Origin of the sequence: Mycolicibacter senuensis, from assembly GCF_002101885.1 — a bacterium.
In the GTDB taxonomy this organism is placed as follows: Bacteria; Actinomycetota; Actinomycetes; order Mycobacteriales; family Mycobacteriaceae; genus Mycobacterium; species Mycobacterium senuense.
On sequence record NZ_LQPS01000014.1, the window covers coordinates 1 to 57,671 of the forward strand.

The window sequence follows — 57,671 nt, forward strand, 5'->3', positions numbered from 1 at the left end:
GTTGCTGATTCTTCCTGCCCGAACACCGGGCATCAGAGTCGCACAACAACTGGACCACTACGAGGGGCTCACCTCACGGAAACCGTCGGTCAACAGACCTGCCTCTGCGAGCCAGTCGGTCCAGGCGTACGCCTTACGCTCCGCCCCCATCTCAGTCCAGCCGCGCCGGCACGTGAGGATGCGACATAGCATCAGTAGATCGGCGTTGTTTCCATCCGCTGGTGGCTTCTTTAGTTGGTTCATTGCAGGTGGTCCGCCGAACTCGATTTCGGCGAGCGTTCGGAGCGACCATAGAACGGCTTCTTTCCAAGGCTCGTCGAAGCCTCGATCACTGAAGAGGCCTTCCTCGGCCTCTTTCAAGCATTCGCGGCAGTAAGCCTTTCCTCCCCTACTCCATGTGCAAAGCAAGCAGCCACCCGAGGTCCGGGACCTAGCGGGCTCGGTCAGGCGTTGTGCCGCGGGCTGAGGAGTCTCGTCCCAGAACAAGCCTGGAGGGATGTCGATATGGGGTTGCTCCGGGGACCACGCCTTCTCCAGCTGTTCGGTCCATTCGGCAGGAAGAAGTTCTCGAGCTTCTTGACGCAGCCTTCTGGTTGGGCGTTGATCTGGGGTTTGGTCAATCGCGGCTTGAAGGATGTCGATGCCGTAGAAGTACTCGGGGCCATCCGGGTGAGGCTCCGCGACGACGTCTCTCGGCTGTTGTCCGACTCGTGTCAGCAGCATTCGAATGGGATCCGCCAGTTGGGAGGCGAATACGGTGAGGGAGCCGGTCTCGATGTTGAATGTCGCCAACCGTGGTTTGAGCTCGAGGCCAACGAGGTTGCCCGACCAGTAAACGTCGAGCCAACCGTGCAGACCGGGTTCTACTGAGGCATTAAGCCAGCCTGGCGACGGGTCAAACGGAATGACGATGCCTTCACGAGCCAGCGCCTCGACGGCCGCTGGCCGGTCGAGCTCGTTGGCCAGTAGCAGAAAGCTCAGATAGCCGCCGTGTCCCTTTTTGAGGCGTGCTTCGAGCACTGGGTGGTTGCGGATCTTCCCGATTCGGCCGCCGTCTTCGTTCGTGACGATCACACCGCTGCCCCCGGCTCCCCAACGACGGATCTTGTACTGGGGAGGAGGTGGCATGTCACGTGTGTTAACGACCCAATTTGTGACCAAATCCTGGATAAGTTTGTCCGCTAACTCATCCAGCCATCGGATGCGGGGTGTTTCGTCATGCGGAAACCGCCGGTGCCAGCGGGTCATAGGTGTTAGCGGCTTGGCCGGCTGTGCGTGTGTCGCGTGGTGGCCTGGGTCGCGAACCGCGGGCGCGGCGCATCCGTCCGTTTCGTGCTCTGCAAGGAACGCGCCGATCGCCGCTCCCATGATCCGAGTATCTGGCAGATCGAGGCTGAACTCTGGGACCCGCAGCGGGATATCCCAGCCTTCCTCGTCGTCGGCGCATCGATATCTTTCAAAGTCCGCAGGGTCGCTATCGCGCATCATGGTTGCGGTGAAGTGAACTTCGTCATCCGCCGAAAGCGCGGCGAGCCGCGCGACCAGATCCTTGCGGCCGTCGTTGGCTATCCCCCAGTTGTGGATCGTGTGTCGGTACAGGTAGCCAAGGCATCGGTCTTCCTCATCGCCGCCCATCGACTTCGGTAGGGCGATTGACACAGCGTCGCTGTCGAACGGATTGTCTGGCCGGGGTATCAGCACCACGGAGACTGAGATGCGTCCTACACGTTTTCCCTGCGCGCCGAATGCCGTATCAGCGAACTTGACCAAACGGTGGTCGTAGATGCCGTTGCCGTCGTCGTCTCGGATCCATGCCCACGAGACACCGTCCGGGTTGAGATCGCCGGCCGGCGGAAGGGTGACAATCTTGCCGTCCCATGCGATGGCGTAGCCCGTCATATTCCTCCGTGTAAGTGTTTTGAACACCGCCCCAGCGAACTCCGAGCGGCCCGCAGCGTGGGCGTCACTTTATAGCGGTGCTCTGACATACTCCCCAGACGTGGAGGTGGTCGTCGGTAACTGAAGGGTGGAGCTCATGCTGACATTGCTCCTCGTGAGCGCGATAGGCCGCAGCAGCGCTGAAGTCATCCCGGTGTGCTCGACGACTGCCGTCCCCGTTGAGCGCACAGCTGATTAGAACTTGCCGATCGTGGTCGGTTCGGCGGGAATGGGATCATGCAGCACGGTCTAGACCCTTCTGGCGCAACTTCGAATACTTCAGTGCGGATCTGAAGGTCGGTCCGCTCAGCCTGGAATCACCTTCTTGACGTCGTCAAGCAGCTGCTCTCTTCGTGCTGGACCACCTGTCGTGTACTGGTCAAACTTTGCGGCAACGCCCGGATCCTCTAATACAGCTTTCACCGCGGGCGCAAACATTTTCTTGCGGGCCAGATGTAAGTCCTGAGCGTCCTCTGCGAAGCCGGCTTTCCACAGCTGGACCTTTTCAAGCTCGTTCGGCTTTTGGCCCGACGCTTCGATCTCCGACTGCGTAGCCATCATCTGGTTGTATACGCCTGCCAGATACGTCCACTGAGCCGAGTATCGGGTATAAAGTGCCGCATAAACCGCTGCGAAGACAGCTCCAAACCATGGAATCGTTTGTGCGACTACCGATCCGAATGCATCCATGTCTGGATCACAAGTCCACCCCGAGCTTGCCCATGCATACAGCCAGATGGCAGGCAGGTAGAACATCAATGAAATCAGCAGCGCCCGTGCAGCGATAACGCCGCCGCCATTCGGGTTCCTTTCCAACAGGAACTCGGCCGACAGCCAGTAGGTGCAGTTCCGGTCACTCTTCCAGGATTCGCGCGCCACGGTTGATAGTGAATCAGCTTCAATGGCTGCTTTCAACGGATTGGCTGGTGGTCGAACATATTCTGGTCGGCGGAGCCGGCCAGTTGACCTTGCTATCACCGATAATGACCAACTATATCGTCTTCGGGCAGCCAGCAATATCGCACGCGGCCGCCCTGCAGGTGCTGCACGATCTCCTTGTGGGACCGACGACTGGTGCACTAACGGCTGCGCTCCGTCTTGGCATTGCGATCGTTACTGACCCACGGTTCGGTGCACCGGCGGGTTTGCCCGAATAGCCTCGAGCTACGTGGCTGGGCTGCCGGCAATCTTGCGCGCCGACAGGACGGCGTTGTCGCTGATGACCGTCACCGACCGTGAGCCGCGCGACAAGGCAACGTAGAGCTCCTGGGCCGAGTAGCGCTCCGGATCCAAGACGACGACGTGGTCGTACTCGAGTCCCTTGGCCAGCAGGGGCCGTGACACGACCCGATCGCTCGATCGCCGCCCAGCGATGCGGGCGTGGTTCCGTGTCAGAACGAGTGCCTCGGCGACGCTGCACTCATCGGTCTCCGCAACGGCGGCCGACCGAGTTACCTCGTACCAAGCCTCGCGGCAATGGATGGTTACGCCAGGTAGGGCAGCAATCTCCCGCAGAGCGACACGAATCGCGGCAGGCGTGCAACTCGAGCGCACATCGTTGATCGCGGCGTAGGCGGCCCTCAGCTCGTCCTTGGTCGTCGTGAAGGTCTGGCCGTTTCCCAGTCGATTTCGCTTCGCGCTCGGGATATGCGTGGCAAGCCCAGCCGTTGCGTTGACCGCGAACTCAACCAGGGCCTTGGCGACCTGGGCACCGAGCTTGGAATCGACGATGTCGGCGAGGCGAGCAGGCACCTTCTCATCGATCGCTTCCATGACCGAGTAGGCGCCCTGCAGCTTCGAAGCCGCGCTCACGCAGTCGTTGCGAAATTGACCCAGCACGGCCACCGAACCGTCGAGTTTGAGCGCGCGAAAGCATATCTGTACGAAAGTGCGGGGGCTGTCTCTGCGAATCCAGGTGATGGGGCCATTTCCGAGATCGACAGGCCGTCCCTCGATGAGGTTCTCGCGGAGCGCGATCAACCAGGTACCGAGCTCCTCGTTGTGTGGCCAACGTCGGGGCCGATATCCCACCTCGACGTGTGGAAAGTTTGGGCGTACATGCGCGTCCCAATCGACTGGTTCGTTTCCTCCGAAGTTGAAGAGGCTCTGCAGTGGATCTCCTAGCACGGCCGTCGGGACCGCCTGGGCAACAGCCATGACCAGCCCGTGCTGGTCGACGAGGCAATCTTGATACTCGTCGACGAGGACGACGTCGTAGCTGAGTCGAAGCATCCTGACGACCGCCTTGGTCGTCGCCACGCGGGCTGCTCCTTGGTGATAGGCCTTCGCCTGATCCCAGTCGGGCGCCGATTGGACCTTGAGTTCAGCCAGCTGCGGGAAGTGACTGATCAGGTCAAACGACCACGCGTCTATGGTGCGGATCACGACCTGCTCGCGCGGAACCTCAAACTTCTTCATACGGCGCCGTAATGCATCGACACCGGCGTGAGTGTGTGTCAGCACAAGCGCCGTGCCGCCATCGGCCGCGGTTGCAGCGACCAGACCCGCGATCAGCTCCGTCTTTCCACAACCCGCTGGCAGTGTCACCGAGCCTGGCAGCGAGGCACGGAGGGCGGCCACGGCGTCCTCAAGCGGCGGATCGTTAGTCATGTGGTTGGCCAGTGACGTCGGCTTCTAGCGGCGCCTCGTCACCTGGGGCGGGTTCTTGGCAGAAGGCGAAGGTCCGCGTGCGGTCGATCACTCGCATGAGTTCTGTGCCCTCGAGTCCGGCGGCGTGGACCACGACAACCGCGGCCAGCGCCTCCCCGGCGTCCTCACGTTTGAACCAGGCGTTGTTCTTCTTGCCCTTCGCAGCGCCAGCAATGGCTGTGCGCAAGGTCGCGTTGTCCGTGTCGGCATCCGCCTGCCATTGGGAGATGTCAGTACCCGTGAGTGGCTTGTCGCCGAGGCGGGAGGAGACCGCCGCCTGCACCGACTCCTCTCCACGAAGTTCGACTGCGAGGTCGACCAATGCTTGGAGGCCATCGGCGCTCAAGGCCTGAACGATCTCGTCCTCGAACGCGTTGCCCAGAGTCCATCGCTCGACCGCCACTCCAGCCGTACTGGCGGCTGCGGCTTCTGCATCAACCGCCCGGTCATCGTTGTCCATGAGCAGCAGCGTCGGATAACCAAGGCGTTGGAAGGCCTGCGCTCGCTGGGTTGGTTGTGTTCCGCCACCACCATTGACGATGACGGTGCCAACCGCCGACACCAGTGGCTCGTCCGCTCCAAGCCGATCCTCGTGCCAATGACGAAGCAAGCCTCGCAAGAAACCGACTTCAGTGGCGCCCTCGCCCACCAGGATCCGGCGCCCCAGAAGCGCAGAAGGCGCTGACCGGAAGGCACCTTGCACATTGTCGAGGTCGTCCGGAACGGCCAGACAGGTTGTGGTCTCGCGGTCGATGCGCACGACTGCTAAGTCCTCAGCGGCCAAGGTCTCGACGGTGATCGGCGAATGGGTGGTCAGCATGACCTGGAGTTCTCGCGCATCGGCACGCATCTTCAAGTAGCGCAGCGCGTGGGCGAGCCGGTGGGGCTCCAGACCGTGCTCCAACTCATCAATGGCGATGACCGCTCCGCCGACCATGGCCTGATCCTGCACCGACAGGCTGGTGAGTCGCCGAGTGCCCAGTCCGAAGCTCGATAGCGGCACCTCGCCGTCGTGGAGGATCAAGGCGTGCGCGGAAGCAGCCGACCCAGGCTCAAGTCCTGGCCTTAGCTTGGCGAACGGTGCGCTCCCCAGTTTCCTTGCCGAACCATGAGCTGTTTGCGCCGCGGTGTGAAGCGCATTCGGGCCCGCGTCGAAGACAGCCTTTCGGGCTTCTCGCTGGGCGTCCAAGATGACTGACGAAGCACCATCGGTGCCCTCGGTCAGTCCTGACAGCGCAGAGCCGCGCCCCCAACGCAGGTGGAAATCTGGACGTTCACCGAGCCGGAAGAAGCCGAGCTGGCGACGCTGCGATGCAGAGATCAAGCGAGTCTCATCGGAGCCGGGACGGACGACTTCCCAGTGGGGCTCAAGATCTGATGTCACGGTTAGACGGACGATCAGGCACTCGTCCGCCTCGTCAACCGGATCGTGCACGAGCGTCCCGTCGGGCATGAGCCCTGAGCGGTCCTTTCCGAGTTGACTCTCTTTCACGAGGGCGTCCGGAAGTTCGGTGACCACCGCCTCAATAGTGACCGGCTCGGTCGTGTCGAAGTTGTAGAAGTCTGCGTCCGTGACCTGCTGGTTGTAGTTCGGGCTCAACACCAGTCCGACGGCATCGAGCAATGTGGTCTTGCCACTGTCACCCGCACCCACTAGGGCAACGAGCCGCTTATCGATCTTCCACTCGCACGACTTGATCCCACGGAAGTTCTTGATCGTGAGTCGTCGAAGCATCATGACGAGCAGACCCCCGCGAACAGCTCAGCCAGCTCGAAGACACCCACCATGCTGCACGCAGCCGGCGAAACGTTCACGTCCACGCTGAGGATGTGCGGGTGGCGCTCCGCCGCACCGGGCGCGAGCTCGTTCGCGATGTACTCAGCAGTCAACGGGTAGTCGTGGTGCTTAGGTACGTTGCAACTTGTACGGATCGGGTCGAGAAGCCCATCCCATCCCGGAAGGCCCGCGCCTTGCGAAATTCCCGCACCAATGAACAACGCGGCATTGCCGGACAGCACGGCCTCTCCGTACTCCTCGACCAGCTCAAATCGCGCAATCGGCACACCATAGTCAACCAGATTGCAGTGCCGTTGCTTCGCTCATCGGTCGGCCGCCAGGCCGACCGAACCTGTGCGCACCCCTCACTCTTGAATGCGACTATCGGCAACACCGAGATCAGCCCGAGCCTGTCGCCGATTGCGAACGGCGATATTCCCTGACCTGGCTTTCCGCGTCCTTGATCCCAAGCGTTCCCTTGATGACGCGGTGGATGATCGTGTCGCGGGTCGGATCGATCCGACCGTAGCCGAGGCGCAGCTCGGCGTCAGCAGGAGTGAGCCCTGCAGCGCAGAGCTTCGCCGCAATATGCGGGTGCTGACCACCGCTGACTCTGATCCACTCGACCATATCGTCCAGCCAGGTTTCCAGCCACCGCCGTAACAGACGCTCCACACGGTCCCGGTCCTCGGGCGAATAGCCGCCGCGCCTGGTGCGGGTCGGATCGATGACGCAGCGGAAGAGGGCTGTTTCGATCTCGCCCGGCTTGTGACTACCAGGCGAAGTTCGACGGCTCTGCCGACGGGCCCTTTCCACAGCGGCTCCGAAGCCGTTGTCATCGCGCACTACGGGCCGACTCGGACCTGCCGAGACGCCGTAATCGCGAGCGGCGATCGGCGGTCGGGCGGCGTAGTGCTCTCGCACCCGTCGAGCGAGCGGCGCTTCAACCGTGCTGCTCGCTGACTTCACGAACTCGCCCCAGGCGCTCAGGAGAACGAGTATGTCCTTCGCTGTGACGTCGAATTCGACCGCCAACTCGTGAACTCGAGCCTTGCTCTGTGCCATGAGAGCCCTCCGCATCTGTCGTCTCGTGAACAAGCAGCTCGAACAAAGCGTGACACGTAGCACCGACAAAATTCGGTGACGCACCATGCTCACTTCAACGAAAGGGGTAGATGCCTCGTCACCACCGCGTCCCGAAGCCGAGCCGCTGGCGAAACTCCCTGAGGTCGTTGTAGTCGGGCGGCTGGACCTTGGGCTGGCGGATTGGCCGTGCTACCGGGTCGAGCTTGGCAACGTAGTCGTCACACCAGTGCAGCCATTCCTCGGCGGCGGTGCGCTCGTCCGAAGGTGCCATCGCCGTGACTCGACCACGGAGCGCGGCGAGATATGCGCGTAATCGGTTCGCCAGTTCCCAGTCGCCGAGGTCTGCCGTCAGCTTCTGCCCCAACGCGTGCTGAATGTACGCATCACGGGCGAGCGCGTCCTCGCGTGCCTCGCGCTCCCGCTTTTCGATTTCGGCACGTCGTTCGGCTTCCTTGCCCTCCGCATCGATAACTGCCCAACGGTCGAAGGTCATGATCACGTCGGGCAGCCGCGTTGTGAGCGAGATTGTCTTTGTCTCGGTCCACGACAACTTGGTCGAGAACCGGCTGGTGGTGTCGACGGCGATACTCAAGCGGTTGGACGGCACATAGTCATAGCGCGTGGTGCCCCAGCCGTACTTCTTCTCGCGCTCGACTTCCTCCCGTGTCGGTACGTGGTCCACCCGATCGTTGGGTTGCCAGATGTCGACCGAGCACTCGATGTCGCCGACTTTGATGATCAGGTCACCGCTGAGCTTGCTGTTGTCTTGGCGATAGCCGTGGCGGTCGCGGGTCGGCACGCGCACTGAATGTCCGCGGGCCTCTGCCTCTTTCGCGAGCGCATGTAGAAGACGGAAAGCCCTCCCGCGCAGATCCCTTCCGATCGAGTCGAGACGCTTCTCCTCGCGCAGCTTCGCGACGGCTGGATGCCAGCGTCCAATACGTTCGATCGACACGGTCTCCGACGGCGGTGTGGTCTGCCAATCAGACACAGACGACAGCCGGAACACGACATGGTGGTAGGTCTTGCCGCGCACCATGAGCACTTCCTGGCCGTCCGGGGCCATGCCGCGCCGGTTGATGATGCCGACCAGGCTGGGGTAGCTGGTGTCATCGTCCTTGGTGTTGATCTCCAGGATTCCGCCCGCGTCGACGATGTCTTTGACCAGCTTGCGCGTCGGGGTCAGGCCATCGGCCGGCGGTTGTCGCTTGAGGCGCGCAGTTGCGCCGGGCGGCGTTGCCGCAACTGGTCGATGAGCAATAGCAGCGGGGCGGGTCGGTGTGTCGAGTTCGACGCGAACCGTGCGCCTTCGCTTGACCCAATGACCTTGGGGATAGTTGTCATTCGTGAGGTAGTGCTCGCCAGCGGGCAGAATCGCCGCACTCCACTGGCCACCGCGCTTGGATACCGTCACCAGGCGGCGAGAAGCAAGTGCGTTGGCCGTCGTCTTGAAGGTGAAATCAATCCAGCGGCCATCGGGACATCCGTCGTATATCCAGCGGAGAACCTCGATCTGGCGAGCGTTGAGCGGAGCGTCGAGTGCCATGCCGCAGATTGTCGGCGAACCAGGCAGTCCGCGCGATCCGAAGCTAACTGAGCTCAGTTGCTCCTTCGCCTACGTCGGGGGACAAGGACTTGTCGGACGTCGGTGCCATGCTGGGCGTGACCTTCAACAGAAGAGGAGTTGCGAATGTCTGCCTGGCTCACCGATCCCGATCCGGCAATTTGTCTGGAGAGCCGACGGGACTTCGGCCAGCCATGAACGCAAGCTTCGTCTTCACGCTGCTCTGTGGAATTCAATCAGGGCTGTTCAGCTGTCGTGGTCAAGTGTTGGAGCCCGCGCGTTTAGCGGCTCGCCACAGGGCGACATCGATGCGACGGAGCAGGCTAACATGCGGCGGGGCGTGCTGACACGCGGCGGCGATGGCGTCGCGTCGCGAGGTATCGGACAGCTCGTCGTGCAGGGTCACCCAGAACAGCTCTTTGGGCGGTTTCAGGTAGTCGTTCACGACGTTGTCCAGGATAGGCAGGAGTTTGGGCCGCTTCGCGGCCAACAATTTGCCGGCAACCACCCAGTCGATCCCACGGAGAGTCCGCAGTTCTTGGTGAAGATTATCGGCGGGGCTGCCGACATTGACGTCGAGTCGCCGTACCTCCCAGAGGTTCTGTTCACGCGGGATTTGGCGCAGTAGAGCGTTGAAGCGCTCGGTGTCGGTGATTAGTAGCGTGGCAGCGGCTTCCGGAGGCACCGTGACGCTCAGTGCCTCCACGGCGAGGATGTCGGTGGCCTCGAACCGGTTCGGGTCGCCCATGGCGGCGAATTCGTCGAACCAGCGCCCGGTGAAGGGGTCTGCTCCGCCGCCGAAGTAGCTCTTCAGGTCACTGCTGACTTGGTCCGCGTTGTCGGTGAACCATGCGGTGAGGTCGCGTCCGAATCGTGTCATGCGGCCATCTTGCCTGCCACCACTGACACCAGCTTCGCATTTGGAATCAATTCCATTCACCTCCGCGGCCCGCACCGCCGCTGGAACCACCGCCTCAACTTCGACACTCCAGTGTCGGTGCAGGCATCTAGGGTCGTGCGAATGCATGAGAAGCGCATCGTGGACCTGAGTGCTGGTGCTATGCGGGCAGAGACGATGAGCGGGAGCGTTGTCGAGAGGACAAGAGAGTGAACATGGAGCAACCGGAGGCGGATTGGATTGATGGTCGCGTCAGGCTAAGAGACGGCGCCCTAAATGTCCAAGGCCGACTGAAGTGGCCAACGGACACCAATGTCACCCCTGAGCAGGCGATTGGTGCAGTGTGGGAGCGCCTCCAGGTTCTTCCATCGATGAAGATGGCATGCGGATATGTCGGCCACGACCTCAATATCGACCCGATACTGCTCTACGCGTGGGTACTTCAGGATCAGAGGGAAGCCCGCAAGCGTCCCCCGGCAATCGCCGAGCCTCAGATCGTCACCATTGATTCGATTGCGGCCCTGCCCGACGGAGCTGTGGTACGAGCGTCCGGCCAAGTTTTGGGTATTCGACTCAAGTCCAACACCAGAGGGATGCCCTGGGTGAATTTCGCGCTCTGGCAGCGCGATCGACACGTTGACGTTACAGCGTTCGGTGAGACGTACGAAAAGTGCGCCCACTTCCTGGTCGAAGACGCTGTTGTCACGGTTGAAGGCCGGAAGTGGTTCCACGAGGACACCACCATCTCAGCCACGACGGTGATACGCGAGAACTAGATTGACCAGAGCCACATCCCGTTCCATCACTGCGAAAGGCTGTCTTCGTTCACCACGACTTGGTAGAACCACTTGGCGATATCAGAGATCAGGTGCGTCCGGCCGGGCGCATTGGTGAAGAAGTAGTCGCTCATCTTCTGGTGTGCGCCTTGGTTGTCGGCGACCGCACCGGTGACGGCGTCGTCGAAGTCGGGGGATTCGATGAACTGTTTGGCGGTATTGACCTTGGCCTGCTGCACGAGTGCGTGGTCGTCGAGCAGGGTCCGCAGCAGCGATTCGAGGAATGAGACGCGCTGTGACTCGGTGAAGTCTTCGGACCCGAAGAGGTCGTTGAGCCGGTCGAGGACTTGCTGGAAGGCAACCATCTTCGGGTCGCGCTTCTCCCCGGAGCCGGCCGCGGTCACGCCGGAGAGTCCGACCCGCGCGCCAAGGCTGATGTCGATTCGGCCCTGATCGACTTGTTTGACCTGCTTGAGCACGACATCGGTCAGGTCGATGGGTGCGGTGTAGTTGTCGGGCTGGATGCCCCGTTCGAGGTGGCGCAGGTAGATCTGTTTCTTCTCCAACTCCGGGTCGCCGTAGTCGATGATCTGCGACATGAAGTCATACAGGCGTACGAACGATCCGACGTCCTTGCGGAACATGTCGAGTTCGGCCAAGGCGGCTTTGTCTCCTTCGCCTCCGTTGTGGATCAGCGCGGCCTGGTAGCGCTCGGCGAAGCGTTTCTTGCCAGGATCGACCGCCGCTATCAGCGCGTTGTTACCCTTGCCGGTCACGAAAGCGTGTGCGCACTGGTCGATTTCGGCTTGGGTGTAGATACCGGCGGTGTCGAGTTTGGCCACCAGATCGTGCACCAGGTTCGGGTCGGTCTCGGTCTCCAGGAACGCGTCGGTGAAATAGGGCTCGAAGGACTCCCGGATAGCCGCGGGTTCGTTGACGAAGTCGACGACCTGGGTCACGGCGGCGCTCTTGGGCACACCGGAGGGGGTGCGATAAGTGCGGTTGAGCCGCGAGAGGGTCTGCACCGCAGTGACGCCGGAGAGAATCTTGTCGACGTACATCGCGCACAGCAGGGGCTGGTCGAACCCGGTCTGGAATTTGTTGGCGACAATCATCACCTGGTGGTGGTCACCCCGGAATGCGGTTCGCAGGTCTCGGATTCCGGGGTTCATGGTGGCTTCGGAGAAGTCTACTGGGCCGGACTCATCGTCGGTGACGACACCGGAGAACGCGACCAGGGTGCCGTAGTCGTAACCCTTTTGCGCGATGTAGGTGTCGATCGCGAGCTTGTAGCGGACCGCGGCCTTGCGGGAATCGGTGACGACCATCGCCTTGGCGTGCCCGTCGAGTAGATCGGCGACATTCGCGCGGAAGTGCTCGACGATGATCGCGGCTTTCTGGGTGATCGTCTGCGGGTTGAGCTTGACCCACCGCATCACCTCCTTGGTGGCCTGCGCCTGATCCACCTCTCCCGCATGGGTGGCGTTCTGCCCGATCCGGAACGCCAACTTGAATGAGTGATATCCGGTCAGCACATCGAGGATGTAGCCCTCCTCGATGGCCTGTTTCATCGTGTAGACGTGAAACGGCGCCGGCGCCTCGTCGGGAGTGGGCCTGCGGCCGAACAACTCTAGGGTCTTGGCTTTGGGAGTGGCTGTGAACGCGAAGTAGGAGATGTTCGCCGATTCGGCGCGCTCGGTGGCGTCGGCGGCCAGCAGCGCCTCGACGTCAATGTCGCCACCGTCTTCGACCTCTTCGAGTTCCTCGGCGGTGAGCACGGCTTTCAACTTGCCGGCGATCTGCCCGGACTGCGAGGAGTGGGCCTCGTCGGCGATGACGGCGAACGCCTTGCCTTTGAGTCCCTTGTTCTTGCGGATCTCTTTCATCGCAAACGGGAAGGTTTGGATGGTGACGACGATGATGAGCTTGCCGTCGGTCAGCGCCTTGGCTAACAGCCCCGACTTCGATCCGCCTGCTTTCGCGGCCTCATCGCGGTCGATTGCTACGACGATGCCCTGGTCGTTGTCGATCTGCTTGATCGCGTCCTGCAGCTGAGCGTCGAGGACGTTGCGGTCGGTCACCACGATCACCGAGTCGAACACCTTGGTGTTGTCGATCTGCAGGCGCGCCATGCGGTGCGCAGTCCAGGCAATGGAGTCCGTTTTGCCCGAGCCCGCCGAGTGCTGAATCAAATACCGTTTACCGACGCCCTCAGCCGTAACGGCCTCAGTCAAGTTCGTGACAGCCTCCCACTGGTGAAAGCGCGGGAACCGCAGCGTCGACGACCTAGTGGTCTTGCCGCTGATCGGATCGGTGTCAGACTCGTGCTTGACGTACATCAGCCGGCCCAGGATGTTCAACCACGCGTCGCGCTGCAGAACCCGCTCCCACAGATACGCCGACTTCGACCCGTCCGGATTGAGGGGATTGCCGGCGCCGCCGGCCTCGGTGCCGCGGTTGAACGGCAAAAAATGCGTACTCGCACCGGCGAGGTTAGTGGTCATCCACACCTCATCGTTGGACACCGCGAAATGCACCAGGGCGCGAGCGCCCGCGACGAATAGCGGCTGGATCCTGCCGGTGCCAGGATCTTTCGGTAACCGGGAGGTTTTGTACTGGGTAATCGCGTCGAAGACAGTCTGGGTGAAGTCGGTTTTCAGCTCGACAGTGGCGACCGGCAATCCGTTAACAAAGAACACCAGATCCACCGAGCGCTGGTCACTGGTGGAGAAGTGCACCTGTCGCATCACCCGCAGCCGCACCGCCGCGTAATCGGCGTTGCGTTTAGCGTTCAGGGTCGATTCGGGCTTGAACACGCACATCGGAAACTTCGCCGCCAGATGCGAAAAACCCTTACGCAACACGTTGAGCGTGCCGCCACCGTTGTCCAGCGGGGTGTCAAGGACTTTCACGATTCGGTCCAGCACCTGCGACTGCTGCTTGTCGATGTCTTTGGAGCCGGGTTTGACAACCTTCTCCAACTGCTCCGGCTGCGTCGCCACCAGCCAGGCAAAGACATCCTCCGGGAACAAGGCTCGTTCCCTGTCATAGCCGGCGTCATTCGACGAGTACAGCCAGTCGTGATCTGCCAGATACTCGGCCAGTTCCCTCTCGAACTCGATCTCGTTGTGCTGCGCCATGATCAGGCCGCCTCGCGTACGTCGATCTGACCTGTCACCGCAGCGGTGATCAGCGCCGACCGGCGCTCCCGTACCAGCTCGATGGACCGTTCCGTCTCGGCGATCAGGGCATCGATCTTCGACGCCTGCTCGCGCCATTTCCTAACGAGAGCCTTCTGGACTATCGGGGGTGGTAGCGGGATCGTGACCTGCTGGACGACCGACGTGTTGAGCCGCGCGCGGGTCGCCCCTCGGGCGAGCAGCATGACCTCCGCTCTTGACTGGGGCGCGGAGAGGGCCCAGGCAAGGTATTCGGGACTGACGGCGTCTGTAGGCCTGACCCGGTAACAATCGGCTTTTACGATCGCGGGACCAATGTCGGGCACAACGGTTGCGCGGCCGAGCGGCATTTTGTCGTCCCCGAGCCCGGCGATCACGACGTCGCCTGCCGCAACGCTGTGCGCACTCAGTTCCTCCGCGTACGCAAGAGTGATATAGGCAGCATCACCGTCCCGGAACTCTCCCAGACCGACGTTGCCGAGCCGAATGACACGTGCTCCCTCGTCTGAGTAATGCGCCGATGTGAGCGCCGACCCGAAGGGCCCATCAATGATCGACGCCACAACTCTGCGCAGCTGAACAGGCATTCCTTCTTTGTTGGCGTCTGCAAGCCCACAGGACCACACCGCGTCTCGCCGCTCCCTCAGCAGGTCGATAAGCCGCTGCTGCTGCTCGATGAGCGTGTCGATCCGGGCCGTCTCCCGGTCCAGGAAGTCGGCGATGGCGCGTTGCACCCCCAAGGGCGGCTGTGGCACTTGCAGGTTCAGAAAGACGTTCGGGTAGATCCGGAGGCGCGAGGAGTGGATCCCACGTGAATGCCGTGTCATCTCGGCGACGTACCCGTCCGACCGGTAGAGGTAGTCGAAGTAGCGGGTATCGGTTTCGACGCCGGGCCGTGGCCGGTACACGCTGTATGCCGGGCTGACGATCCCCGAGTATCGAGAAACGCCGAGTGCCCCCATCCATGCCCACATCATGTTGATGACCAGGTCGCCTGGTTCCACCAGCCGATACCCGCCGAGGGTCTCGGCCTCGATCATCGTGACCTTCTTCTCCGACCGGGGCGTTATTCCGGTGATGTGGGAGACACTCAACAGCTCCTCGTCACCATCCTGCGAGACCGCGAGTGACTCGGCAAGGAGCTGTTTGTTCCTCACCCGAGGCCAACTGTCCGGTACCGCGTAATCCCACTCCGATTCGTGTGTACGGTGCTCGACTGTCACCGCTCCACCTGACGCAGCAGGTCGATGATCCTCGCGACCTGCTTCTCCAGGTCGGCGTCGATCTCCGCGAGGGGTCGAGGCGGGACGTACTTGTAGAAGTGCCGGGTGAACGGGATCTCGTAACCCACCTTCGTCTTGGCGACGTCGACCCAGGCATCGGGCACGTGCGGCAGGACCTGGTGGTCGAAGTACGCCTTGATCGTCTCCGCTCGGCCGGCATCGCCGTCGGTGTTGCCGCCGTAGGTGAACGGAATGTTTTCCGTGTCCCTCAGCTTGGGGTCCGGCTTCGGATTGCCCTTCCGGTCCGTCGACACCTTCCCCGTCTCGGTGAGCAACGGTCGCTCAACGGTCACGGTCCAGTAGGCAAAGTCGCTGACGGTGAACACCTTCGAGTAGTCGGGGTCGGCCTCGTCGAACGCGTCGTACAGCGCCAGGATCCGTTCCCGGGATTCCGCGTCAACCTCTCGTCCCTTCGCGCCGAGGTTCCTCCGAATCTTGGTCCAGAACGAGCTCGCGTCGATCAGTTGCACCTTGCCGACGCGCTCAGGGCGCTTCGTGTTGTCGAGAATCCAGATGTAGGTGGCGATGCCGGTGTTGAAGAACATGTTCGTCGGCAGCGCGACGATTGCCTCCACTAGATCGGACTCTAGGAGCCACTGCCGGATCCGCGACGGACCAGACTCCGCAGCGCCGTTGAACAGCGGTGACCCGTTGAGGACGATCCCTGCACGTCCGCCACCATCGTGCGCCGGCCGCATTTTCGACGCCAGATGGGACAGGAATAGCATCTGCCCATCACCGACCGTCGGTAGCCCGTGCGAGAAGCGCGAATTCTGTGTCAGTGCTTCCTTTTTCACCGACTCTTGAGACGCCTTCCAATCCACACCGTAGGGCGGTTCCGTACATGGTTTCGGCGTGTTGCAATCCGGTGCTACTAACCTTGGTGCTCGACATGAGCGAATCGCGATCTTGGCGGCAGGTTGGGAACCGACAGTTCGTCTCGGCGCCGCTCTTGTGGTTCGTCGTTATGGGTAAGGGAGATATCCGGCCGGCACGCTCGTGCGGGCTGGCGATGGCGGTATGTTTTAACGAGAAGGTAGTTACGCTGGCGATTTGCGCGGCCTTCAGCGGGCAGTGGCCCCGGACTGGCTGGCATCGTTCTCGATAGGCACCACGTAGACCTTGATCCCGCGGGATTCGAGATCGTCGACGGTTCTAACCAAGGTCACTTGGCTGAAGCTGTACAAAGTGTCGGGGCCGAACTTCTCGCCGGCGTGCCGGTCGATTGCAAATACGACCGCCGGAGGCTTCGGTTGACCGAGGTTCGGGTCGCCGCCTTTCGTTTCGACGAGCTCGCGGAACTTGGTTCGGGCTTCGTTGTCGTACACCAGCGAGTGCGCGGAATTATGGCCCTGTGCGAACAAGTGACTTAGCGGAGCGGAAGCATCAGCCTTCTTGACATGCACCAAAGCTCCGTTGGGAGCGAGGATGTCACAGGTCTCGAACCCCCGGCGATTCTGGGAGGTGGTGATAAGGTTCCGGTCCATCACCCAGCCGCCGACGTGTCTGGCTGCCTCTTTGTTGTACCTCTCCTCGGGGATCTTCTTTCCGTCCTGATTGTTTCGCCAAGGCGGGAGTTCCAAATCCCACGAGATATCGAAGATTTCACGGACACGTGCCTGAAGCTGCTCAGCGTAGTTCTCGTCCATCAGGTACCACGAGCCATCGTGAAGAAAGTACCGGCGGTTATTCAACGTCTCTTCGTAGGCCACCCATTTGCGCAGTGGAATGGCCGAGCTGATTGCGGCTTGTCCATCGGGGTCGCTGAAGAGCTGGACCGTGGTTCTGCTCAGCGATCGCAAGACATCTCTGGAGTCGATCGCCTGCCGGATCGTTTCGACCGACGGAACCCCATCCATCACCGCGCTGGCACCGCGCCCTTTGATGCTGAACGCAGCGGGGGTTCCGTTCTCGTTTATCCCCTCGTGGGGCCAAGCCACACCGATCTTGGAGCTAGCGGTGTCCAGAAGCGCCTCTTCCAGAAGCGCATCAAGCTTGAGGGCAGTTGGATTGTTCTTCTTGAGCGCTACGAGTTGCTCAAGGATCTGAAGTTCTTGTCGCGGTGACAGTTTCAGGGTCTTTTCGACCACCGAGAGGTCATCGAGGAAGCCCTGCACACTGTGCGCCAGCGGCAGATTCAGCGAGTCCGCACCGCGCACCTTGAACGGCCTGTCTACGGTCAGCCCGTCTATTTGGGCGGTTGCGACCACTCGCGTTACTAGCTCACCAAAGTCACCCAGACCAAAGCCGCTCAGCTGCGACCCCGAGGGAATTGAGGAGCGATCTACCTTGGCGCGGCTGTCCATCGTCTTGCTGGTGAGCGAATTCAAGCTATCGGCGTGTGCGGTGCGAATCGCGATACGCTGCCCAAAGCCGGGATCGACATGCGCTTGATCCAAGAGGTGAAACCCCATCCCGTAGGCGATCGCCCACGCGGTAGTGTCCGCGTCGTCACCGCTGCCCTCGTCCTCCTTAGTGCCTGACCCTTCACTGTTGCCCTTGATGAGCAGGACTGCGGCGGCGTTTTGATTGGAGGCCAACAGTGACTGCCCGATGAGGGCGCCTAGGCGGTCAGCCCAGCGTGCCGGGTCGGTTTTCATATGCCCGTGCACCAATAACGCCTCCCGATCACCTACCGAGCAGACAACAGTCGTGAATTTCTCGGTGTCGTTGAGGTACTTGTCTCGGATAGCGCGGCGCAACTTGATCACATCAGTGAGTCGGTACAGGGTGGTCGGAGTCGTTGATGCCTTCTTACGTGCCACGTCCGTTCCTATTCATTAGCTCGGATACGAAATCGCTTCCGGTGCAAGATAATCAGTTATGCCAACCGAAGGCGGTTCCAGTTCAGAAGCTCTCGCAGGTGCTTGCCGTTCACGCCAAGGCTCTTAGCAACGACCGTCGGTCCGCCGTTGACTTCGACTAGACGAGGGAAGAGAGATCCAACTACCGGCTGGAACTCTCCAGGCTCGTTCTTGCGCCAGCGCGACATCTGGATCTGTAACGCGCGGTAACGCGCATCGTCGATGTAATCGAGTTCATGTGCCCGATAGATAATCGCCGCGGCAGACATTCCCCAGGCGCCCTTTAGATGCACGAAGTCGGTAAGCTTGGGTTTGTCTATCATCGCGGCATCAAAGTCGTCCCGAGGAAACAGCAGGGCACCCGCGAACTGATTGGCCTCGCTTTCCACCGAATCGTGGCGTCGGTCGTGGAATATCAAGTGAGCGCACTCATGCGCCAGGCTAAACCTGAATCGGTCACCAGAGACGCTCGGATCAAGTCCAATGACGGGCACATCATTCACCCATGCTGAAATTCCGTCAAGCCCAGGGAGATTGACGATAGGGACCAGACACACCCCTGCGCGTTCCACGAGTGCCGTCAGGTTCCGGATCGGCCCCGAATCTTCCTGGCCGAGGACGCCCCTCAGTTCAAGAGCCAATTCCTCGATCTCATCAGATCCGATAGCTGGTGGTTGCCTTTGCAGGAGAAGGCTCGGCGCTTTCGCGGTGACGTTGAGCAATTCTCCAAAGACCTCTCCGGCCAACCGGAGCAACTCCTTCGCTCGCTTCTTGGCGGAGACCGTCGTCGACGCTCGCGCCCTGTGGATGGGCTCGGACATGTCCGGCATGGACAACCGGTTGTTGCCGTAGCCGAGGATTTCAAGGTCGCCCTTAAACGATCGGCGGCCGCTTTCGATGGCCGATATCATAGGCACGGAGACGCCAAGGATGTCGGCAAGGTCACCTTGGTTTATACCCTCAATGTCACGAAAAGCACGTAGCCGGTTCATGATTCGCCAAAGTCATCAAAGTTGAGATCACCGAGTTGATCGAAGGCTTCAGGCTCTCCCTGATCGAACGTGATGCCTCCACCGCCTCCCTCGGGCGGCGTAGCCGCCTCGAAGGGCCAGAATCCAAGGAAGTCAAGCGCACGAGCCGGAATCAAACGACTGCGGTTCGGCATCTTCTTGGTGGGGCACGTCCACAGGCCCATGCCAGCGCGTGCAAAGTTGTAGGCGAGCAAGCTGGGCAGTTCGGTCGCTACCTGACGCCGCACCGAGAACAGCTCAAGCTGTCCTTGATGCGTCATGGATTCTTCGATGCCGATCGCCGACTTGCTGCGAATAAGCCAGGACCACTGTTTTGACTCAGCTGTCACCTGGACGCGGCCGAACTCTACGTACTCAGGATGCAGCTTGTACTGGGAGGACTGCGTCACCTGAGCCTGCACGATCGAGCGGAAGTAGTGAGCCTTATGTAGCTGTGTCGGCGGTGCGCCCCACTCATTAGTGAAACCGCGCGCGTCTGCTGCGGTCGCGAGGTACGCCGTTAGCATCATCTGCGCGAACGCATCTACGTCGTTTCGGTCGATCTCCACAAGTCGGAATACTACATCATCGGTAGAATTTATACACGAAATGTTGCACGAAGATCCGCCGGCGTGTCGGGTCCGCCTGATGCATCGTTGTCGGCTGGCATCACGGCGACAGCACCACAGGTTGGCGTGTCACTAGCCACGGCGCCTTCGCTCACTTGTCGCCCGCCAGTGGAAGTGGCGGCGCGGACAGTTCCGAGTACCGCTCGAAGAGGATCTCCTGCCGCTGCCGAAAGGTAGGTTCTCCAGGACAGCGGAACGCGGCATCGACCAGTTTGTCGAGTTTCAAATGGGCGCTCAGTAGCTCGTCAGGCATGGTGACAGGATCGTAGAGTGACGCAAGTGTTCTGTCTGGGAAGCGGTTCCGTGCAGCCAGGATCTCAAGCCCAGCAGTGACAATGGTCTTCCTAGACTCATCGTCAACTTCGGGTAACGGCAGGGTGTTCCACACGATGGTGTTGGTGAAGCTCGGATCCGACTTCATCCTGCCACCGACCGTTCTCTGCCATGTCATAAACATGGACGAGGAGATCATCGCGAATAGGTAACCGTCCGGATCCGGAGACGTGAACAGTTTGATCGAGGCGATGACTTCTGCCGGTAGGCGTGCGACGGTGGCAAACTGCCGACTGTCGGTGAACGTTTGTGGAATGCCCAGGTAGTCCGCCTTGGGCTGACGGATCTCCCCGAACAAGTGTGGAGTTGACGCGATCCGCCTTGTGGCCGCTTTCGTGCTCGCCTCACGCTTGGCCCTGACCGCTCCGAGTCGTTCCGAAATCAGAGTGCTCGTCACAAGTTCTTCGAGCTGAGCGTCTACGAACCACAGGCACCACCGGTCATCACCGTTGATCAGTTCCTCGCCGCCTCGGTATGGTCGAAGATATTTTGCGGCGACAGGGTCCGCAGCCACCTCGTCATAATCCTCGGGTTCGACCGTGAGATAGCCCCAATCGACCGCCTTCGAGCCAGCGTCCACCTCGGGGAGGCCTGGCGACAACGGCCGCATCCGCTTGGCCACCAGAACATTTGGAGCATCTATCAGGTACGCGTTAAGTTCCTTCACCCGCGTGACAGTGGGCCCTGCGCCCCCGTTCGGGGGGTCGATAAGAATCGCTTCACCGGGTGATCGTGTAAACCCGACGATCACACAATGAACTGCGGCTCCGCCAGAAGCCTCAGAGGTCCATGGGAAGGTTCTGTACGCGAACTTGATCCTCCATCCCGCCGCGAAGATGTGGCCCCAAAGGCTCGGAACTGCTTGGCCCTGCGAGATCGAGTTCGTCGATACGAAAGCCCACAGTCCTGCAGTTTCCCCGAAGTACTCAATGGCCTGCCGGTACCACCCCGCAACGTAGTCCAGGAACCCGTCGTACTCACTACCCCAGACCATCCGAAGATCAGCAGTCTCTTCTGCGCTACGTTCCTTCGGTCCGTGGAATGGTGGATTGCCTGCGACGATTACTGATTCCGACACCGGACAGTGCTCCTGCCACGACAGCTGGAGTGCATTCCCGACCGCTATCTTCGCTTGGGTTTGAATCGGCAGTCGTTGTGGCGCCTCGCCGAAACGTTCCTTAAGCTTGAGGTCGCACTGTCGGTCCACCAGGAACATAGCTGTTTCCGCGATTCGTGCCGGCCATTCGTCGATCTCGATGCCGTAGAAGTGATCGAGCGTCACCTTGAGTGCGAGGGTTGGGTCGAAGGCGAGTTGGGCGGCGCCGGCCAGTTCCTGCAGGCGCTCCATGATGCGCAGCTCTAGGTCGCGCAATTCGCGGAAGGCCACGATGATGAAATTCCCGCAACCACACGCTGGGTCCATGTACCTGATGTCCCCAAGACGCTTCCAAAGCCGGGTCAGCACCCCCTTCTCGTCTTTCATCGTTCGGGCCCGGTCGAACTCTGCGCGAAGTTCATCGAGGAACAGCGGGTTGAGGGTCTTGAGGATGTTCTCTTCGGAGGTATAGTGCTCGCCCAGTTCGCGCCGCGTCTGCGCGTCGCGCACGGACTGGAACATCGACCCGAAGATCGCTGGGCTGATTGTGGACCAATCGACCACGCAGGCGTCGAGCACCGCTTCGCGGAAATCCTTGCTAAGCACCGGCAGCGTGATCTTCTCTTGGAAGAGTCCGCCGTTGATGTAGGGCAGAACAGCATTGATTCCGTTCGCCGCGGCGCCACCGGGCTTATCAAGGGCTTCGAACAGGTCGGTGAGCTGCTCTCCGAGAGTAGAAGCGTCTGCAGGTGTCTGCACATGTATGAACTCGAGGAAGGCATCGGCTACTGGCACGCCATGTGGGTCCTCCCACATTTCGGTGTCGTCGCCGAACATCAGGAACAAGATGCGTGCAAGGATGATAGAGATTTCGTGGTCGCGTTTCCTAGCGTCATATGACGGCGAATAGGCCGCTTCGAGCGCAGAGTACATGCGTGCCATTAGTTTTGAGGCTCGTTTGCTTTCGTTGCGTGCCTCTACGTCGAATGCTTCACGGACCTTTGTGAGCACGGCGTTGGCATCGAGCGCGATGTCGATCGGCAGGCGAATGACATCGAGCCGGGCAGCGAAGTTCGGATTGGCCCGACCCTTGCGGTGTCGGTGGCTCGTCAGCCTGGTCGATGTCGAGTTGTCCTTGATGCGGCGCGCCGGCCAGCGCCAGACTTGCTCCTCATCGTTGTGGAAGATGACCAGTCGGTCAGTGGTGGTCTTGGCGATCAGCCGATCAAGTTCGGCTTCGATCTTCGACCCGGGCTTCTCATCGCAGACCCAGACACGAAGGCCCTTATAGGATGAGACATTCGTGGCTGTGTAGGTCTGCCCATCATCGGCGGTATAGCTGATCGGTTCGGAATCTGGTGCACTCCAGTTAAGCTCGTGCAGAAAGAGTTCTTGGAAGAGGTGCTCCTCGACGAGGCTCAATGGGGTATCAGTCATGCTTCACGTACTCCGATCGAGCAGACGAGTTTGACGTTGTCGGTCTCCGATGACTTGATGACCAGGCGGTCTTCCTCATGGAGCTGGTTGAGAAGGTCGGCAATGTCATCGACGCTGTAGCGGTTCCGACGCGCCTGACTGAGCCGCATTGTCGCGTGCTCGGTGAGGGGCTGTGCGTGCAGTGCGTTGAGTGCGTCAGTCGCCTTCTGGGCGAACAATGTTCCAGCGAGACGCTCCCACACCCACTTTCGGATCCCTTTGAGGTTTCCGGCTGCAATTGCCTCGATGGTGAGTGGTCCGTGGATGAGCGCCGTTTGCCGATCAAAGTGATCGGGCCTCAGTTCTGCTGTGGGGGTGTCGATTTGTGCGCGGAAGGTGCGCATCGCTTCGAGCGGAGTGAGCAGTCTCTCGACGGTTGAGCCGTCGGGGTCTGTGGTAGATGTCGCGAACGCGTCGACGCCGGACTCGGTGCTGACGAAGCAAGTGACGTTTCCAGCATTCTCGTCGATGTACTGTTCGCGGGTGCTGTGGACCATGTCCTGCATGCCGAGCACCCTCTTTGCGGTCTGCGGGTGTTTGGTCTGGGCGTTCGACCAGACAACCCACGCCTCGCTCACGGCATCGGCCTCGCTGTCAGCGTCGTCCGCGTCATCGCTGACCTTGCCTTTGTAGAAGTCATCGAGAATCTTGATTTCGGCGTCACCGCCGAAGAACTGTTCATCGGAACCGAAAGCTTCAGCCGCAGCGCCAAGGCGTGCACGGATGCGCTGTCGAAGGTTGATCTGGGCTTCAACATTCTCGTGGCTGATGAGGTAGACGAAGACCTCGTCTGACTTCTGGCCGACACGGTCGACGCGACCGGCACGCTGGATGATGCGGATAATCGCCCAGGGCAGGTCGTAGTTGACGACGATGTGGGAGTCCTGCAGATTCTGGCCTTCGGAGAGCACGTCGGTCGCGACGAGCACGTCGATGCCGTCCGCCGGGACTTCTTCAGTGGGCTCCTCCTGCCCCGGGATCTGGTTGGAGTGTGGTGCGAATCGGCGAGCTATAGCAGCCGGATCGTCGGTGTTGCCTGAGACGACGGCGACTTTGTCAACACCGGCTCCCTGAAGTGCTTGGGCGACGTATTCAGCGGTGTCGGCGTATTCAGTGAAGACCAGGACCTTCTCGCCGGGATGGTCGTCGCGGAGCAGGTCGACCAGTGCGTTGATCTTCGAGTCGCGGGTCGAATCCCAGCTGCCAAACCGGTCGAGCATGCTCGTGAGCGTCTGGTTGTCGCGTTCGAGGTCCTTACGCAACGTTGTTTTGAAGACTGTGGAGTTGACCCACTTCGTCTTTGCCGGGAGGTTTTTGCGGAGCTCCTCATAGCGGCTGGCGAGCGAGCCGTGTGTTGTCGGGTCGTCCTCAACATCTTCGTCGCTGACGGCGAACTGCTTGTCTGTGAACGACCCAACAGGGATGGGCAGATTGTTCTGGATCGCATGCAGGAACAGCTCATTGCGAGCGCGTTGACGCTGCAGCGACACGATGAATGAGTGCCCGGATGAGGACAACCGTTTGAACAGTCCGGTACGGACAAAGCCACTGACGTTCCCTCGCCCGGAGCGGATGTCGTCGAGGATTTTCGTGTCGGACTCGGTGTGTGCTGCGCGCGGGTTGTCGTAGTCGGCTAGCCGATAGCGCGGCAGTGCGAGAGAGCCCACGGCGTTGAGCGTGTCGTTATCTTCCATGAGTTTCGCGGGATCGTCGTCGGCGAAGTCGTGGCTGAGGGGACGGGCGATTCGGGTTGGGAAGCGGAACTTCTCTCCGCTCGCGAACTGTAGGTACGGCCGCTGCTCGATGGTGCCGTCGGGCAACGTCACCGGTTCGGTCTTTGCCGTTCGTTTGATGAAACTTCGGGTTCGCCTCACGAGGTGATCGCTCATGAGCCGGCGCCAATCCTCGGCGTGGTCGGACCGCCGGAAGGCGGCGAGTGTGTTGATCTTTCCGTCGACTTTGTCGCGAAGTCCGGGTTCTGCGGCTAGTGCTGCGGTGGGGACGATACCGAGGTCCTCGTCGTCGTCGATGTACAGCGCGATCTGGCTGGCGACGTCTTGGAATGCGAGGTTGTACGGGGTTGCGGTAAGGAGCAACACTTTGGAGGTATTGCGGCGGATGTACTCGTGGATCGCTTCGTAGGCGATGGTGCTGCTGTTGCGTAGGTTGTGCGACTCGTCGCAGATAACCAGGTTGAATCGTTTGAGCTCTGGGAGCACCCTGTCGGCCATCGAGTACGGGACAACGCGCCCGTTGATTTCGTATTCGTCGAGGTGCTTGGTCCACATGAGTTCTAGGTTCTTCGGACACAGCACCAACGTCGAATAGTCCTCGGCGGACTGGAGCATTAGAGCCGTCGCGATGGCGGTCAGGGTCTTGCCGAGCCCAACGACGTCGCCAAGCATGGTTCCGCCTCGGCGAACAATGCGGCGGGCGAGGGTGCGGACTGCGCTCTCTTGATAGTCGAGCAGCAAGTTCTGCATCGATGCCGGCAGGACGTAGCCGAGTCCGTCTCGGGCGTCTTGGGACAGCGCGTGGCAAACCTTGAGGTAGACCTCGAATGGGGTGGGTTGCTGGCTCGCAGCCCAGGATTCGGAGATCAGTTGGATGATCTCGGCGGTGATGGGCAGAGAAAACCGGTCGGTCCACCGTGCTTCGAACCATTCGGCGATTTTGTAGTTTGCGTCGGAGTCTTGGACGTCGATGTTCAGCTCAAGGTTGGTCGTCAAACCGGCATGAGTGAGGTTCGACGACCCGACGTACGCCCAGCGAGAGCCATGCTTCTTCCCCGGCGCATGGAACAGGTACGTCTTTCCGTGTAGCGGCTTCTCGGTGAACACCTTCATCTCGACGCTGCCGTCTTCGAGTTGTCGCTTCAGCGTCCGAAGGGTCTGCTGCCCTTCGACGGTGGCCAGTCCTCTCATGAGCTGGTTTCGCAGGTGTTTGACGAGCTGGTCCCGGCGGGCCAGGGCCTTCTCCCGGTCGTGAACATCGGACCCGTAGCCCGGTGGTTGAACCTCTCGCTGAAGGGCGTCGAGAATCTCCTGCGAGTCGGCTGGCGCGACCATTCCGATAAGGACCCGGGCAACCGGATCTACGCCTGTTCGAGGTTTCGTGTCGACGATGTCGGCCATGCTCGACCAGCCACGAAGGTCGAGATACCCCGTGGCAACGTCGACGGTGTCGAATTCCTTGAGAGAGACACGTAGTGCGTCCTTCAAGCGGGTGTCGTCGCTGAGATTGTCGAAGAGGTTCGGCACTGGCGGTTATGTCCTCGAAGTGTGGGCGATCTGGATAAACAATTCCTCGGCAACCTTGCCAGAGGCTGCTGTGGGTCACTTCACGGTGGGGTTATGCCTTTCTGCTGGTCGCAGCGGTACGATTTTGTCACTTTGGGCCCGACTCCATCGCAGTTCGCGGTTCTCAAGCGCCAAGACCTGGATGATGCGTTCGAGCCCGTGGATAGTCACTGTAAGTGCGCTGACGTCGGCGGTAAGTGCTCTCACGCGTGCCTGGGCGTCGGCGGTCTCCCGGCGCAGCATCAGCAGGATCGGCGGCTCAGTGTTGGTGTTGGCAATCCGGGCGCGGAATTCGTCCTGGAGATCGGTGTGCCGGTGAGTGAGGAGCCATCGCTTGACGCGGGACTCCTCGGCGAGTGACTTCACGGTGAGTTTGCCGTCGGAGTGCAGTGGTTTGCCGGCGATGAGTCGGTCCATCGCATCGCGGATCGCACGGCGCACTTCCTCGTCATTCTGGCCAGTCATCACGGCGTCCCGCTGCTTCGATGCGCGTCGACAATGGCCTGGAGCGCGTTGACGCGTTGTTGGAGCCGGCGCCGCAAGGGTATCGGTGTCGTGGGGGAGGCAATCTCGGCTTCGTGCCGCGCGATGGCGTCTTCAACCTGGGCGATGTTCTCGTCGGTTCGGGCAATGTTGCCGCATCCGGGTTGGCAGTGTGAGACGTCGGGGGATCGCAGTTCGTTCGCGGCGGTCTGCCTATCGGGGTGGCAGAGGGCCTTGGACTGGTCGTAGCAGCAGGTAACGAACTGTTGCGGGTTGTCGTAGATGCGCAGTTGCGGGTTGGCGCGTAGGGCGGCTGCCTGCTTGTTGCTCATGTAGCGGCCGCGGAATTGCCGGTCGAACAGGTGGATGGCCTGGGTGTATCGGTCGGCGGCCGGGCCGCTGACCTGCTCACCGTTTTCGAGGCGCTGGTGTGCGTCTTCGAGGTAGTCGGCACGGGCGAGGGCTTCTTCCATCGGGAAGACGTCTCGCAGCCCGCTGGTGACCCGTGATCCGTAACCGTCGGTGGTGTAACCACGCAGGTGTCCGTACTGCACGCCGAGGGCCACACGGCCGCCCGGTTTGCGGTAGATGAACCAGGCCAAGGTTCGCCTGAACCGCTTGACGGTCACGGCTTCGTCGGGATCAGCGGGGACCACCTCATGCGTGCGTCCGAGTCTCAGGGCGGCGCGGTTGCTCCAGTCGATCAAGTCCTGGATGCGGTCGCGGACCATGCGGGCGTGCACGGCCTTTCCTGCGTTGACCCCGCAGGGCCACAGCGCGAAGGCGTCGATCGGAAACAGAAGTTGGGAGGTCGGGTTCAGTGCTTCCATCACCGTGATGGCTTTCGCCACGGGTGCGATGGCCAGCCAGGGTTGTTCTCGCTCGACGCCGGCGGGTATCGCGTTGCCTGACTTATCAAGTGCGCCTTTGAAGGTTCTGCCGTAGATGCGGTAGTGGAGCTGCCCGGTCGCGGGATCGGTGTGGGTTCGGCAGCAGCCGCGCTCCAATGCACGGCATTCCTCCCCGCGCATGCCGGTCAGGTAGGCGACGATGACGAACGCGGCGGTGGCTAGGTGGCGGCAGAGCTCCTCGACCTCGTAGAAGTTGATGGCGGGGGTCCAGGCCTTCCCGCCGACGGAGCCCGTGATCGGCATTGGCAAGTCCGCGTCATCGCTGGCACTCAGGCCGGCTATCGGCCAGCGCGGATACATCACCTGTGTCTGTTCGGGAGACAGGCCCAGCTGCCAACCGATAAATCCTTTTGCCAGCAAGCGCATGTGCGGCCGATTGGGGGCCACCCACCCGGGCACTGTCTGCGACTCCTGACGGGACTGCTGGACGTACGCGCGAAACCGTTGATAGGGCGTGAGTGCCAGGAGGCTCCGCGGGACATCGCGCGGTGTCGCTTTGAGTGCCTTCGCGGAAAGGATGTCGTCGCTGAAGTCGGTGACGAAGCGCATCGCCCATACCAGTAGGCCGGCCATCGTCTGCGGATGGATGGGGGTCGTCTTGTTCTCACTGGTCCAGTTCCCGGGGCCAAGCACCGATGCCCTGCCCGTGTGGCTGTTCTCCCAGGGTGGTTGTGCGAGGCGATCGGCTTCGGGGAGATACGGGGCGTAGAGCCAGGAGCGGGTCACAGCGAAGAGCGCATTCCCCACGTTCTCGCGTGAGCCGTGGTGTCGTTTGAGGTGATCCGCATATTCGTCGTAGGTAGCATCGGTGACCGCGCTGAACTCGTGAATGTCCTTGTCCGCCAGCCAGGTCATCCACTGCCGAAGGAAACGCGCGAAGATGCACACCGTTGCCGGGGCGAGTTGGCTGCGCGCCGCAGAGGAGCGTTCCAGATCCTCGACCGGTGTCGGCTTGTTGATGCTCGCCCAGATCAATCGCTTGGCCGTGGCGACATAGGGCGCGGGAAAGGTGTCGAAGACGATGCTCAACGTGCCCGACACGGTCTGCTTCTGCACCAATGGTGTGAGATCCCAGCGGTTGTCGCCCACCGTGGAGAGGTTTCCTCGTCGTGCTTCAGGCACGCGCTCGATGTCGGCGATGACCGGTTCGGAGTCGTCAAGTTCGAGCTGGAAAGGCTGCTGTGGCCACGGGTTGGCTGCGGCGGTGCTCATGCGTCGAGATTCCTTCCGAGGAGCGCGGAGACGATGTCGCGGTCAGCGTCGGTGACATGGTGACGCGCATCGCCGATCTCGGCCTGCGTTGCGTTCTGATCGAGAATCGCTTGCAGTCGGGCGTAGTGATCCCGGTAGTCCGTTTCCCACCGGGCCGGGGCAACGAGGGTGGCGACATTGTCGAGGGCGTCCAGCAGCGTGACCAGGCGCGGCAGGTGGTCGGGGGTGATGACGGCGTTCGTGCAGGTGAAACAGGCGAAGAACGACGCTGGGCATGGCTCACCGGCGGTGGCGGCAAACGGGCTGTTCAAGAAGTCGGTGCACGCGGTGGTGGCGGTGTCGAGACTGCCGGCGAGCAGCAGCTTGAGCGTCGACACCGGGATGTCGAGCAGTGTCGCGGCGGTTTCGGGGTCTCTGTGGGCGCCGGCCACTTCGGCGGCAGTCAGCGAGCGGATCGTGACCGTGGCTTTGGCGTGGGCGACGGCATCAGCCTGCCCGTCGATGATGGTGTCGACAGCCTCATCTGCAGTGGCCGGGTCCGGGCTTCGGTAGGTGTCTTCGCTGACGGATTCGCTGTTCTGCCGGGCCTGTTGGTTCAACACCTGTTCGGAGAGCCGCAGCCGTCGCAGACTCACCCGCAACGGTGTCCCGTCGTCCGCCAGCAGCCCGGCGTCCGCCATGTAGTGATCACCGATGCCCGCAGTCAACCATTCCTGCCGGAATGGGCCGACTCCGGTGAAGTTCTTGTGTCGGTGGGCGATAAGTAGCTTCTCCGACGGGGTTCCGAGTTCGGCGAGCGTCGCGCGGCATGGCTCGGTCAAGCGGACCGCGTTCTCCCACAGCTTTCCGGCCTCACCCGCGAGAATCTCGGCGCTGTACCGCTTGGTCCCTCTTCTCGGTTTATCGGTATTGACGGTGTACACGGCGTCTTCACTGGCACCGTCGGATGCCCGAAACGAGGCCACGGTGAGGTTGTCCAGGACCGAGAGGTTGAACCCCCGCTCGCATACGAGAAGGACCATCAAGCAATAGATTTCCCGTATCGACGGGAACAACGCTTGCGCCGGGTTCGACACGCCGGCCAGGTCGAAGCACTCCTTCAGGACCACCCGGTTCGCGAGATACTGCGAGGGAAGCATTCCGTTTCGCGACAGATACTCCAGCAGCGATCCGGTGCACCACCGCGCCCCGCCGACCTTGAACGTGATTCCGTCGCCGACGGCGCCAGTCTCCTGATATCGGTGCAGCTTCTCTATGTTGGTCCGGATTCTGCGGAGCGCTTGGCGGACCTCGCCCTTGGCGGCACTACGGATCCGCGCGAACTCGCCGCGATTGTAGGAATCATTCTCGGTCAGACGGTTGCGAGGCTTCACGGCCTTCGCGCGCATCGCCTTGCGCGTGGTTTCGGGAAGTCGCGGCGACTCCGACAGCACGGTCCGCATGAGATTCACTTGCCCCGGCCATCGGGTCTGACTCTCCTTGGCTGCGCGCCACGCCCACCACACCTCGGGACCGAAGTCCGCGATCGAGTGAACGCCCGGGAACCCGCTGCCCAGGTAGGCGATGAGCTGTCGCGCGGCACTGACCGCCGCGTCAACAGTCGCCAGCGTGCGCCAACGACCACCCGATTGAGACCCGTTCGCCAACGCGGTGACCAGGTCGTCGATCAGTTCCGCGGGGCCGTGGACGTCGTCGAACGAGAATGTCCTCGTTCGGCCCGCCTCGTCGGTGAAGCAGAGCTGTCGGAGCTCAGGGTCTACCGGGGCGGGACGGGCGTATTTGCCGGCGGGCAGTGCCGCTGTTCTACGCGGGGCCACCGCTCATTGCTCCTCGGTGTCGATGATTCCGGGGGCCGCCGCTGCGATGTGCGTAATGAAGTCGGCGATCGATGCGTCCTCAGCTGCGTCGTCATTGAGGAACAGGTCTACCTGCAGGCCCGACACCGGTTCGAGATAGCAGTCACGCGTGGTTTCCACGTTCACATGGCCCAGCAATGTCTGAACCAAAACCCAAGGGTCACCGAAGATATGGCGATACTCGCGCCGCTCGGCAGGGGTGATGCCCATCTTGCGCTCGTGTGCGTAAATCAACGTGACCAACATCCTCAGGGCGAACGAGTGGCGCAGCATATGCGGGTGACAATGGATGTCTACCCCAAGGGTCCGACACCGATCGTTGGTCGTGGAGAAAATCGCCTCCCAGGTGCGGTACGGCAGCGGCAGGCCGGCCTCAGACAGCCAGACCATCCATGGTTCAAGCCCGCGCTCAGTGGTGACGTAGAAGTCGAGCCGATCCTTGGAGTCGAGACTATCCAGCGGTACGGCCCCTTTCCTGCCGTCCCGTTTGGTGAAGTGCACGCGACGGTGATGGTCCACCGTGTCGACGAGCTTGATGTCGGCCAGCGCGTCGTAACGCCCTTCAGATCGGGCGCGGCGAACGGCCGCAGCCCGCGTTGAAATGACGTAGTTGTCAATGTGTTTCAGCGCCGCGGCGCTGATCCAGAAATCACGGCCGCGACCCTTCGCCACGGCTTGACCGACTCGGGCCTTGGCGTAACGCACTTGGCTGTCAACGCTGGGGATTTCTCCCAGGACCAGTGTTCCGGCTTCACGCAGTCGTAGCCCGCTCGACCACAGCGCTTCAGCGAACGCCAGGTTGCGGCCGTCATTGCGTCCTCGCCAATTCGTATCCCGTCGCCCGTCGAGGCGGTAGCCACCGAGGCCGACGTCACGCCAGCGCCTGTACGCGCGGGGCGTCAGCCACTTGAGCTGGACCGAACGAACAGCACCCGGTTGCAACCGCGTGGAATCCGAATCCCCATTCGAGCCGGCCTTGTGCCGGACGACAGGAGAAACGGCCACGTTGCCGCGCCACTGCTGCCAGCCGTAGAACTTCTTGATCGCCGCCAGATCTCGTGAAAACGTGGCAGCACCAACACGATCCGGGTTCTGCTGGTCGCGTCGACGCCAGAACTCATAGTCGGCAAGATGCTCGAACGTCGCCGTTCTCCAGTCGACGCCTTGAACGGAAAGGAAGGAGAGAAACAGCTGGATGTCCGGGGCGTAGGACTCCTGCGAGCCCGCCGCCAACGATTGGAACGCCGCCGACCGGAAGAACTCCAGGACCTCCACGTCCGGCCGGCCATCGGGCATAAGGACAAACGGCTGACCGGGACGAATTCCGAGCGCAGCCTCGCGCTCTGCTAGGTCCGGGAAGTCGGCAAGGATGTCGGACCTAGCGGTGTACGGCCGGTTAGGCCGCCGCGCCCAACACAACCTCCAGCGGAAGTCGTCGTCGTGTTGTTCCACAGCAACAGAACCTGCCACAACACACCGACATTTTACGGAACGGCGGATTGGACATGCAGAAGTCGAAGGTCCGGTCGAAGAACAGGTCGTCGGCCAGGGTGTCTCCGAGCTTGATGTTGCCGGCGTCCTGTCCCTTGGCGATCATGTCGGACTTGCAGATCGCGTAGGACTGGTCGTTGATCTCCTGCCCGTACAGCCGCAACCGCGCATCCTGGTTTCGTTCCAGTAGCCGCTCCTCCGCGACGGAGAGCATGCCACCAGTGCCGGCCGTCGGGTCGTAAATGGTGCGGACGGTGCCCGGTTCGAGCAGGGCGGCGCTCTCCTCGGCGAACAGCAGGTCCACCATCAGCCGGATCGCATCGCGCGGGGTGTAGTGCTCGCCGGCCTCCTCGTTGGAGGCCTCCGCGAACTTGTAGATCAGGTGCTCGAAAAGGTCGCCCATCTCGGCGTTGGACACCACGTCCGGGTGCAGGTCCACCTCCGCGAACTGCGACGTAACCAGGTACAGGCGGTTCTTCTCGTCGAGGGTCGCGAGCTCGTTCTCGAACTTGAACCGCTCGAAGACGTCGATGTTCGCCGAGAACCCGGTGATGTAGTCCATCAGGTTCGCCCGCAGGCCCTCCGGGTCCTCCAGCAGGGTCTTGAAGTCGAAGGCGCTGGTGTTATAGAGGGCCATGCCGGTCTTGCGCTTCACCTGCACGTCCAGGGCTCCACCGGCGTACTTCTCCGCAAGCGCACGCACTTCGTCACGGGTGGGTCTAAGGACGCAGTCCAGGCGCCGCAGGATCGTGAACGGGAGGATCACGCCGCCATACTGGTGCGGCTTGTACACGCCGCGGAGCTGGTCTGCGATGCCCCACACGAAGTTTCCCAGCTTGCTCAAATCCGAACTCCCACGATGGTCTTGCATCCACGCCTGTCACAGGAACTTTAACTACAGCGAGCTCGGCTCGCGGCTGGTCGGCAAGGTCGCTCGATCCCGACCAGCGAAGTGCGGTACGCGACCCAGACCGGCGGCAGCGCCCCAACCAGACCCTCGTGCGTCTAGAGCGGCGGTGTCGAAGGGCCGGTCCGAAGCTCCGACGCGTCCGGATACGACTGACTGATGTCGCCAGGCAATACGGCAAGAAGTTCAAGGTACTGCCGACCGCTGTCGGTGACGTCGAAGATCTCGCCGACGGCTGTTATGTCCATGGACGTGTGGCCACTCCCGACCGACCCCCGAAGCTCGGCCTTCGCGGCGATCATGCCCATTCGCCTGAGCGAATCCACGTATTGGAGAGTTGCGCGGTTGTCATTGGTGTCGATCCTTACGACGTCACCGCTCGCAAGCCGTTGCAGAAGCTCGCGTTCAGGTTTGGCTAGAAACCTGGCGAGCAGGAACCGCAGTGCTTGGATGTCCTCGGCTTGCCGCTCTTGTTCTGCCTCAACCTTTTGGAGGTACTTGACAGAACCGCCGCCAGGAAAGTCAATGCTCTCGAATACGGTTCGTAGCCAGGGCAGGAACCCGACGACAATCAGCGTGATCGTCCAGCCGTCAACCTTCGCCTCGGGGTCGATTACGTGCCAAAGAAGGAACCCAGCGGCGGTTACTGACAGGGCAAGCGACGGAATTACGTACGCTTTCGGCCAATCCCCCTTTGCCATGGATTCCATGGTATCCGCTCGCTAGACGCACGGGCCGCTGAGCCGAGTCGAATTTGCATGGCTCCCATGGTCAGTCTTTGTATGCGGCGCTGAGCGCAGACGACAGCGCGTTCATCGACAGGAATTGCAAAAGGGTTTAGGTAGGCCGCGCGCATCAGCGGCGACTACCGGCGCATCTTGGCCGTCCGGTCTGCCTTGGGTACGCAGCACGATGCCGTTCAAGGTGTTCGCGTCACCGGCCGCCTGAGTACCGGCCGCGGAACTGGACAGGGTGAAGCTCAAAGTGCTCTGCGGTGACCGGGCCGTCGTGCTCGATCAATTCCGCGGTGCCCGAATCGAGGTCCATCGAGTGATAAATCCAGATCGAGTAGCACTCGGAGTTTGTGTGCGAGTACGCCACCTCGCCGGCACTGATGAAGAAGCCGGGTTCGAGAGAGCACGTTCCCTTGACTTCGATGAAGTGGGTAGCCCCGATTGGGCACCGGATCGCGATGTCGAACCCGGGATTGTTATGGGGCATCCTCTCGACCGCGGCTTCCGGCCACCGGCGAGTGGCGTTCTCGATGGCGAGCTTCATCGCCAAATCGTCGACACGCTGCGTATGTGCGGCGTCGGCGTACCCCGGTGCATCCGGACGCGTCTCATCGCTTGCCACGGGGGGTTCCGGCGCGGCAACGGCGACCATTTCGTAGTCCCCTGTGGGGACCGGCGGTCGGCGCGGCGGAGTGGTCGACTTCCCCGGATTGTCGAATCCGTACGAACACCGCAGCGGCTCGGCCCCGGTGGTGAGGCTGAACTTCGTCCGCAACCGGTTCAGTCGAGCGTCGACGCGCTGGCGCAGCCCCTCAGTCATCTCGCCCCGGAAGTGTAGTAGCGCCCTCAGCACGGCCTCGTCGTAGGTGGACTGCGTCTTGGTGGCGGCGAACTCCCCGTTCAGCACGTTGTGTACGCCGCGGCGGCAGTAATTCACTTGGGCGGGCTTCACATTGAGTTCACGAGCGGCTTCCTCGACGGTCAGCCCGGCCTCCTCGTGGAGGAACGTCGCGCCGTAATGGCAGCGGGCGCGGCGGAGGTAGCTTGCGATTTCGTCGCGGTAGGGATTGGCGGTGTCAGGCACGCGCGTAAGCGTCGCACAAGGCACCGACGGGCTGGCGGGACCAGGGACCACTTGTCACGATTCCCCGTTATCGTGTCGGACCCCGGTGAGACGATCGCACGATGGCAATGGACACAAGGCGGCGAAAGCTGAAGCTCATAGCTGACCGGATCAGCGCTTGCCGGAAGTGCCCGGGGATGAACGAACGCGGGGTGACTGGTTCGGCGGCCGGATACGGATCGGCAGATTCGCCGGTAGCCATCGTCGGGCAGAGCCTGTGCCGCATGTGCATGGAAACCGGGATTCCGTTCACCGGCGGAAGCGGCGGCTACATCGACCACGCCCTGAAACTCGCCGGCCGCGCGAAGAGCGAAATCTTCATCACGAACGTCGTGCACTGCCACCCACCGGAAGACAGGCGCTCGCGCCCCTACGAGATCGATAACTGCCGGCACTTTCTCCACGATGAGCTCGACGTGGTCGGGCCACGACTGATCATTGGTCTCGGTAAAGATGCAGAGAAGGTGCTGTCATCGCGCTATCCCGATGGAAAGCACCTGTCGTGGCCGTTCGTCAAGCCGCGGACCTCTAGTCAGGGCATGACGTACCTGCTGTTCCCGGAGCACCCCGGCTCACTGCGGTTCAAGAAGACGCCGGAACGCGCCTACTACTCGCCGAGTCTCGCTCGCGCAATCACGTGGGGATTCGACACCCGGTAGGAAGGAGTCGCATGGCGAACGTGAATGGCGCCAACGCCAATCCCAATGTAGTGGCGGACAAAATGCGGCGTATCCGGGATCCGCACGTCAAGCCCCTCAACGACCTCGCCGACCGGATCGCCGATGCCGAAGGGCTCAAGCACGGGCAGGTGCCCTACGTCGACCCTGATCAGGGCGGGCTCGGCGCGCGAATGCTGGTGCTGCTCGACAATCCGTCGACCAAGGCCGAGGCCGATACCGGCTCCGGGCTGCTGAGTCTGGACAACAACGACCGAACTGCCCGAAACTGCCGCGAGGCTTACGCCCACTACGGCGTGGACTGGCAAGACGTCGTCCACTGGAACGCGGTGCCGTTCCCCGTGGCCGGTGTGAAGAACGGCGGGTCGACTATTGCCGAGCGGCAGCGTGCGGTTCCCTGGACACGCGAAGCTGTCGCGCTCCTGCCGAATCTAGAGATCGTGCTTCTTCTGGGAGTCGCTGCCAGGGACGGCTGGAAACGCGCCACTGTCGACCGGCCGAACCTCTACGTGGTGCCTGGCAAGATCCCTCACTGCTCGCAGCGTGGCCTCAACACCAACGGCGGGCGAGCGATATTCGACAAGGCGATTGAGACGGTCGCCGGGCTGCTACGCAACGGAACGTAGAAGCAGCCGATTGCCCAAGCGGAAGTGACGCAAGACCCATCAAGTCCTACGGTCTCTTGCAGCCGAATGCCTGTGTTGATCTTGCGATGCAGCGTTCTTCGGGTCCTCCAGAACGACGATGAGCGCTAACGTTGGATCATGCCGGTGCCCACAGAGCAGAAGGTGGCCGCGTTGAGCCGTGACTTCGGTTCGGCGCGTCGCCTCGCCGAGCTGCTTGGAGTGGATTCCGAGCAGATCGAGCGGTGGCAGGGCGGTGAGGGAATCGACCAGGCCAATGCGGAGCGTGTCGATCTCCTGGAAGTCGTGATGGCTCACCTGTTGCGCCTGTATTCGAGCGAGACGGCTCAGCGCTGGCTCATCGGGCTGAACCCCAACCTGGGTGATCGTCGGCCGGCGGATCTCATTCGCCGCCGGCAGACCGCCGAAGTGCTCGATGCTATTGCCAACGAGCGGGCCGGGAGCTTCGCCTGAGGACAGAGGTGTTTGTCTCTGCGTCGTCGGCGTCATGTGGCGGCCTGTGCGCCTTTCCTGGCGCCTCCCCGCGGTCGCAGGGGTACGCCGTAGGTTTTCGCCCATCGGGCCATGGTCGTCGTGCTGACGCTACGCTCGCGGGCGAGGTCGGGCAGCGGACGTTGATGGTCGACGTATTGGGTGTAGAGCCAATCGGGATCGACGGTGTATTTGGTTGCTCGGCCAGGTTTGCGGGTTTCAATCTGGTAGTCGGCTGCCAGGCGTGCGACCGTCTGTCGGCTGACGCCAGCTTGGGCGGCGATCTCAGCGAGGCTCATCCCGCAGATCGCGTACTGCTCAAGGAAGACCTCGCGCGGGTAGGCCTCTTTGGCGCGTCGGTAGGCGGCGAGATCGGTGGCTACGGGTGGTGTGGGGTGGCAGGTGAGCAGGTAGCGGGCGGTCTCGAGGTCTGTACCGGCGGCTTCGGCGGCGTGGCCGAGAGACAAGCCGCCCTGGATGCTGTGGTGCAGCATGCTGAGGTCGATGTCGTCGGGGTCTCGGCCCGGCAGGCACAGGCCGTCTAGGAAATCGGTTGTTGGTTGGTAGTGCACTGGTTCACGCCGAACACCCTGGCCGGCAAGGAACGCCCGGGCCTCCTCATCGAGTGCGTCGGCGAGGTCTGGAGTGAGGTAATACGGGAAGTCGGCGATCTTGGTTCGCAGCGCGGGGCTGATGCTGGCACTGCTGATCGACGTACCGGAAATGCGCTCTTGCAGGTAGTACCGGGCCACTTGGGCGCGGGCCGAACCCCGTCCGGTGGTGCCGGTTTCGCGGCAGATGCGCAGCCATGTGTTGTCCGGCAGTAGATCGTCATAGCTGAGACCGCGGCGTCGCGCGTAGTCGATCGGGACCGCTGTCTCGGTGAGGTGTTCGGCGAGGGCGTGGATTGCCTTGCTGATGTCGGTCCAGTCGGGATGGTTGTTGAGGAGTTGAAGAACGCGTGAAACTGCATGGTCGTCGAGGGGGCTGCTGATACTGCGGGCGAGCGCTCCCAGTGTGGTCTTTGTGTCGACGAGCAGAACTGCGACCGAAAGCGCCGGTCGCAACTGCCGCAGATGACTTCCGGGGATGGCCAGCCGTAGGGCGATGTTCTGCCAGAGCGAGGTGGGAAGTTTCCTGATCTCGGTGATCGCGACCAGTCTTCGCCGCGGGGGAGCTGGCCGGTTGGTGACGGTTCGGTATCTGAGTTGGTCGCTGGGCTTGAGACTCGGGCCGAGCGCTGCAAGCTGCAACGCGCTGGTGGCGTCGCCGGTCCACATCAGGTTCGTTGTCCAGGTCCGGGCTCGACGCCGGCGGATCGCGGCGATCAGCCATCGCAGCGACGCTCCGGCGGCCTGCAGATCCCGTTGATCCAGACATTGCACGGCGGTGACGACGCCGGCGGCGGTCAGGCTCGCGGCCCCCGGCACTTGGATGGTGAGTTCCTTATTTGGGCTCGGTTTCCGTGAGGTCGGCAGTTGTGGGTGATCCCGCTGATACACAGTGAGCAGATCGGCGCCGAGGATCGGTTCGAGTTCTAGCGGTCCGGCATAGATCAGTGCTTTCACGGCGATTGTCCGGATGTCGGCGAGGACATCGGCCGGTTGTTGCGGTTCTGAGGCGTATATGCCGCTATCGACGGAATCCGCCGTGATGATTTCGTTGATTCGGCGTTGGGCGTGCAGGACGCGGTGATCGTCGTGGTCGAAGGTGAGGACTTCCGCGGTGGCGAGGTCGCCCCCGCACCATTCAGTCCGGGTTGTGCGATTGTTGGCCGGTGCTGTGCAGTGTCCCGGTCGTGGGATGACGTCATTGGTTAGCTGTCGTATTCGGGGGCGGACAGCGCAGGTGGGGCAGGCATCTGCGAGCAGACAGCGGTGTTTGAGGCAGGCGAAGGTCCATCCAAGTCTCCAGGCCAGCTTCCAGCGGCCATTGGATTCGGCCAGGCAATGGGGGCAGTAGCGTGAGCCGGTCCGTGGTCCCCAGGGGAAGGTGGTAGCCAATCGGGTGGGAGTCTTTATCACCGCCGCGGCTTGGCCGTCATAGTGCGACAACGTCATTGCTGATAGGTCAGCGAAGCTGAATGTGGTCGCCGCATGCAAGGCGGTCTGCTGATTCGAGCTGAGTCTGATCATCCAGCGGGGCACCGAGTGACGTGTTTGCTGATACAGGCCGGCGGCTGAAAGCAGATCTCCCCAGCTGGTTTGGGTGCGGTGCGCGAGTGCTTCCAGCCAGGAGTCGAGCGCTTCGCCGGCGATAGGGTCGACGTTGATGGGCAGACGTCGGGTGTCGGTCATGACGCGCGTTTGCTGATTCGTGTGGTGAGCTTGCCTGCTCGCAGGGAGGACTGCAGCCCTTGGCGGGCCTTCTCTGAGGCTTCATCGTTTTTCACCCGATCCAGCAGGTCTTGGGTTAGTCGTTCGGTTCCGGTGCGCACGGCTCGTTGGCACGCTCGGTTGACCAGGGTGATCAATGATCCGATGTGGCCGGTGGACCGCGCATACAGGTAGTCGGACAATTCATCGGCGAGCATCCCCGGATGGCTATCTGCGAGGACGATCCGCTTTTCCAGGCTCAACAGGAGGACACGCCATCGCTTGCGATCTGCCGGCTTTTTGACAGCGAACGAATCCATGGTGAGTTTTGTTGTGCGGCGTCCAGTTTGAGCGATGATCGGATCTTGATAGGTCGATCCCTCGGAGAAGAGTCCGCGCTTGGACAGGCCAACTCCGATGTAGATGATGGTGACTGGGAATTCATTGGCGATGTATTTGAAGTGGTTGCTGATTTCCACGCCCTGGGTGTTGCGCCAGCGCAGGAAGTGCAGGTCGTCGATCATCAGCAGGCGTGTTTGGCAGGTCAGCACGCAGTCAAGAGCCCGGTGCGCCAGTTGCGCAGCGGTTCCACGCTTGGTACCCGGGTGGCCGAAGTATGCGAGCATCGCTCGGTTGAAGTCGAGCATGCCGGTGTTACCGGTGAGCCCCACCCGGCACACGGGAATTCGCTGGTGGCCTTCGGCAGTTTCTGGTCCGCCCTCGGCGATTTCACGTCGGTGAAAGTCGCGTGCGAAGGCTAGGGCAGCGGTGGTCTTTCCCAAGCCGGGGAAGCCGTCGATGGCGACCGCACTCTTGGGCTTGTCACCGGTTTGGACATTGCTGTCGACGATGTCCCAGAGTTGTTCATGGAGGTCAGCCAGTTGCGGCGTCCGCAGCGGTCCGAGGTTGGCATGCCACACGCGCCGACGGGCGTTGTAGTCGGCCAGGGCCGATTCACTCAGCCCCTTGAGTCCTGTACGGGTCAGCCGTTCGGGTTGCGGTAGAGCTGCGGCATCGGCGAAGGCAAAAAATCCCTCCTTGCGCGAGAGCGTCAAATTGTCCAGGGTCGATTGCTGTGCGCTGTTGGCGCGGTTGGTGGTCATGCGTCCTCCCATGCGGTCGCGTAGAAGTCGTCAGGGTCATCGGAGCTGTCGTCGTCGCCACACTCGTCCTCGGGCGGCGGCTCACCGGGAGGTTGCCCGGTGTCGTGCGCCTCGTCCTCCGAGGTTTGGCCAGGCAGTGCCTGCTGCACCGACGAGAGTGCCTGCACCATCTGCTGCGTGCTATCCGTTGCAGCACAGAGCAATTCGTCTTCGCGGGATTGACGCAGGGCGAGGCGTCGTTCGGTTGGAGTTTTGCCCAGTCCGAGATTCCACCGTTCCAGCAGGAGCTCCATCGCGAGCTCGTCATTGGGATAGGTGTATTTCTCGCGTGCCAGGCCGCGGGCGAAGGCGAGGGCATCGTCGCCGAAGGGTGCCGTGAGCGCTGGTGCGTGCTCCCACATCAGGGTGTGCCACTTTCGATCGTTCGGATCGCGGAAGTAGATGCGTGAGATGTCGTCGGGGTGGCGGTGGACGGGCCATCGTCCACCGGGGTAGGGGCTGTGCTGGTCGCGGTACGGGTCGAGGGACGGCCCGTTGTACCGGCGGCCACCGATCTCGACGCCGTAATGCTGGATGGTGCGTTTCTCGGCAGCGAGGAATTCGTAGGCAAGGTCGGGGTCTTGCGGTACCTCGATGTATCCGGCACGCGCAAGACCGTGTTCGAACATGGTGGCCGGGGCCAGATCCAACCGTGGGAGGCCCGGTTCAACCAATCCGTCATGGGGTCGGCGGTGATACACCACCGCGATCCATTCGCGCATGATCGCTTCGAGTTCGTCGATGTAGAAGTGCGCATCGTCTTCGGGAGCGACTCCGCGGGAGTGGATATCCGGGCCCTTGTAGCCGGGAAGATACTGCAGCAAGCCTTCCCGGATGGTGCGGAAGAAGCGTTCGACCGGACCTTTGTCACGTCCGGTACGCAGCCGTGCCGGTTGGATGGAGATACCCATGCGTTGGCACACGCTTGTCATGTGCTCGGACACATAGATTTTGCCGTGGTCCACCAGAAGCGTTTCGGGGACGATCGCCGGCCCGACTGCTCGCGCACCTTCGCGGTCGATCGCCGCGACGTCGAGCAGCACCGAACGAGGTATGCCGTGTTCGGGCCACGTCGCCTCCTTCGGCCAGGCCGTCGGCGCAGGCACCGGCCGATAGGTCTGGTAGAGGACCGTCATCGCATCGATTGACTTGGTCGATACCGGGGTCAGGCGCAAACCGGTGACGCAGCGGGTATACCAATCCATGGCCACGGTGAGCTCGACCTGCACCCAGCGCAACGTGATCGGGTCCATGGCGAAGACATCGAGTCGAGTGGTGTCCATCAGCAGGTACTCACCGGGACGGGTGGGCCGTAATTTCCCGAGGACACCTGGATTACGCGCGGCGATGTCCCGGTTTCGCTTGGTACTCAACCGAAAAGTCGGATGCTTTGACTCCAGGGCGGTCAAGGTCCGGAACGCGGTGGTGCGGCTCGGCAGCGGTATGACATCAGGACCGAAGCGGGCGATGACACGCGCGTTGGTGTGTTTGATCACCGCCGTTCGTGATGGGCGCGAGAGATCGGTGTGTTCCACCATGATCTCCAGGGCGGTCTCCCACCACCTGACATCCACCCCGGGTGCGTGCTTGACCCGCAGGGTCTTGGCGTTAGCCAGGCCTGCCTCACCATGTTCGGAGAAGGCGGCCACCATGCGCTGAACAGTGCGCAGGTCCACGCCGAGCTCGGCTGCCTTGGTGCCATACCTGGTCGTTAGAGGCAGGTCGGGGTGGTATTCCGGTCGAGGCTCACCTGGCTCAGCCGTCTCCCCATGGCCGGAGCGATATCCGGTGAGGACCTCTCGGATATGGTCGGCGCGTTCCCGGATTCGGTTCCGTTCTTCTTTGTTGAGCATCGCCAGGACCGTTGCAGCGACGTCTCTGGGGCCCCGTGATTCGTCAGTTGGGACGGTCTCGTCGTGCGGATGATTGTGGCGATAGGCAAGCAGCTCATGAAGTGATATTCCGCGGATCTGCTCGGTACCAACGGTTTTCACTATTGCGATGTTGCCGCCGCTACCGGTGCGGATCTCGACGATCTCGACCAGTTCACTCTGGTAGCAGAGACGACTCTCGGGGCCGATGCGACGGCGCTGGTTCATCACCGTGCCCCCCTGCGCAGGACCGAGGTTGACTGCAACGGAGCGTCAAGATCGGTCACCAGTGCTCCGTGCCACAACAGGTGGCAGATCGCAGCGCGCACCAATGGACGCGACAAGTCGGAAAGTACGGCGGTCGCTTGCCCGACGGTCAGACAGTCGAGGTCCGCCTGCTTGACCGAGTCCAGGACATCCTGGTTGATTCGGCGTTCGTCGCGGTAGCCCGCCAGGAAACGCAGGTTGGCCAGTTCAACGGGGGGCGGCTCGCTCCACACCTCGTAGTCCCATCCCCGGTCTTCGACGAGTTGGCGTGCCCAGGTCAACGTGTAGGCGACGGTGGGTGCACTCACGCGCTGGCGCGGCTTGACCTCGACGACTACCGGACCGTTCGACGTGCGCAAGAGGAAGTCCGGGATGTGTCGGCGCCACCGGCCGTCGACCTCCGCTTCCAGCAGGAATGGCTGTGCCGCGATCGAGGTGACGTTTCGGTCGAAGTCGGCGTAGATCAGCCGCGCGAGCTCCAACCGCGATTCGTAGATCACATGATCGCGTTGGGTCCTGGACCAGTAGGTTCCCGAGTAGTGCTGCTGGCCGTACCACCACCCGAAGGTCCGCCACGGGGCGAGGGGTGCGGCCAAGACTGCCGCGGCGTCGTCCCAGTCGAGTGTTTCGACGGAATCTTCTGCGGTCCGGAACCGGACTTTGGCAGTGGCTGGATCGACGCGGACCGGTCGATCGGGTTCATCGACGGCCTGCCGGATGGGCGACTCGGACTCGCGCGCGTTGACAAGCGCGCTCGAATACGCTGGAATCATGGAAGTCCCTTCGTAGGGGGATTGGTTCGAATCGCGGCACATGTGCCGCTACCGAAGGCCGAGTCGCAACCTCGGCCTTTTGGTATTTCTAGGGGTTGTCAGTGCGACAACATCTGCTCAATCGTGGCTGCTCACACCTCCCCCCGTTGCTGACTTCTTTTCCGCTGGCTCCTTGTGATCGGTTGGTGCAGCGGTGATTTCAGACACTGCTTCGCGTCTGACAGCGTGTTCGTAACCGAGGTCGATGAGCTTGGCGCCGGCCGTAGATAACGACACGTTCCAATCTTGAGCACACCAGTAGAGGACCTCGGTAGCGCTCTGGGGAAGTCGAAGCTCCACGCGAACTATGTCTCGTGGTCGAAGTCTCGGACGCGTCACCGACGTTGCCTTCCGCTGTTTACGGCGTCCATAACTGGTACATCACCGTTAGGCCGCGGTTGTTATACCGGTATCAAACACCCCGGCGGACAAAATGTCTCGGGCAGATAGTTGCCCCAGCAGACGCATTCAGGCAGCGCTACGCAATCCGTAAACAGTTGCGCGGCACGGTTATTGGGTGATCGGATGCAAAACCCCTGGATGCCAGGGATGAATTCCCGGAACACTCAGTCCTGAGACACCGCAGATTACACACAAGTGACGTTCATCACACCGCTACGTTGGTGGTGCAGCAGTTGTAGCTGATGTCAGTGAGGAATGCTTCTTCGGCCGCCCGAAAGCCCTGTACGCATGCAGATTTCCGCATGGCAGGTCGACGCCCGATGAAGCAAGGGCCATCTCGACAAGCCGAGTGTGCAGATCATTCGTTTGCGCCGTGCCGCAGAGCAGCAGCAAACGCGTCCTGATCGACGCGCCGGCGGATTAACCGGTCCGGCGTCAGGCGCGCTTCAGTGGCATCAAGTACGTCGTCGTGATCATCGTAGGGGGCCAAGTTGATTCGGACTTCGAGGTCGACTGCCGCCAGGATGCGCAACAGCACAGGAAGTGACGGTTGCCGCGTGCCCGATTCGATGCGAGCGATCGTCGACTGTGGCATATCAGCCAATTCGGCGAGCTGCCGCTGCGATACACCGACCCGGCTCCGGGCTACTTTCAACAGATTTCCCGCAAGCCGCTCCGCGTACCCGACTCCCGTCGGCCCCATTCGCGCCATACCACCACGATAGCCAATCAGCTATCGCACGGCGTTCGAGAATCGCGGATGGGCTCAACGGGTCTCTGGGGCAAGGCCAGGGCCACCTCGCTTGACCTGTTCGAAAAGGCGATCCCCGCGTAGTACGCGTCCGTCCAAAAGGGCTTTGCATCTAGCCGATAGCCTCGTCAGTGATACCTTCACCCCGTGGTCGAGTAGGTCGGAGGCTCTCGATGGAGTCATTTGACGTTGTAGTGGTGGGCGCCCGTTGTGCAGGTTCCGCGCTCGCCACCTATCTGGCACGGGCCGGTATGCGGGTATGCCTGATCGACAAAGCCCAGCTCCCGAGCGAGACACCGTCCACCCATGTGATCCAACCGCGGGGCGTGACGATCCTTGCCGAACTCGGCGCGTTGGACCCGGTGCTGGCACACGGAGCATCCCAACTGGACAGCTTCAGCATGGTGATCGACGACGTCTCGCTCGACGGTGTTCTCGGCGACACGTTTCCTCATCTCGGACTGAACGTGCGCCGTACGATTCTCGACCACGCACTACTGCAGGTAGCAACGGACGCCGGCGCCGACGTGCGAACCGGATGCCGGGTGACCGGGGTCCGAACGGCGGGCTCTCGCGTGAACGGTGTCGATACCGTGGACGGACCCGTTGGAACCGGACTGCTGGTCGGGGCCGACGGCCGGGGTTCGGTAGTGGCTAAATCCGTTGGGGCTCACGAGTACCTGACTGCGCCCGGGGGACGGATACCGGTGTGGGGGTATTTTGCAACGGGGACACAGGAGCCACGCCTGCGTATCGGACGCCGAGGCAATTTCTCTTTTTTGGCCAGCCCGACGGATTCGGGCCTCTACATGGCGGCTGTCGGCGTCGATCATCGTGAGATTACTGACTTCAACCGTGACCGAGAGACTAATTTCTGCAACGCACTTCGGCATTGGCCTGAGCTCGATGCGATCGTCGGCGACGCCGACCGCGACGGACCGCTGCGCGTCATGGCCAACTGGCACAGCTATTTTCGAGAGTCAGCTGGCCCGGGATGGGCGCTCGTCGGAGATGCCGGACATTTCAAAGACTTCTCCCCGGGACAAGGAATCTCCGACGCACTCTGTCAAGCTAAGTCGCTGTCGCTGGCTATCAGCGCCTCTACCGGTTCTGCATCTGTACAAGACGCGACGCTGAAACGGTGGTGGAAGCAGCGTGACCGCAGTTCCTACGATATGTACTGGTTTGCGATGCAGATGGCACCACCTGGGCCTCCTTCAGCGCTGACAGCCGAAGTCATCCGCCGGATCGCAGCCGACCCAGATGGCGCGACGACGCTGCTGAAAGTCATGAACCGCGATCTACCGACCGCCAAACTGTTCACCCCGCCACGACTGCTCGCAGCGACATACGCGACACTGCGCAACCATCCCCATCAACGCCGGGCAACCTTCGCCGAGATCGGCACACAGATGAGCGCCGAGATCGATAAGCTCCGTGCCCGCTTCGGGTCGCACGCGACGGCGACGGCCGACTGAACGTCCCCTAGGTCGACTACTTCCGCCGCGCAACCGGATTAGAGGGGACCTGCCCTTTGCTGGCTCCTCTAACGGGAAGACGAACACCCTGACATATGCGCATATCTGTATGACACGTTCGTGAGACATATGACAAGGACATGACACCGCCGCTGAGAATATGACACGGAGCGTGAGACCCTACATGGGGGCACTCATCAGTGCGCCATATTCGTAAACCGCGACAAGTGCAGCTGATGCGCCACCGTCACCGTCTTCGTCGGACCGTTACGGTGCTTGGCCAGAATCAGGTCCGCCTCGCCGCCCCGCGGGTCGTCACGCTCGAAAGCGTCGGGCCGGTGCAAGAGGATAACCATATCCGCATCTTGTTCTAGCGAGTTGTGAACTGAGATCCCTTGCGCCACGAAATTGTGTGTGCCACTTACGGTTCCATCGAATACATCGTGCTCACCGATGCTGGTGATCTCGACGATGGTGTCCCAGAAGACGTCGCTGGTCGCCAGCGCGTGGATGTCCAGGTCTTCAAGCACCGCGGCCGCGCGGTGCAACCGGGCCCGGCTAGGCGCGTGCTTCCACATCGGCGAACCGCAGTACTTCGTGTCCATGGCAGCGGCGAACTCCCGCTGGGTCATCTGCTTATCGGCCAGCGCACGGCGGACCTGTGCCCAGACCTCCTTGGGGACGGTGTCCAGGTTCGGGTTGCGCGCCAGGCCCTGCAAGTGAACAAGAATCTCCTTGGCCCCCACGGCTTTCGCACCCTGAGCGCTGACGATGTGCAGGAACCGGACCTGGTTCTCCGCGCCGTACAGGCAGAGGTGCCAGCAGTCGCGATAACCGGCCTTGGGCACCCGCTTGATGCGACCGAACACGCCCATCCGCGAGAGCAGTGCCGCCACGTCGTCGATCAGCCGCCGGCTCGTCGACGCATAGTAGATCCGTCCCATGCCCAGCTTGGCGTCCCAGGACACCGACCCGTCGGTGGCCCACAGGTGCCGCAGAAACAGTGCGACCTGTTCGTTCGGCAGCGCGAAAACCTCTTGCGGCACGAACTTCTCGTAACTGCGCTTCCCGAACAGTCCCAACTCATCCAGCCAAGCCGCGATCGGGTTGCGCTTGCCGTGCGTCACCTGGTAGGGCGCCGGCAGCCGCAGCGTGGTCACCCGCGCGGCCGGGTATTCGTCGCGCACCGCCATCACCCCGAAGTGCATGGCTGCCGCCGTCACCGCGGTCAAATTCGCCTCATCGATCGAGGCGTAGCGGATCGGCTGGTTCTTCACGCACGATCCATCGCCGATCATGTGCGCCAGCAGGATCACTTCGCAGTCTTCCATGCGCGTGGTGTCCACCGGTTCAGGGACCCGCCGCGGCACCGCCAGCCGATCGCCGATGTTCAAGTCGCCCAGCGCAACCCAGCCGTCCAGCGTGAGGAAGGGGTGGTTGGCGGTCGCTTCGACCTCACGCCCCGAGGCCATTCGCAACTTGAACACCTCGCGATGCCCGCTGGGGAACACGTTCGTCATGGGCCGGGCTACCATCCGCAGCTTGTCGTCCAGTGACCACACCAGCGGGCGCTCCCCGGTGCGCATCAACTCGCCCAGGGTGACCTCGGAGCCGTTGTCGGCCCGCAATATTCGCGTGGACGCGGTTAGGCAGCCGGACTCACGCAGGTCTGCCAGCATCGGCTTCTTGTCGGTGCGCTGCTCGGGTCCACGGTTGAGCTGGCTCAGCGCCACGACCGGCAGTTCCAGCTCCTTAGCCAAAAGCTTGAGATGCCTTGAGAATTCCGACACCTCGATCTGCCGCGACTCCACCTTCTTACCGGAGGTCATCAGCTGCAGATAGTCCACCACCACCAGGCGCAGGTCGGCCTTCTGCTTGAGCCGGCGTGCCTTGGCGCGGATCTCCATCATGGTCAGGTTCGGCGAGTCGTCGATGTAGAGCGGCGCCTCGCTGATCTCGCTCATTCGCCGGGCCAGCCGGGTCCAGTCGTCATCGCTCATCCGCCCCGAGCGCATATCGCCGAGCTTGATCTTCGCCTCGGCTGACAGCAGTCGCATGACGATCTCGGACTTGCTCATCTCCAGCGAGAAGATGACGCTGGGCAGCCGGCTCTTGATCGAGCAGGACCGCATGAAGTCCAGTGCCAGCGTCGAGTTGTGGGTGGGCACCATGCCGCGACCGGCCAGGTAGAGCCGGGCGGGGTTGTCGACCTGCACGCAACGCACCGCGACACTGGGCACCCGGCGCACCGACACCAGCTCCAGCACGGGGGCCAGCAGCGCGGTGCCGCCGCCCTGTCGGGTCGCCGCGCCCGCCGGCGCGATGCGGTCGCGCCCACAGCGCAGCTGCGCCGTCGTGCGGACACCCGTCTCCGTCGGCCACAGGTGCTCGGCGTCGGCGACGATCACTGTGCCGTCGGAGAACTCGACTTCGTAGCACGGCCGGCCCAGCATCACCTCGGTGGCGGCCACCACCCGGGTGGGCAACCCGTCGGCGTCCAGCAACCAATCGCCGACGGAGACGTCGCCCATCGTGGTCCAGCCGGACGGGGTGGGCAGCGGGGTGTTCAGCGCCAGTGCCTTGCCCATACCCGGGCGGGCCGCGATGATCACCATCTGCCCCGGGTGCAGCCCGTTGGTCACCTCATCGAGATCGATGAAGCCCGTCGGCACACCACGCGCGATCCCGCCGTGCGAGGCGATCGCGTCGATCTCGTCCATGGTGGGCTGCAGCAGGTCTTCGAGCGGGACGAAGTCCTCGGACAGCCGCCGGTCGGCGACGTCGTAGATCTCGGCCTGGGCGCGGTCGACGATCTCGGCCACATCGGCGCCCTCCGCGCCGGCGTAGCCGTACTGCACCACCCGGGTGCCGGCCTCCACCAGCCGGCGCAGCAGCGCCTTCTCGGCGACGATCCCGGCGTAGTAGCCGGCGTTGGCCGCGGTGGGCACCGTCGAGATCAGCGTGTGCAGATACGGCGCACCGCCCACTCGGCGCAGCAGGCCGCGCCGGTCGAGTTCGGCGGCCACCGTCACCGGGTCGGCCGGCTCGCCGCGGCCATAGAGATCCAGGATCGCGTCGTAGATGTTCTGGTGCACCGGACGGTAGAAGTCGCCGGGCCGCACCCGCTCCAACACGTCGGCGATGGCGTCCTTGCTCAACAACATGCCACCGAGCACCGACTGTTCGGCGGCGACGTCCTGAGGCGGCTGGCGGCCGACATCCTCGCGCGGCGGCTCCTCGAGCTCAGAGTGCCCGCGGTCGTCGACCACTGCCATACGCCCCACCTCCCTCAGCGTCACTCGAACGTCTGTTCGCCTCGCTGCCCCAACCGTAATCGTGGGCACCGACACCCCCGGTCCCGTCGTGCCGGCTTGACGGTAGGCGTTGCTGGCGGCGCCACCAAACGGCCTTGTTCACAAAGCTGTGGATGAAGTGTGGATACCGGTGCTTCACTTGTTTGGGACAGTGGGGAAGACCTGTGGATCATTCGCTGACGGTTGGGTATCTCCGCAGGTAAGCGCACCACACCATGGTGACTTCGTTGTGGAAGACAATCTCTTCGGCGTGTCGGCTCAGGTTGCCGTCTTGGGCGTGTTGCCCGACGCAGAGGTAGCCGGTGCTCCACGGCCAGGTAAATACCACCGCGACCGCACCCGCGCCGAAAGTTAGCCAGAGTTAACCGAACTTAACCGGATCCGGGCACAGCAACGCCCCGGCGGAGCCGATCAGGGCACCACCGGGGCAACTGTGTAAGCGACTAGTTCGCCGCGGCGACGTCGACCGTGACGTCGACGCTCACCTCGGGGTGCAGGTGCACCGACACCGGGTGGCTGCCGACCGCCTTGATGTGCGCCTTGGGCAGCCGCAGGATCCGCCGGTCGAGGTTGGGCCCGCCCGCCTTCTTGATGGCGGCGACCACGTCACCGGCGGTCACCGAACCGAACAGCTTGCCGGAGTCGGCAGCGGTCTTCATCGGCAGCGGGACCGGGCCCAGCGCGTCGAGGGCCGCCTTGAGCTCCTTGGCGTGGTCCAGGTCGCGCACCTGCTTGGTCTCGCGGGCCCGACGGATGTCGTCGGCCTGCTTCTGCGCGCCGCGCGTGGCGAGAATCGCCAGCCCCCGCGGGAGCAGGTAGTTGCGGCCGTATCCGTCCTTGACTTCGACGGTGTCTCCGGCCGCTCCGAGGTGGTCCACCTCAGCGGTCAAAATCAGCTTCATCGTTTCGTACTTTCTCGGCTGGGACGGTCGGCTAGCGGGCCGACGAGGTGAAGGGCAGCAACGCGACCTCGCGGGCGTTCTTCACCGCGATCGCGATGTCGCGCTGATGCTGAACGCAGTTGCCGGTCACCCGCCGGGCGCGGATCTTGCCCCGCTCGCTGATGTAGGTGCGCAGCAGCGAGGTGTCCTTGTAGTCGATCTCCTGCTTCTTGTTCGAGCAGAACGCGCACTTGCGCGTCTTGATCGGCTTCTCGGGAGCCGGACGCCGCTTGTTGGATTTGGCCATCTATCTATCTCTTTCGTGCTGTGTGGTTCGGTTGTCTAGAAGGGCGGCTCGTCGTCGGCGCCGCCAAAGGAGCCCGACGCCGGAGCACTGCCCCACGGGTCTTCCGCGGGTGCGCCGCCGGACTGGGACGTCGGGGCCGCAGCCGCTGCAGCACCGCCGCCCGCGCCGAAGCCGCCTCCGCCGCCACCGCGACTGATCTTGTTGATCTTGGCGGTGGCATACCGCAACGAGGGGCCGACCTCGTCGACCTCGATCTCGTAGACGGTGCGCTTCTCGCCCTCGCGGGTTTCGAAGGACCGCTGCCGCAGCCGGCCGGTGACGATCACCCGCGATCCGCGGGTCAGGCTCTCGGCGACGTTCTCTGCGGCCTCACGCCAGATGTTGCACCGCAGGAACAGCGCGTCGCCGTCCTTCCACTCACCGCTCTGCCGGTCGTAGATCCGCGGGGTGGACGCCACCGTGAAGTTGGCGACCGCCGCCCCCGAGGGGGTGAACCGCAGATCCGGGTCCGCGGTCAGGTTTCCGACGACGGTGATCGTGGTGTCACCAATAGCCACGGGGCCCTCCTGGGATCGTATCGACGCTGCATGTGTGAGCTGAGCCTACGCAACGGCGGCGACAGCCTGCTACGACTTGTCGGTCCGCATCACCTTGGTGCGCAGCACCGCCTCGTTCAGGCCGAGCTGCCGGTCGAGTTCGGACACGGTCGCCGGGGTGGCCTTGACGTCGATGATCGCGTAGATGCCCTCGGCATGCTTGGCGATCTCGTAGGCCAGGCGGCGCTTGCCCCAGATGTCGACCTTGTCCACCGTGCCACCGTCTTTGCGGATGACGTTCAAGAACGTCTCCAGGGACGGGGCGACAGTGCGCTCGTCGAGAGTGGGGTCAAGGATGACCATGATTTCGTATGGACGCATGGGAACCTCATCACCTCCTATGGTCGTAGTGCGGCCGTGGATGTGACCACGGCAGGAGGGTCGCCTGCGTCGGCAACCCGGCTAGGCTACCGGAGGCTGGGCTGCGACGCGAAATCGACGGGCAGGCAGCCAGGCCGGGGGCGCATCCGCCGCCCGGTCGAACACCCCGCCGGCGGGATCATCGACGCCGCGCTCGCGCACCAGATCCACCGGAGCCTGATCGGGCCGATAGATCTGCCGAATCACCAAGGCACACAATCCCAACACCGCCAGATCGCGAAGCAGCACCGTGCTGGTGAACACCTGCTCGGGCAGGCTGCGGTCCGAGACGCTGTAGAGGTAGTACATCCGCGGCACCCACACCAGTGCGTCGACGGCCATCCAGGCCAGCAGCAACCGGCGATGCGGCAACGCCAGCACGGCCAGCGGCACCAACCACAGCGAGAACTGTGGGCTCCACACCTTGTTGGTCAGCAGGAAGGCCGCCACCACCAGGAATGCCAACTGCGCCACCCGCGGCCGCCGCGGCGCCGTCAGCGCGATGTAGCCGATCCCGGCGCAGCACAGCGCGAACGACACCGCGACCACGATGTTGAGCACGGTCGGCGGCTGCCACAGCCCCAGCTCCCCGTCGAAGCCCCGCCAGCCCGTCAACGACTTCACCACGTTGTAGATCGAGTCCATGTCATCGCCGCGGCGGGAGTTGAGCCGGAAGAACTCGGTCCAGCCGCGCGGCGCGAAAACCAGCACCGGCAGGTTCACCGCCAGCCAGCTCAGCGCCGTCGCCACCACCGTGCGCCTGACCTCACGCAACCGCCCGGTGCGCAGCCCCAGCAGCAGCAGCGGGAAGAGCAGCAACACCGGATACAGCTTGACGGCGGTGCCCAGACCCAGCAGCACCCCGGCTGTCGCGGGGCGGCGTCGCGCCCAGGCCAGCAGCCCGGCCCCGGCGAACGCGGTGGCCAGCGCGTCGAAGTTGGTGAAGATCTGGAAGATGACCAGCGGCGAGGCCGCCACCAGGGCCGCATCCCAGACCCGGCGACCGGCCAGCCCGGCGGTGGACCACACCGTCACCAGCCAGGCCAGGGCCAGTCCCAGCGCGACGATGTCGAAGAACACCACCACCTCGGCGACGCCGCTCAAGGCCGGGATCTTCACCACCTTGGTGATCGCCGTGTATGTCTTGGCCAAGGCCATCGCAGAGTACTGGTAGAGCCCGGTCAGCACCGGATACTCCATGTAGCGCTGCGCGGGCAGCCCGTCGTAGCGGGTCTGCGGCTTGCCGGTGCCGTCCTTCTCCACCCAGCTGGACTTGTAGGGGAATTTGCCCTGGTTCAGCAACTCCGCGGTGTACAGCGGTACGACATCGGAGTAGCAGAGCTGGAAATAGGCGCGTTCGTTGTCCCAGTTGGCCACCCGCCCGTCGGGGCCGCCGGAGCCGACGCTTTGCAGGCACGCCGACTTGGTGGTCCAGCCCAGCGCCAGGAACAGCACCGCGATCAAGAACATCACCCGCAGCGGCGTCATGAATCGGGCACGTCCGATGAGCGCGTGGCGGCCCACGGGCCCGCCGATGGTGTTCGACAACGCGTGCGCGACCTCGTCGGTACGGGTCGGCAGGTCGCGGTCGTCGGCGCTGCGCAGGTCCTCGGCGAGGGGCAGCGGCGACACCACCGGGCGGCCTGGGATCACCTCCGTCACGGTAGTTGCTCCGGCGCCGGGGGCGGCGGCGGAGGTGGTGGCGGAGGAGGCGGTGGCGGGAACAGCGGAGGCGGAGGCGGGAACAGCGGTGGCTGCGGCGGGAACAGCGGTGGCTCCCCGAACGGTGGTGGCGGTTCCGGTAGTTCGCCGTCCGGGGGAGGCGGCGCGAACCACTCCGGCTGCGGCGGTGGCGCGGACGGCACCCCGGCGTAGCCGCCGATGTCGGTGGGCTTGGGGAACTGCGCGATGGGATCGCCGCGCAGCGCACCGTCCATGGTGGCCTTCCAGATGTCGGCGGGAATGCCCGCGCCGTACACCGGGCCGCCCCACTTGTTGGTCAGCGGTTCGTCGCCCTGGTCGGTGCCGACCCAGACCGCCGTCGACAGCGTCGGCGTGTAGCCGACCATCCAGGCGTCCCGGTTCGCTCCGGTGTTACCCAGCTGGGTGGTGCCGGTCTTGGCCGCGGCGGGCCGGCCGCCGGCCAGCTCGTGTCCACCCGACCAGCCCGGGATCGCCTTCATGGCGTCGGTGACGTTGTCGGCGACCGCCTGGGGGATGCGTTGCTCGCCGGTGTCGCCGGCAGTGGTGCTGTCGAAGATCACCCGGCCGTCGGGGCCGACGACCCGCTGGATGAAATGCGGCCGGTGATACATCCCGGAGTTGGCCAGCGTGGCGTACGCCGAGGCCATGTCGATCACCCGGGTCTGGTACTGGCCGAGCACGATGCCGTTCTCCGGCGGCCCGCCGCGGCCGTCCTCGGACAACGTGTGCGCGACCCCGGGAAAGCTCTCGGCGACCCCGGCGGCGTGCGCGGCATCGGCGACGTCCCGCGGGCCGTTCTTGAGCTTGAGCATCAGCCGGTAGTAGGCGGTGTTCAGGGAGCGTTTGAGCGCCTCGGCGATATTGCACACCCCGCAGCTGGCGCCGCCGACATTGCTGATCTTGGTGCGGCCGACGGTCAGTGGGGCGCTGTCGACCTGGTAGCCCAGACCGATGCCCTGTTGCAGCGCGGCCACCAGGGCGAACACCTTGAACGACGACCCCGTCTGCAGGCCCGCCTGGGCGAAGTCGAAACCGCCGCCGTCGGCGCCGCCGTAGTAGGCCCGCACCGCACCGGTGCGCGGATCGATGGCGACCACCGCGGTCCGCAACGCCGGCTTCTGCCCGGCCATGACGTTTCCCACCGCCTTCTCCACGGCGCGCTGCGCCTTCATGTCGATGGTGGTGGTGATCCGCAGCCCCAACATGTTCAGCGCCTGCTCGTCGATGCGGAACATGTCGAGCAGTTCAGCGATGACCTGCCGCTGGATCAGTCCTTCGGGGCCGGTGGCCTGGTCGGCATTGCGCGCCTGGTTCGGCGGGATCGTCGCCGGAAACACCTGCATGGCGCGTTCGGCCGGACGCAAAGCGCCGGTCTCGACCATGCCGTCGAGCACCCAGTTCCACCGGCTGACCGCGCGTTTGGCGTTGAACGCCGGATCCAGCGCCGACGGTTGCTGGATCACCGCCGCCAGCAGCGCGCCCTGCGCGATGTCGAGCTCTGAGACCGGCTTGCCGAAGAACGCCCGCGCCGCCGCGGCGATGCCGTAGGCGGTGCGGCCGAAGTAGATGATGTTGAGGTAGGCCTCCAGCACCTCGTCCTTGGGCCACTCCCGTGACATCTTGGCGGCGATCACCAGCTCCTTGCCCTTGCGGACCACCCCCGCGAACCCGGTCCGCTCCGAGCCGACCAGCGCGTTCTTGACGTACTGCTGGGTGATCGTCGAGCCGCCCTGGGTGTCGCCCCCGAGCAGGTTGTTCCTGACCGCCCGGAAGGACCCCGAGAAGGAGTAGCCGGAGTTGGTGTAGAAGTCGCGGTCCTCGGCCGCCAGCACCGCGTCGCGCACGTGGACCGGGACCTGGTCGATCTTGATGTCAGTCCGATTGCCTTCCGGCGGAATGATTCTCGCCAGTTCGGTGCCGTCGGCGGCGAGGATCGTCGAGACCTGATCGGTGTGAATATCGCCCGGCTCGGGAATCTCGACGGTGCGGTAGGCCATGCCGAACGTGACCACCGGGGCGACCACCATGGTCGCGACGACGGCGTACACACCGCGCCGGACCCCACGCCAGTTCACTCGTCGACGGCGACCGTCTGCTGCACCGCCCGCCGGCACTTCGGCGCCACTGGGCTCATCGGAGTGCGGCCGCGGTCGTTCCAGCGCCGCCTTGACCTCCTCGATGGGATCCCGCAGATCCTCGCCGTCACCGTTCAGCGGGTCCGCCGGCGAGTCGTCCGTCGTCGTCAAGAAGTGTTCTTCTGCAGCGCTTCCGGCCCCCGGCGCCGGCGGCCCCGAACTCTTCACCGTCGGCGGGGACATCCCCGCGGATAGCGGCCGGCGTGCGGGCTGCCCGCCACCTTCTTAGGGGCGCAACCCATCTCAGCCGACGGGAACGTGCCCGACGGCCCGTCGTCACCCACCCGCGGCTGCGGTCGCATGCTCACCAGGTTACGTCCGCACGCCGCCGCGTCGAGTGCAAACGAGATCACAAACCCGCTACGGCATCGGCGGCGCCGGTTCGCCCGGCGGCGACCCGGGCGCCCCGGGTTCACCCGGCGGCGGAACCTGCGGCTGCGGCGGCTGTCCCGGCAGCGGCGCCTGCGGTTGCGGCGGTGCGGCCGGGATGGTGGTGGGCGGACCGATCGGGATGGTGATTCCCGGCGCGATCTCGATCGTCGGCTGGATCACGGTCTCCGACGGCTCCGGCGGGGCCAACTCCTCCGGCGGGGGTGGCGGCGGCGCGGCGGGAACGCCGGCGTAGCCGCCGATCTCGGTGGGCTTCGGGAACGGCTCGTTGGTGGTGCCCTGCAGCGCACCGTCCATGGTGGCCTTCCAGATGTCGGCGGGAATGCCCGCGCCGTACACCGGGCCGCCCCACTGATTCACCAGCGGCTCGTCGCCGCCGGTGGTGCCGACCCACACCGCGGTCGACAGCGACGGCGTGTAGCCGACCATCCAGCCGTCCCGGTTGGCCCCGGTCTCACCCAGCTGGGTGGTGCCGGTCTTGGCCGCCGACGGCCGCCCGCCGGCCAGGTTGTGGCCGCGCGACCAGCCGGCGATGGGCTGCATCGCCGAGGTGACGTTGTCGGCGACCGCTTTGGGAATGCGCTGCTCGCCGGTGTCTTCGGAGGTCTGGGCGTCGAAGAGCACCTGGCCTTCGGCGTTGACCACCTTCGCCACGAAGTGCGGCGGGTGATACACCCCGGAGGCGGCCAGCGTCGCGTACGCCGAGGCCATGTCGATCACCCGGGTCTGGTACTGCCCCAGCACGACGCCACCCTCGGGCGGCCCGCCGTCCTGGGACAAGGTGTGCGCGACACCGGGGAAGCTCTTGGCCACACCGGCGGCATGGGCCGCATCCGCGACGTCCTGAGCGCCGTTCTTGAGCTTGAGCATCAGCCGGTAGTAGGCGGTGTTCAGCGAGCGTTTGAGCGCCTCGGCGATGTTGCAGACCCCGCAGCTTTCGCCCTCGGCGTTGGTGATCTTGATCCGGCCGCCCTCGATGGCCAGCGGGGAGCTGTCGATCTGATAGCCCAGCCCGATGCCCTGCTCCAGCGCGGCGACCAGCGCGAACACCTTGAACGACGAACCGGTCTGCAGACCCGCCTGGGCGAAGTCGAAACCGTTGGCGTCCGAGCCCCCGTAATACGCGCGCACCGAGCCGTCGCGGGGGTCGATGGACACCACCGCCGATCGCATGTTGGGGATCTGGTCTTTGAGGTAGGTGTCCACCGCGTCGACCGCGGCGTCCTGCGCCTGCGGATCGATGGTGGTGGTGATCTGCAGGCCCTGGGTGTTCAGGGTCTGCTCGTCGATGTCGAACAGCTCCAGCAACTCCTTGGTGACCTGCCGCTGGATCAGCCCGTCTGGCCCGGTGGTGATGTTCTGGGAGCGGGCCAGCTCAGGCGGCACCGTTTCCGGGAACTGTTGGGCGGCACGCTCACCGGCGGTCAGCGCCCCGGTCTCCACCATGCCGTCGAGCACCCAGTTCCACCGGTCGAGGGCGCCCTCGGGGTCGACGGCGGGATCCAGGGTGGAGGGCCGCTGAATCAGCGCGGCCAGCAGCGCGCCTTCGGCGACGTCGAGACGCTCGACGGGCTTGTCGAAGTAGGCCCGGGACGCCGCGGCGATCCCATAGGAGCCGCGGCCGAAGTAGATGATGTTCAGATAGGCCTCCAGCACATCGTCTTTGGGCCATGCGCTGGACATCTTGGTGGCGATCACGAGTTCTTTGGCCTTGCGGACCAGGCCGCGCACGCCGGCCCGCTCGGATCCGACCAGTGCGTTCTTGACGTACTGCTGGGTGATGGTCGAACCGCCCTGGGTGTCCCCGCCGAACAGGTTGTTCTTGACCGCGCGGGCGAAGCCGGACACCGAGAAACCCGGGTTGGAGTAGAAGTCGCGGTCCTCGGCGGCCAGCACCGCGTCACGCACGTACACCGGCACCTGACTGATGTCGATATCGACGCGATTGCCTTCCGGCGGAATGATCTTGGCAAGTTCGGAACCGTCGCTGGCCAGGATCGTCGACACCTGGTTGGTGCGGATGTCGCCGGGTGAGGGCACATCGGTGATGGAGTAGGCCATCGCGAACGTGATGAGCGGCAGCAGCAGGATCACCGCGGCCGCGACATAGAGCCCGCGCCGAACCCACCTCCAGTTCGGCGGGTGGCGGCGCAGCCAGGCCAGCGGGTCGGGCGTAGCGGCCCGGTCGGTGTGCTCGACGCGGCCGGATCGCCGCGGTGGCGGCTCGACCGGCTTCTCCGGCGGCGGTTGCCGGCGTGGTCCGCGTCCGCTCAGCGCCTGCTCGCGCTGCCGCGGCGTGCCGTCGAGGGCCGCCCGCACCGCGTCGATCGGATCGCGCAGATCGGCGGTCGCCGCGTCGTCGACCGCGGGGATGATCGTGGTCTGCCGGTCATCCGGCGAGGCCGGCCCGCGGCGCGCGCCCACCCCTGAGGGCCCGGTCGAATCAGCGTCCGACCGGTCGTCGTGGTGCTTACTCACTGGCGGTACGGGCTCCGCTGCGTGCCGTCCGCCGACTCCGGGACCCCTTCGGCGGGCGCGCGAGGCCCAGCACATACGACTTCACCAGATGATTCCAGCTACAGGTCCGGCACACTTCGACCACGTGCACCGAGAACTCCGAATAGCGGGTGGCCAGCAGAA

Annotated in this window: 39 protein-coding genes and 3 pseudogenes (1 of these 42 running past the window's edge); 5 read left to right on the forward strand and 37 right to left on the reverse strand. The window is 63.2% G+C overall.

The window, feature by feature from the left end:
* Positions 1-57: 57 nt before the first annotated feature.
* From AWC24_RS22050 to AWC24_RS21460, 8 genes and pseudogenes are all read right to left on the reverse strand, one after another.
* On the reverse strand, positions 58-1,899 hold the full coding sequence (locus AWC24_RS22050; RefSeq protein ID WP_133055680.1) for a hypothetical protein: 1,842 nt from the start codon (positions 1,897-1,899) through the stop codon (positions 58-60).
* A gap of 345 nt (positions 1,900-2,244) precedes the next feature.
* Positions 2,245-2,853 (reverse strand): hypothetical protein, encoded by a 609-nt coding sequence (locus AWC24_RS22055; RefSeq protein WP_133055681.1) that lies wholly within the window; start codon positions 2,851-2,853, stop codon positions 2,245-2,247.
* A 249-nt stretch (positions 2,854-3,102) separates the two neighbouring features.
* On the reverse strand, positions 3,103-4,548 hold the full coding sequence (locus AWC24_RS02045; protein WP_065152263.1) for a UvrD-helicase domain-containing protein: 1,446 nt from the start codon (positions 4,546-4,548) through the stop codon (positions 3,103-3,105).
* Positions 4,541-6,325, reverse strand: a complete 1,785-nt coding sequence (locus tag AWC24_RS02050; protein ID WP_065152264.1) for an ATP-dependent nuclease — start codon at positions 6,323-6,325, stop codon at positions 4,541-4,543. The genes AWC24_RS02045 and AWC24_RS02050 overlap by 8 nt, the downstream gene beginning before the upstream one ends.
* Positions 6,322-6,651, reverse strand: coding sequence for a hypothetical protein (locus AWC24_RS02055; protein WP_065152265.1), 330 nt, complete (start codon positions 6,649-6,651; stop codon positions 6,322-6,324). The genes AWC24_RS02050 and AWC24_RS02055 overlap by 4 nt, the downstream gene beginning before the upstream one ends.
* Before the next feature lie 627 nt (positions 6,652-7,278).
* Positions 7,279-7,429 (reverse strand): annotated as a pseudogene (locus tag AWC24_RS23500) (translation initiation factor IF-2 N-terminal domain-containing protein); the annotation flags it as partial.
* A gap of 118 nt (positions 7,430-7,547) precedes the next feature.
* Positions 7,548-8,996, reverse strand: coding sequence for a hypothetical protein (locus tag AWC24_RS02065; RefSeq protein ID WP_085081843.1), 1,449 nt, complete (start codon positions 8,994-8,996; stop codon positions 7,548-7,550).
* 277 nt (positions 8,997-9,273) lie between these two features.
* Positions 9,274-9,894 (reverse strand): DUF6308 family protein, encoded by a 621-nt coding sequence (locus AWC24_RS21460; protein WP_109560286.1) that lies wholly within the window; start codon positions 9,892-9,894, stop codon positions 9,274-9,276.
* 233 nt (positions 9,895-10,127) lie between these two features.
* Between AWC24_RS21460 and AWC24_RS02080 the strand changes: the two genes are divergently transcribed.
* Entirely contained in the window at positions 10,128-10,688 is a 561-nt protein-coding gene (locus tag AWC24_RS02080) for a hypothetical protein (RefSeq protein WP_065152269.1), read from the forward strand.
* Positions 10,689-10,714: 26 nt separating this feature from the next.
* On the opposite strand, the gene AWC24_RS02085 is transcribed toward AWC24_RS02080, so the two are convergent.
* The 15 genes and pseudogenes from AWC24_RS02085 to AWC24_RS02155 form a co-directional block, all read right to left on the reverse strand.
* On the reverse strand, positions 10,715-13,828 hold the full coding sequence (locus AWC24_RS02085; protein WP_085081845.1) for a type I restriction endonuclease subunit R: 3,114 nt from the start codon (positions 13,826-13,828) through the stop codon (positions 10,715-10,717).
* 2 nt (positions 13,829-13,830) lie between these two features.
* Positions 13,831-15,090: a restriction endonuclease subunit S domain-containing protein gene (locus AWC24_RS02090; RefSeq protein ID WP_065152271.1), complete on the reverse strand. Its 1,260-nt coding sequence runs from the start codon at positions 15,088-15,090 to the stop codon at positions 13,831-13,833.
* Positions 15,087-15,992 (reverse strand): annotated as a pseudogene (locus tag AWC24_RS02095) (HsdM family class I SAM-dependent methyltransferase); the annotation flags it as partial. The pseudogene AWC24_RS02095 and the gene AWC24_RS02090, both read right to left, overlap by 4 nt.
* Before the next feature lie 222 nt (positions 15,993-16,214).
* A complete protein-coding gene (locus tag AWC24_RS02100; RefSeq protein WP_163705478.1) occupies positions 16,215-17,915 on the reverse strand; it encodes a DUF6119 family protein in 1,701 nt (566 codons plus the stop codon).
* Between the two features lie 56 nt (positions 17,916-17,971).
* Positions 17,972-18,946: an XRE family transcriptional regulator gene (locus AWC24_RS02105; RefSeq protein WP_085081848.1), complete on the reverse strand. Its 975-nt coding sequence runs from the start codon at positions 18,944-18,946 to the stop codon at positions 17,972-17,974.
* Positions 18,943-19,533: a hypothetical protein gene (locus AWC24_RS02110; protein ID WP_234807222.1), complete on the reverse strand. Its 591-nt coding sequence runs from the start codon at positions 19,531-19,533 to the stop codon at positions 18,943-18,945. Before AWC24_RS02110 ends, AWC24_RS02105 begins: the two co-directional genes overlap by 4 nt.
* A gap of 151 nt (positions 19,534-19,684) precedes the next feature.
* Entirely contained in the window at positions 19,685-22,459 is a 2,775-nt protein-coding gene (locus tag AWC24_RS02115; protein WP_085081849.1) for a class I SAM-dependent DNA methyltransferase, read from the reverse strand.
* A complete protein-coding gene (locus tag AWC24_RS02120) occupies positions 22,456-25,758 on the reverse strand; it encodes a DEAD/DEAH box helicase family protein (protein ID WP_085081850.1) in 3,303 nt (1,100 codons plus the stop codon). The genes AWC24_RS02115 and AWC24_RS02120 overlap by 4 nt, the downstream gene beginning before the upstream one ends.
* Before the next feature lie 75 nt (positions 25,759-25,833).
* Positions 25,834-26,262 carry a hypothetical protein gene (locus AWC24_RS02125; protein ID WP_085081851.1) on the reverse strand — a complete coding sequence of 143 codons (429 nt, stop codon included), beginning with the start codon at positions 26,260-26,262 and terminating at the stop codon, positions 25,834-25,836.
* Positions 26,262-28,403 (reverse strand): hypothetical protein, encoded by a 2,142-nt coding sequence (locus AWC24_RS02130; RefSeq protein WP_085081852.1) that lies wholly within the window; start codon positions 28,401-28,403, stop codon positions 26,262-26,264. The genes AWC24_RS02125 and AWC24_RS02130 overlap by 1 nt, the downstream gene beginning before the upstream one ends.
* Positions 28,400-30,220, reverse strand: a complete 1,821-nt coding sequence (locus tag AWC24_RS02135; RefSeq protein ID WP_085081853.1) for a hypothetical protein — start codon at positions 30,218-30,220, stop codon at positions 28,400-28,402. Before AWC24_RS02135 ends, AWC24_RS02130 begins: the two co-directional genes overlap by 4 nt.
* Positions 30,221-30,223: 3 nt before the next feature.
* Positions 30,224-31,711, reverse strand: coding sequence for a site-specific integrase (locus tag AWC24_RS02140; RefSeq protein WP_234807223.1), 1,488 nt, complete (start codon positions 31,709-31,711; stop codon positions 30,224-30,226).
* Between the two features lie 37 nt (positions 31,712-31,748).
* Positions 31,749-32,594 (reverse strand): annotated as a pseudogene (locus AWC24_RS02145) (HsdM family class I SAM-dependent methyltransferase); the annotation flags it as partial.
* Positions 32,595-32,755: 161 nt separating this feature from the next.
* On the reverse strand, positions 32,756-33,358 hold the full coding sequence (locus tag AWC24_RS02150) for a hypothetical protein (RefSeq protein WP_131812770.1): 603 nt from the start codon (positions 33,356-33,358) through the stop codon (positions 32,756-32,758).
* A gap of 232 nt (positions 33,359-33,590) precedes the next feature.
* A complete protein-coding gene (locus tag AWC24_RS02155) occupies positions 33,591-34,475 on the reverse strand; it encodes a protein NO VEIN domain-containing protein (RefSeq protein ID WP_085081854.1) in 885 nt (294 codons plus the stop codon).
* Positions 34,476-34,651: 176 nt separating this feature from the next.
* Between AWC24_RS02155 and AWC24_RS02160 the strand changes: the two genes are divergently transcribed.
* From AWC24_RS02160 to AWC24_RS02170, 3 genes are all read left to right on the forward strand, one after another.
* Complete coding sequence (locus AWC24_RS02160; protein WP_233428550.1) at positions 34,652-35,173, forward strand: uracil-DNA glycosylase family protein; 522 nt, start codon at positions 34,652-34,654, stop codon at positions 35,171-35,173.
* An 11-nt stretch (positions 35,174-35,184) separates the two neighbouring features.
* Complete coding sequence (locus tag AWC24_RS02165) at positions 35,185-35,817, forward strand: uracil-DNA glycosylase family protein (protein ID WP_065152276.1); 633 nt, start codon at positions 35,185-35,187, stop codon at positions 35,815-35,817.
* Between the two features lie 138 nt (positions 35,818-35,955).
* Positions 35,956-36,288 (forward strand): antitoxin Xre/MbcA/ParS toxin-binding domain-containing protein, encoded by a 333-nt coding sequence (locus AWC24_RS02170; protein ID WP_065152277.1) that lies wholly within the window; start codon positions 35,956-35,958, stop codon positions 36,286-36,288.
* A 32-nt stretch (positions 36,289-36,320) separates the two neighbouring features.
* Here the strand turns inward: AWC24_RS02170 and AWC24_RS02175 are convergent, their stop codons facing one another.
* From AWC24_RS02175 to relB, 5 genes are all read right to left on the reverse strand, one after another.
* On the reverse strand, positions 36,321-38,603 hold the full coding sequence (locus AWC24_RS02175) for a TniQ family protein (protein ID WP_085081855.1): 2,283 nt from the start codon (positions 38,601-38,603) through the stop codon (positions 36,321-36,323).
* Positions 38,600-39,724 carry a TniB family NTP-binding protein gene (locus AWC24_RS02180; protein WP_085081856.1) on the reverse strand — a complete coding sequence of 375 codons (1,125 nt, stop codon included), beginning with the start codon at positions 39,722-39,724 and terminating at the stop codon, positions 38,600-38,602. Before AWC24_RS02180 ends, AWC24_RS02175 begins: the two co-directional genes overlap by 4 nt.
* On the reverse strand, positions 39,721-41,862 hold the full coding sequence (locus tag AWC24_RS02185) for a TnsB C-terminal domain-containing protein (RefSeq protein ID WP_085081857.1): 2,142 nt from the start codon (positions 41,860-41,862) through the stop codon (positions 39,721-39,723). Before AWC24_RS02185 ends, AWC24_RS02180 begins: the two co-directional genes overlap by 4 nt.
* A complete protein-coding gene (locus AWC24_RS02190; protein ID WP_234807224.1) occupies positions 41,862-42,716 on the reverse strand; it encodes a TnsA-like heteromeric transposase endonuclease subunit in 855 nt (284 codons plus the stop codon). The genes AWC24_RS02185 and AWC24_RS02190 overlap by 1 nt, the downstream gene beginning before the upstream one ends.
* Before the next feature lie 757 nt (positions 42,717-43,473).
* A complete protein-coding gene (gene relB / locus AWC24_RS02195; RefSeq protein WP_082977507.1) occupies positions 43,474-43,827 on the reverse strand; it encodes a type II toxin-antitoxin system RelB family anti-toxin in 354 nt (117 codons plus the stop codon).
* Positions 43,828-44,039: 212 nt separating this feature from the next.
* On the opposite strand from relB, the gene AWC24_RS02200 reads away from it, so the two are divergent.
* The gene (locus tag AWC24_RS02200; RefSeq protein WP_085081858.1) at positions 44,040-45,344 is read left to right on the forward strand and encodes an NAD(P)/FAD-dependent oxidoreductase; all 1,305 of its coding nucleotides are present in this window, start codon (positions 44,040-44,042) and stop codon (positions 45,342-45,344) included.
* A 197-nt stretch (positions 45,345-45,541) separates the two neighbouring features.
* Here the strand turns inward: AWC24_RS02200 and AWC24_RS02205 are convergent, their stop codons facing one another.
* The 9 genes from AWC24_RS02205 to AWC24_RS02245 all read right to left on the reverse strand — a co-directional run.
* Positions 45,542-48,619 carry a replicative DNA helicase gene (locus AWC24_RS02205; protein WP_085081859.1) on the reverse strand — a complete coding sequence of 1,026 codons (3,078 nt, stop codon included), beginning with the start codon at positions 48,617-48,619 and terminating at the stop codon, positions 45,542-45,544.
* Positions 48,620-49,101: 482 nt separating this feature from the next.
* A complete protein-coding gene (rplI, locus tag AWC24_RS02210) occupies positions 49,102-49,560 on the reverse strand; it encodes a 50S ribosomal protein L9 (RefSeq protein WP_085081860.1) in 459 nt (152 codons plus the stop codon).
* Between the two features lie 31 nt (positions 49,561-49,591).
* On the reverse strand, positions 49,592-49,846 hold the full coding sequence (gene rpsR / locus AWC24_RS02215; protein ID WP_085081861.1) for a 30S ribosomal protein S18: 255 nt from the start codon (positions 49,844-49,846) through the stop codon (positions 49,592-49,594).
* Positions 49,847-49,881: 35 nt separating this feature from the next.
* Entirely contained in the window at positions 49,882-50,403 is a 522-nt protein-coding gene (ssb, locus tag AWC24_RS02220; RefSeq protein ID WP_174813667.1) for a single-stranded DNA-binding protein, read from the reverse strand.
* Between the two features lie 69 nt (positions 50,404-50,472).
* Positions 50,473-50,763, reverse strand: coding sequence for a 30S ribosomal protein S6 (gene rpsF, locus AWC24_RS02225; protein ID WP_085081862.1), 291 nt, complete (start codon positions 50,761-50,763; stop codon positions 50,473-50,475).
* Positions 50,764-50,844: 81 nt separating this feature from the next.
* Entirely contained in the window at positions 50,845-52,464 is a 1,620-nt protein-coding gene (locus AWC24_RS02230; protein WP_407663456.1) for a glycosyltransferase family 87 protein, read from the reverse strand.
* On the reverse strand, positions 52,461-54,824 hold the full coding sequence (locus tag AWC24_RS02235; RefSeq protein WP_407663457.1) for a transglycosylase domain-containing protein: 2,364 nt from the start codon (positions 54,822-54,824) through the stop codon (positions 52,461-52,463). Before AWC24_RS02235 ends, AWC24_RS02230 begins: the two co-directional genes overlap by 4 nt.
* Before the next feature lie 177 nt (positions 54,825-55,001).
* The gene (locus AWC24_RS02240; RefSeq protein ID WP_085081864.1) at positions 55,002-57,455 is read right to left on the reverse strand and encodes a transglycosylase domain-containing protein; all 2,454 of its coding nucleotides are present in this window, start codon (positions 57,453-57,455) and stop codon (positions 55,002-55,004) included.
* A gap of 46 nt (positions 57,456-57,501) precedes the next feature.
* A protein-coding gene (locus tag AWC24_RS02245; RefSeq protein ID WP_085081887.1) for a DUF5318 family protein crosses the window boundary here: on the reverse strand, positions 57,502-57,671 show its final stretch. It continues 256 nt past the right edge of the window; only the last 170 of its 426 coding nucleotides appear in the window; its start codon lies off the right edge, out of view; the stop codon is at positions 57,502-57,504.

Coding starts and splice junctions, on each gene's coding strand:
- AWC24_RS22050 (WP_133055680.1), bottom strand. CDS start 1,899: ATGACGGGCTACGCCATCGCATGGGACGGCAAGATTGTCACCCTTCCG.
- AWC24_RS02045 (WP_065152263.1), bottom strand. CDS start 4,548: ATGACTAACGATCCGCCGCTTGAGGACGCCGTGGCCGCCCTCCGTGCC.
- AWC24_RS02050 (WP_065152264.1), bottom strand. CDS start 6,325: ATGATGCTTCGACGACTCACGATCAAGAACTTCCGTGGGATCAAGTCG.
- AWC24_RS02065 (WP_085081843.1), bottom strand. CDS start 8,996: ATGGCACTCGACGCTCCGCTCAACGCTCGCCAGATCGAGGTTCTCCGC.
- AWC24_RS21460 (WP_109560286.1), bottom strand. CDS start 9,894: ATGACACGATTCGGACGCGACCTCACCGCATGGTTCACCGACAACGCG.
- AWC24_RS02080 (WP_065152269.1), top strand. CDS start 10,128: ATGGAGCAACCGGAGGCGGATTGGATTGATGGTCGCGTCAGGCTAAGA.
- AWC24_RS02085 (WP_085081845.1), bottom strand. CDS start 13,828: ATGGCGCAGCACAACGAGATCGAGTTCGAGAGGGAACTGGCCGAGTAT.
- AWC24_RS02105 (WP_085081848.1), bottom strand. CDS start 18,946: ATGAACCGGCTACGTGCTTTTCGTGACATTGAGGGTATAAACCAAGGT.
- AWC24_RS02115 (WP_085081849.1), bottom strand. CDS start 22,459: ATGACTGATACCCCATTGAGCCTCGTCGAGGAGCACCTCTTCCAAGAA.
- AWC24_RS02125 (WP_085081851.1), bottom strand. CDS start 26,262: ATGACTGGCCAGAATGACGAGGAAGTGCGCCGTGCGATCCGCGATGCG.
- AWC24_RS02130 (WP_085081852.1), bottom strand. CDS start 28,403: ATGAGCACCGCCGCAGCCAACCCGTGGCCACAGCAGCCTTTCCAGCTC.
- AWC24_RS02150 (WP_131812770.1), bottom strand. CDS start 33,358: ATGGCAAAGGGGGATTGGCCGAAAGCGTACGTAATTCCGTCGCTTGCC.
- AWC24_RS02160 (WP_233428550.1), top strand. CDS start 34,652: ATGAACGAACGCGGGGTGACTGGTTCGGCGGCCGGATACGGATCGGCA.
- AWC24_RS02165 (WP_065152276.1), top strand. CDS start 35,185: ATGGCGAACGTGAATGGCGCCAACGCCAATCCCAATGTAGTGGCGGAC.
- AWC24_RS02170 (WP_065152277.1), top strand. CDS start 35,956: ATGCCGGTGCCCACAGAGCAGAAGGTGGCCGCGTTGAGCCGTGACTTC.
- AWC24_RS02175 (WP_085081855.1), bottom strand. CDS start 38,603: ATGACCGACACCCGACGTCTGCCCATCAACGTCGACCCTATCGCCGGC.
- AWC24_RS02180 (WP_085081856.1), bottom strand. CDS start 39,724: ATGACCACCAACCGCGCCAACAGCGCACAGCAATCGACCCTGGACAAT.
- AWC24_RS02185 (WP_085081857.1), bottom strand. CDS start 41,862: ATGAACCAGCGCCGTCGCATCGGCCCCGAGAGTCGTCTCTGCTACCAG.
- AWC24_RS02190 (WP_234807224.1), bottom strand. CDS start 42,716: ATGTGCCGCGATTCGAACCAATCCCCCTACGAAGGGACTTCCATGATT.
- relB (WP_082977507.1), bottom strand. CDS start 43,827: ATGGCGCGAATGGGGCCGACGGGAGTCGGGTACGCGGAGCGGCTTGCG.
- AWC24_RS02200 (WP_085081858.1), top strand. CDS start 44,040: ATGGAGTCATTTGACGTTGTAGTGGTGGGCGCCCGTTGTGCAGGTTCC.
- AWC24_RS02205 (WP_085081859.1), bottom strand. CDS start 48,619: ATGGCAGTGGTCGACGACCGCGGGCACTCTGAGCTCGAGGAGCCGCCG.
- rplI (WP_085081860.1), bottom strand. CDS start 49,560: ATGAAGCTGATTTTGACCGCTGAGGTGGACCACCTCGGAGCGGCCGGA.
- rpsR (WP_085081861.1), bottom strand. CDS start 49,846: ATGGCCAAATCCAACAAGCGGCGTCCGGCTCCCGAGAAGCCGATCAAG.
- rpsF (WP_085081862.1), bottom strand. CDS start 50,763: ATGCGTCCATACGAAATCATGGTCATCCTTGACCCCACTCTCGACGAG.
- AWC24_RS02235 (WP_407663457.1), bottom strand. CDS start 54,824: ATGTCCCCGCCGACGGTGAAGAGTTCGGGGCCGCCGGCGCCGGGGGCC.